The organism is Actinomadura sp. RB99 (assembly GCF_014706005.1).
Lineage (GTDB): Bacteria > Actinomycetota > Actinomycetes > Streptosporangiales > Streptosporangiaceae > Spirillospora.
This window is the reverse complement of sequence record NZ_JABMCA010000021.1, coordinates 1-57,671: the sequence shown is the minus strand read 5'-3', so window position 1 is coordinate 57,671 and position 57,671 is coordinate 1. Positions and strand designations below refer to the sequence as shown.

The window sequence follows — 57,671 nt, the reverse complement described above, 5'->3', positions numbered from 1 at the left end:
CAGATCCCCGCCAGAAGTTCTTCCAGCTCGCCGCGCGGCGGGTTGTAACCGGTCGCTCCCTCGGGGCGCCCGGTGTCGGGTGCGGGCAGCGCTGCGCGGTCCAGCTTCCCGTTGCGGGTCAACGGAAGATGGGTGATCTCGGTGAAGTAGGCGGGGATCATGAACTCCGGCAACCGCCCGCCGACGAACTCGCGCAACTCGGCGGTGGCGGGGATGCCGGTGTCGGGGTCGGCGGGGACCAGCCACGCCGCCAACTGCGGGCCCTGCTCTGCGTTGCCCGTGGTGTCTGTGGTGACGGCTACTGCGGCGGCGCCGATGTGGGGGTGAGCGGTCAGTACGGCCTCGACCTCGCCGGGCTCGATCCGGAACCCGCGCAGCTTGACCTGCCCATCGACCCGGCCGAGGAACTCCAGCACGCCGCCCGGACGCCACCGCGCCCGGTCGCCCGAGCGATACAACCGCGAACCGTCACCCGCCAGCGGATCGGCGACGAACCGCTCGGCGGTCAGCGCCGCCCGCCCCGCATAACCCCACGCCAACCCCAGACCACCGATGAACAACTCACCCGCCACACCCATCGGCACTGGGTTCAGTCGCTCATCCAGCACGTGCACCCGCACACCCGGCAGCGGTGCCCCGATCGGCACCACACTCGCGGCCGGATCCACCGGTCCAACGGTCGCGCACACCGATGCCTCGGTCGGCCCGTAGGCGTTCACCACCACGCACTGGTCCGCCCACCGGGCCACCACCTGCTCGTCGACCCGCTCGCCCGCCAACACCAACGTCGCCAAACCCGCGAACTCGGCCGGGTCGACCAGCCGCGCCACCGACGGCGGCAACGTCACCACTCCGACACCCGCCGCAGCCAGCACCTGCGCCAGCCGCGCGGTATCCACCCGCTCGTCCTCACCCACGATCACCAGACGCCCACCGTGCCCGAGCGTCACCCACACCTCCGACACCGCCGCGTCGAAACTGAACGAGGCGAAACCCGCCACCACCACACCCGGAGTGATCCCGAACACCGGACCCTGACCCGCCACCAGATTCGCGACACCACCGTGGCCGACCAGCACACCCTTCGGCCGACCCGTCGACCCCGACGTGTACATCACATACGCCAACCCAGCGCCGGCCGCACCGTCCCCGACCAGCGAGGATCCGGTGATCGCCGCCGCCGTCGCCGGGTCGTCCAAGACCACCCGCTCCAGCCCGGACGACACCGTCCCGAGCACAGCCGCCGACTCCGCCGTCCCCACCACGACGCTGGCGCCGCTGTCGGCGAGCATGAAACCGAGCCGGTCCGCCGGGTATCCCGGGTCCAACGGCACATACGCCGCACCCGCCAACCACACACCCAGTACGCCAACCACCATCTCCACACCGCGCGGCACGCAGAGCCCCACCACCGACCCCGCACCGACACCCAGCCCCTGCAAATAGCCCGCCAAGCGGCCCGCCCGCTCCATGAGCGACCCGTAGGTGACACAGGCGTCACCCACCACCACGGCCACCGAGTCCGCCCGCACCTCGACCTGAGCCGCGACCAAGGCCGCCACATCGGCGACGCCACCGTCGCCATCGGCTTCGACGCCGATTCCCCAGCTCAGCAGCTCCTCCCGCTCCGCGGCCGACACCACCGGCAGCTCCGACAACCGCCGCTCGCCGCCGCCGGCGGCGACCCCCTCCAGCAACACCGCCAGATGACCCGCCAGCCGGGCCACGGTGGGGGCGTCGAACAGGGTGGTGCTGTACTGAATCCCCGCCACCAGGCCGCCGTCATGGCCTTCGCCCACCGTCACCACCAGGTCGGTCCGCACCGGCAACCCACCGGTGACCGCACCGGAGTCACCGGTGTTGCCCGCCCAGTGCGATACGCCGCCGCCGTCCGCGGGGTCCTGGGCGATGTAGCTGAACGCCACCTGGAAGAGGGGGGTGCGGGACTGGTCCCGGTCGGTGACCAGCTCGTCGACGAGTTGCTCGAACGGCAGATCCTGGTTCGCGTACGCCGCCAACGCCACCTGCCGCACCTGCCGCAGCAACCCACCGAACGACGGATCGCCCGACAGGTCCGCCCGCATCACCAGCGTGTTCACGAAGAACCCGATCAGACCCTCGGTCTCGGCCCGATCCCGGTTCGCCACCGGCGTCCCCACCACGACATCGTCCTGACCGGCGTAGCGCCCCAGCAGCACCATGAACGCCGACAGCACCGTCATGAACATCGTCGCGCCGCCCTCGCGCGCCACCGCGCGCAGGCCCTCGGCCACTTCGGGCGGGATCTCGTGCCGCATCGCCGCTCCGGCGGATGACCGCACCGGCGGCCGCGGCCGATCGGTGGGCAGGTCCAGCACCGGAGCGTCCGCCAGCTGCTCGCGCCAGTACGCCAACTGCCCTTCCAGCACCTGACCAGTCAGCCATTGACGCTGCCACACCGCGAAATCCGCATACTGCACCGGCAACGCCGGCAACGGATCCGCCTCACCACGCCGGAACGCCTCATACAGCGCCGCCAGCTCACGCCGGAAAATCCCCGCCGACCATTCATCGAAGACGATGTGATGCACCGACAGCACCAGCACGTTGCGGCCCTTGCCTACCCGGACCAGGCAGGCCCGGATCAGCGGCCCCGCGGCCAGGTCGAACGGCTCCGCCTCGTCCGCCACCACCAGCGCTTCCGCCGCCTGCCGCGGATCCGCCGCCCCCGACACGTCCACCACCGGCAGCCGGATCCGCGACGGCGGGTCGATCACCTGGAACGGCACCCCGTCCTCGCCCGCCACCAGCCGCGTCCGCAGCACCTCATGCCGCTCGACCAGCGCCGACAGCGCCGCCCCCAGCGCGTGGACGGCCACCCCGCCCATCGCCAGTGGCATCGGCATGTTGTACTCGACCGACCCGGGGTCCATCTGATCGACGAGCCAGAGGCGCTGCTGCGCGAACGAGAGCGGCAGCCGCTCCGTCCGGTCCGCCGGTTCGACGTGCGGTGCCGGGATCCCGGTGCCGGGTCCCGCGATGACGTTCGCGAGGCCCGCCACCGTCGGGTGATCGAACAGCGCGGCCACCGGCACTTCCGCGCCGAACACGTCGCGGATCCGCGATATCACCTGGACGGCCAGCAGCGAGTGCCCGCCGAGATCGAAGAAGTCGTCGTCCGCTCCGACCTGGCCGACGCCCAGGATCTCGGCCCAGACTCCGGCCAGCAGCTCTTCACCCGGAGTGGCCGGGGCGCGGAACTCACCGGCTGGGGCCGTCCGTCCGGTGCCCGGAGCCGGGAGGGCGGCCCGGTCGGTCTTCCCCGCGGGGGTCAGCGGCACGGCCGCGATCTCGGTGTAGAACGCGGGGATCATGTACTCCGGCAGGTGCTCCCGCAGGCGCTCCCGCAGTTCGCCGGCCGCCGGGATGCCAGCGCTCGCGTCGGCGGGGACGAGCCAGGCGGCCAGTCGCGCCCGCGCGCCCTCGCCGGTCACCGCCACCACCGCAGACCGGACCCCCGGGTGGCCGGAGATCAGGGCCTCCACCTCGCCCAGTTCGACGCGGAAACCGCGCAGCTTCACCTGCTGGTCGATCCGGCCGAGGTACTCGAGCCGCCCGTCCACCCGCCGGCGTGCCAGGTCACCGGTCCGGTACAGCCGCGACCCGTCGGCCGCGAACGGGTCGGCGACGAACCGTTCCGCGGTCAGCCCCGGTCGCGCGTGGTACCCGCGGGCCACGCCGGCGCCCGCGATCAGCAGCTCGCCCGCCGCTCCCACCGGAACCGGGTTCAGGAACGGGTCGACCACGTACATGCGCGTGTTGCCGACGGGACCTCCCAGCGTGACCGCCGCCTGGTCGGTGATCTGCCGGCAGGCCGACCAGATGGTGGTCTCGGTCGGCCCGTACATGTTCCACAGCTCCGCGACCCGGGGCAGCAGCCATCCCGCCAGCCCCGCCGGCAGCGCCTCCCCGCCGCACAGCGCGCGCAGGCCCGCCGAACCGGCCCAGCCGTTCTCGGCGAGCAGCCGCCACGTGGCCGGGGTCGCCTGCATCACCGTCACGCCCCGCCGGTCGATCTCCGCCGCGAGCGCCTCCGCCGACACGGCCGTCCCCGGCTCCGCGACCACGACGCGTGCCCCCGTCACCAGCGGCAGCCACAGCTCGAGCCCGGCGATGTCGAAGCCGAAGGTCGTGACCGCCAGCAGGACGTCGTCCGCCGCGAGGCCGGGCCGCCGCGCCATCGTCAGCAGCAGGTTCATCAAGTTCTGCTGCGATACGGACACTCCCTTCGGCACCCCGGTCGACCCGGACGTGTAGATCATGTAGGCCTGCCGTCCCGGCGCCTGCGGCGACCGCGGCGCCGCGTCCGCCGGCTGCTCCAGGTCCGGGCTCGTCCGCGTGTCATCCAGCCACAGCGCCGGTACGCCCGCGGGCAGGTGCCCGTCCGCCGGTCGCCGATCCGTCGCGCCCCGGTGCCCGACGAACACCCGCGCTCCGCTGTCGGCGAGCATGAACGCCAGCCGGGCGGGCGGATACCCGGGATCGAGCGGCAGATACGCCGCCCCCGCCAGCCACGTCGCGAGCCCGGCCAGGACCATGTCGGTGCCGCGTTCGAGGCACAGCGCCACCACTGACTCCGGCCCGGCGCCCATCCGGCGCAGCGTCCCCGCGAGCCGACCTGCACGCAGCACCAATCCGGCATAGGTCAGGTGCGTGTCACCGACGGTCACGGCGACCGCGTCCGGGGATTCGGCGGCCTGTTCGAGAATCAGGTCCACCACACTCGGCACCGAGGGCGTGCGCATCTCGGTGTCGTTCCAGCTCTCGAGAAGTCGCTGCCGCTCGTCCGCTGGAAGCAGCTGCATGCTGCTCGTCCGTGCGTGCGGGTTCGCCGCGACGGCGTCCAGCACCGCGGTCAGGTATCCGGCGAGCCGCTGTATCCGGTCGGCATCGAAGAGCGCGGTGCTGTAGAGAAGTGAACCGGACAGACCGCCGTCGTGTTCTTCCGCCAGGTTCAGTTCCAGATCGCACCTGAGCGGCAGCGATACCTCCGGCCCGTCCGCCGCCGGCTGCCGGCCGCCTTCCGTCCCGGCATTTCCTTCCGCCCCACGGGTGGTGTCGTAGTTGAAGAGGGTTTGGAAGAGGGGGGTGCGGGAGCGGTCTCGTTGGGTGACCAGTTCGTCGACGAGTTGTTCGAAGGGCAGGTCTTGGTGGGCGTAGGCGGCCAGGGCGGTGGTTCTGAGCTGCTGTAGCAGTTCTGCGAAGGTGGGGTCGTCGGTGAGGTCGGTGCGGATGACCAGGGTGTTGACGAAGTAGCCGATGAGGTTCTCGGTTTCGGCGCGGTTGCGGTTGGCGATGGGTGTGCCGATCGGGATGTCGTGCTGGCTGGTGTAGCGGCCGAGCAGGACGGCGAACGCGGCCATCGTCGTCATGAACATCGTGGCGCCGTGTTCACGGGCGAGCTGCCGCAACTGCTCGACGGTGCCAGCGGGGACGGTGAATCGGACGGCTGCTCCGGTGGTGGTGCGGATGGCGGGGCGGGGCCGGTCGGTGGGCAGGTCCAGGGTGGGTAGTGCGGCGAGTTGGTCACGCCAGTAGGCCAGTTGGGTTTCCAGGACGGTTCCGCTGAGCCAGGTGCGTTGCCAGAGGGCGTAGTCGGCGTACTGGACCGGCAGCGGCGGCAGCGGATCGGGCTCACCGGCACCGATCGCGGTATGCAGGGCGCGTAGTTCGCGGCGCAGGATCAGGGCTGACCATTCGTCGAAGGCGGCGTGGTGCACCGACAGCACCAGCAGATGCCGGTCGGTGCCGACCCGGGCGAGGCAGGCGCGGATGACCGGGCCGGCGGCCAGGTCGAAGGGTTCGGCGGCGTCCGCGACCACCAGGGCTTCCACTGCGCGTCGGGGATCGGCGGCGCCCGACACATCGACCACCGGCAGCGGGAACGGTGATGGCGGGTCGATCACCTGGTACGGGACTCCGTCGTGGCCGGCGACCAGCCGGGTCCGCAGCACCTCATGCCGTCGGGTCAGCGCACCCAGCGCCTCCCCCAGCGCGGCCACATCGACCTCACCGCCCAGCCCGACCGGGACCGGCACGTTGTACTCCACCGACCCCGGCTCCATCTGATCCAGGAACCACAACCGCTGCTGCGCGAACGACAACGCCAACCGTTCGTCCCGCGGCACCGGAACGACCGCAGGAACGTTCACTCGGTCAGCACCATCGACGACGTCCGCCAGCTCCGCCACCGTCGGGTGGTCGAACAGCGCCGCCACCGGCACCTCGACCCCCAGCACTTCGCGGACGCGCGAGATGACCTGGGTGGCCAGGAGTGAATGGCCGCCCAGCTCGAAGAAGTTGTCATCGGCGCCGACCCGCTCGACCTCCAGCACCAGCGCCCAGATCCCCGCCAGCAACTCCTGGGTCGCGGTGGCCGGAGCCTTGAACACACCCACGTCAGGACGCGACACATCCGGCGCCGGCAGCGCCGACCGGTCCACCTTCCCGTTCGGCGACAACGGCAACGCCGCCACCTCGGTGAACACCGACGGCACCATGAACTCCGGCAGCCGCCCGGATACGTACTCCCGCAGCTCTCCCGACGCCGGAATTCCCACGCCGGGATCCGCAGGGACGAGCCAGGCCGCCAGCCGCGCTCCCGCCTCATCGCCCGCGACGGCCACTGCCGCCGCAGCCACGGCGGGATGCGAATGCAGTACCGCTTCGACTTCGCCGGGTTCGATCCGGAATCCGCGTACCTTGACCTGCTCGTCGGCACGGCCCAGGAATTCCAGCTGCCCACCCGGGCGCCACCGCCCCCGATCCCCGGTCCGATAAAGCCGTGAACCATCACCGGCAAACGGATCCGCCACGAACCGCTCCGCCGTCAACGCGGGACGACCGCCATACCCGCGCGCCACCCCCACGCCACCAATGAACACCTCACCTGTCACCCCTACGGCAACCGGTCCCATGTACCGATCGAGCACATACACCCGCGCCCCCGGCAATGGCCCGCCCACCGGCACCGGCCCGTCCATCTCTGCCAGCCCCTCCAGCGGGCTGTAGGTCGAGTCGATCGTTGCTTCGGTGACGCCGTAGGCCGTCAGCACCCGCACGCCGTCTCCCAGCGCAGCGCGCGCCCGCGCCACCCCGGAAACCCGCCATACGTCCGTCGTCACCACCAGCAAACGCAACCCCGGCAACCGCACTCCCGCCGCACCGACGAGATCCGCCAGCTGATCGGCATAACGCGGCGCACACTCCAACGCCCCCACCCGCTCCGCCGCCAACAACCCCGCCCAATCCCGCACCGACAACACCACACCCGGATCACCCAAAACCAACACCCCACCCGAACCCAACGCCCGCACCACATCACCGGTGAACACATCGAAACTCATGCTCGCCACCGACAACCACCGCAACCGCTCACCACCGAAATGCGCCACCTCCCAACCCCCGAACACCCCCGCCAACGACCCATGCGTCACCAACGCACCCTTCGGCCGCCCCGTCGACCCCGACGTATAAATCACCGCCGCCAACCCGTCGCCATTAACCCCGCCTGCTGGAATTCCGGCCTCGCCCCGGTCGATCTCCGCCGCCACCTCCGGGTCATCCAGCCACACCGCCTGTGCGGCACCTCCCGCCACCACGCCGGACACCGCGTCCGCCACCGCTCGATGCCCGAGCACCACTTCCGCCCCAGCGTCAGCGACCATGAACTTGAGCCGCTCCGCCGGATATCCCGGGTCCAGCGGCAGATACGCCGCGTCCGCCAGCCAGGCGCCCAGAACGGCCACCACCATTTCCGCGCCTCGCTCGACGCAGATCCCCACCACCGACTCCGCACCAATCCCCAGCCCCCGCAGATAACCGGCCAGTTTCGCCGCGCGTGCCACCAGGCCCCCGTAAGTCACGCAGACGCCGTCAGCCACCACCGCGACCGCGTCCGGGCACTCCACCGACCACCGCAGAACCCGACCCACAACCCCCTCCGCCGGCACCGGCGCCACCGCCCCATTCCACCCCGACACCACCCGCTCCCGCTCCCGCGACGTCAACACCGGCAACCGCGACAACCGCACACCCGGATCCACCGCAACCGCCTCCAACAACACCCCCAAATGCGTCGTCATCCGCCGAACCGTCGACCCATCGAACAACGCCGAGCTGTACTCCAAACCCCCCGCCAAACCACCCGAACCACCATCAGCCACCGTCAACGTCAAATCACACAACGCCACCCGCGGCGCCGCACCAGCCAACACACCACGACCATCCTCCTGGTCGTTCTCTTCACCGTTCTCCTCGCCACCCAGGAGCCCTTCGCCGCCCCCGGTCACGTAATTGAAGAACACCTCGAACAACGGCGTCCGCGACCGGTCCCGCTCCGTCACCAGCTCATCGACCAACCGCTCGAACGGCACGTCCTGATGCGCATACGCCTCCAACGCCACCCGACGCACCCGCCCCAACAACTCCACAAACGACGGATCCCCCGACAAATCCACCCGCAACACCAACGTATTAACGAAGAACCCGATCAACCCCTCGGTCTCCGCCCGACCACGCCCCGCCACCGGCGTCCCCACCACCACATCGTCCTGACCGCCATACCGCCCCAACAGCACCATGAACGCCGCCAACACCGTCATGAACATCGTCGCGCCACTCTCACGCGCCACCACGCGCAAACCCTCAGCCACCTCACCCGACACCGGGAAACCCGCCACCGCACCCACCGACGACCGCACCACCGGACGCGGACGATCCACCGGCAACTCCAACACCGGCACCCCAGCCAACCGCTCCCGCCAAAACGCCAACTGACCCTCTAGAACAGCGCTGGTCAGCCACTGTCGCTGCCACACCGCGAAGTCCGCGTACTGCACCGGCAGCGGGGATAGCGGATCCGGCTCGCCGCGCCGGAACGCCTCGTACAGCGCGGCCAATTCGCGATGGAAGATCCCGGCCGACCATTCGTCAAAGACGACGTGGTGCACCGTCAGGATCAGCACGTGCTCGTCGCCGGACAGCCGCACCAGGCACGCGCGGATCAGCGGCCCGGCCGCCAGGTCGAACGGCTCCACCGCATCCGCGCCGACCAGCAGGCCCGCCGCCTCGCGTGGGTCGGCAGCAGCGGACACGTCTACCACCGGCAGCCGGAACGGCGACGGCGGATCGATCACCTGGAACGCCACCCCGTCCTCACCCGCCACCAGCCGCGTCCGCAACACCTCATGCCGCCGCACCACCGCCGACAACGCCGCACCCAGCGCCGCTACATCCACCGCCGGCAACCGCAGCGGCATCGGCGCGTTGTACTCCACCGACCCCGGCTCCAGGACGTCCAGGAACCAGAGCCGCTGCTGCGCGAACGACAACGGCAGCCGCCCGTCCCGCCCCACCGGAACCACCCCGGGGACCGGCACACCGGACGCGGTGCCCTCGACCACCTCGGCGAGGCCCGCCACGGTCGGGTGATCGAACAGCGCCGACACCGGCACTTCCGTGCCGAACACGTCCCGGACCCGCGAGATCACCTGCGTCGCCAGCAGCGAGTGACCGCCCAGCTCGAAGAAGTTGTCGGTGGCCCCGACCCGCTCCACTCCCAGGACCTGCTCCCAGATCCCCGCCAGCAGCTCCTGCGCCGGAGTGGCCGGCGCGGTGAATCCGCCGAGGTCGGGCCGGGCCGTGTCGGGTGCGGGCAGGGCCGCGCGGTCGAGTTTCCCGTTGCGGGTCAGCGGCAGTTGGGTGATCTCGGTGAAGTGGGCGGGGATCATGAATTCGGGGAGCCGCCTGCCGGCGAACTCGCGCAGCTCGGCAGCGGTGGGGATACCGGTGTCGGGGTCGCCGGGGACCAGCCACGCCGCCAGCTGCGGGTCCTGGCCTTCGGTGACGGCCACCGCGGCGGCGCTGACGTGGGGGTGGGCGGTCAGGACGGCCTCGACCTCGCCGGGCTCGATCCGGAACCCCCGTACCTTGACCTGCTCGTCGATCCGGCCGAGGAACTCCAGCACGCCGCCCGGACGCCACCGTGCCCGGTCGCCTGAGCGGTACAACCGAGACCCGTCACCGGCCAGCGGGTCGGCGACGAACCGCTCGGCGGTCAGCGCCGCGCGTCCCGCATAACCCCACGCCAACCCCAGGCCACCGATGAACAGTTCACCGGCCACGCCTAGCGGCATTGGGCTCAACTGCTCGTCCAGCACATGCACCCGCAGGCCCGGCAGCGGGGTCCCGATCGGCACCACGCCACCCGCAGCCGCAATCGCAGCCGGATCCACCGGCCCAGCGGTCGCGCACACTGATGCCTCGGTCGGTCCGTAGGCGTTCACCACCACGCAGCGGTCCGCCCATCGGGCCACCAGATGCCCGTCAGCCCGCTCGCCCGCCAACACCAACGTCGCCAAACCCGCGAACTGAGCCGGGTCGACCACACGCGCCACCGACGGCGGCAACGTCACCACTCCGACCCCCGCCGCAGCCAACACCTGCGCTAGCCGCGCGGTGTCCACCCGCTCGTCCTCACCCACGATCACCAGCCGTCCGCCGCGACCGAGGGTCACCCACACCTCTGAGACCGCGGCATCGAAGCTGAACGAGGCGAACCCCGCCACCACCACACCCGGAGTGATTCCGAACACCGGGCCTTGGCCCGCCACCAGATTCGCGACACCACCGTGGCCGACCAGCACACCCTTCGGCCGACCCGTCGACCCCGACGTGTACATCACGTACGCCAGGCCCTCACCAGCCGCAGCATCACGCGTCACCGGGGATGCCGCTATCGCCGCCGCCGTCATCGGGTCGTCCAGCTCTACTACCCGGACGCCCCGTCCCACCGGCATCTCCGCCACCAGCGACTCGGCGCCCACAACGACGGCGGCACCGCTGTCGGCGAGCATGTAACCGAGCCGGTCCGCCGGGTATCCCGGGTCCAACGGCACGTACGCCGCCCCGGCCAGCCACACGCCCAGTACGCCGACCACCATCTCCACTTCGCGGGACACGCAAAGCCCCACCACCGAACCCCGGCCGACGCCTAGTCCCCGCAGGTAACCCGCCAGCCGAGCCGCGCTCTCCACCAGCCGGCCGTAGGTCATGGACACGTCGCCGACCACGACCGCCACCGCGTCCGCCCGCACCTCGGCGTGGCCCAGGACCAAGCCGACCACGCCGTCCATGCCGTCGACCGCGACCTCGGCACCCGTGCCACTGCCGACCCCGGCCTCGACGCCCACGGCCCAGCGCAGCAACTCCTCCCGCTCCGCCGCCGACACCACCGGCAGCTCCGACAGCCGCCGAAGTCCGCCACCGTCAGCGATCCCCTCCAGCAGCGCGCCGAAGTGACCCACCAGCCGCGCTATCGAGTCCCGATCGAACAACCCCGTGCTGTACTCGACCGCACCCGCCAACCCGCCGCCCCGCTCCACCAGCACCAATCGCACATCCGTCTGCGCCACCACGTCCCCATCCACGTCATCCGTGTTCTGGCGTGCGACAGCGCCCTCACCCGCCTGGGGACGGCTCCCGTTCGCGGCTGTATCGGCTCCGCCGCCGACGCCAGCGGTGGTGTCGTAGTTGAAGAGGGTTTGGAAGAGGGGGGTGCGGGAGCGGTCTCGTTGGGTGACCAGTTCGTCGACGAGTTGTTCGAAGGGCAGGTCTTGGTGGGCGTAGGCGGCCAGGGCGGTGGCCCTGAGCCGTTCCAGTAGTTCTGCGAAGGTGGGGTCGTCGGTCAGGTCGGTACGGATGACCAGGGTGTTGACGAAGTAGCCGATGAGGTTCTCGGTTTCGGCGCGGTTGCGGTTGGCGATCGGTGTGCCGATCGGGATGTCGTGCTGGCTGGTGTAGCGGCCGAGCAGGACGGCGAACGCGGCCATCGTCGTCATGAACATCGTGGCGCCGTGGTCACGGGCGAGTTGCCGCAACTGCTCGACAGTGGGAGCGGGGACGGTGAATCGGACCGCTGCTCCGTTGGTGGTGCGGATGGCGGGGCGGGGCCGGTCGGTGGGCAGGTCCAGCGTCGGCAGTGCGGCGAGTTGGTCACGCCAATAGGCGAGTTGGGTTTCCAGGACGGTTCCGCTGAGCCAGGTGCGTTGCCAGAGGGCGTAGTCGGCGTACTGCACCGGCAGCGGCGGCAGCGGAGCGGGCTCACCGGCACCCAACGCGGTATGCAGGGCGCGCAGTTCGCGGCGCAGGATCAGGGCTGACCATTCGTCGAAGGCGGCGTGGTGCACCGACAGCACCAGCAGATGCCGGTCGGTGCCGACCCGGGCGAGGCAGGCGCGGATGACCGGGCCGGCGGCCAGGTCGAAGGGTTCGGCGGCGTCCGCCATCACCAGCGCTTCCGCCGCGCGTCGGGGATCGGCGGCACCCGACACATCGACCACCGGCAGCGGGAACGGTGATGGTGGATCGATCACCTGGTACGGGACCCCGTCGTGGCCGGCGACCAGCCGGGTCCGCAGCACCTCATGACGGCGAGTCAGCGCACCCAGCGCCGCCCCCAACGCGGCCACATCCACTCCACCGCCCAGACCGACCGGGACCGGCACGTTGTACTCCACCGACCCCGGCTCCATCTGATCCAAGAACCACAACCGCTGCTGCGCAAACGACAACGGCAGGCGCTGGTCCCGCCCGGCGGGCTCTACCGGTGGCACCGGCACTTCCGCGCTGGGACCCTCGACGACGTCCGCCAATCCGGCCACCGTCGGGTGGTCGAACAACGCGGCCACCGGCACCTCCGTGCCGAACACTTCGCGGACGCGTGAGATGACCTGGGTGGCCAGGAGTGAATGGCCGCCCAGCTCGAAGAAGTTGTCATCGGCGCCGACCCGCTCGACCTCCAGCACCAGCGCCCAGATCCCCGCCAGCAACTCCTGGGTCGCGGTGGCCGGAGCCGTGAACACACCCACATCAGGACGCGAGACATCCGGCGCCGGCAGCGCCGACCGGTCCACCTTCCCGTTCGGCGACAACGGCAACGCCGCCACCTCGGTGTACACCGACGGCACCATGAACTCCGGCACCCGCTCAGCCAGATGCCCGCGCAACTCACTCACCGTCGGGATACCGGCGGCAGGGTCGGTCGGCACCAGCCACGCCGCCAACCTTGTGTGTTCCTGCACCCCCCAGACTCCAACCACTGCGGCGGACACTGCCGGATGCGATTCCAATAGCGCTTCGACTTCGCCGGGCTCGATCCGGAATCCGCGCACCTTGACCTGCTCGTCGGCACGGCCCAGGAACTCCAACTGCCCACCCGGGCGCCAGCGCCCCCGGTCGCCGGTCCGATAAAGCCGCGAGCCATCACCGGCAAACGGATCCGCCACGAACCGCTCGGCCGTCAACGCGGGACGACCGCCATACCCGCGCGCCACCCCCACGCCACCGATGAACACCTCACCGGCCACTCCCACCGCCACCGGCCCCATGTACCGATCGAGCACATACACCCGGACGCCCGGCAACGGCCCGCCCACCGGCACCGGTCCATCAAGCGCCTGGCCGTCCGGCGCCTGGCCGACCCCATCCAGCGGGCTATACGTGGAATCGATCGTTGCCTCGGTGACGCCATAAGCCGTCAAAATTCGCACGCCATCACCCAGCGCAGCGCGCGCCCGCGCTACCCCGGAAACGCGCCACACGTCCGTCGTCACCACCAGCAAACGCAGCCCCGGCAACCGCACTACCGCCTCACCGACGAGATCCGCCAACTGATCGGCATAACGCGGCGCGCATTCCAACGCCCCCACCCGCTCCGCCGCCAGCAGCCCCGCCCAATCCCGCACCGACAACACCACACCCGGATCACCCAAAATCAACGTCCCGCCCGAACCCAACGCCCGCACCACATCACCGGTGAACACATCGAAACTCATGCTCGCCACCGACAACCACCGCAACCGCTCACCACCGAAATGCGCCACCTCCCAACCCCCGAACACCCCTGCCAACGACCCATGCGTCACCAACGCACCCTTAGGCCGCCCCGTCGACCCCGACGTATAAATCACCGCCGCCAAACCAGCCGCACTTGCCGCGCCATCACGCACCGCGGGCGATTCCGCCACGGCCGCGATCGTCGCCGGGTCATCCAGCACCACCCGGTTCATCGCGGACGGCACCGCCGCCAATGCGGCCGCCGGTTCCGTCATCGTCACCACGACGTCGGCGCCGCTGTCGGCCAGCATGAATTCCAGCCGGTCCGCCGGATACTCCGGGTCCAGCGGTACGTAGGCACCTCCGGCCAGCCAGGCGCCCAGAACGGCCACCACCATTTCTGCGCCACGCTCGACACAGATCCCCACCACCGACTCCGCACCGACACCAAGCCCCCGCAGATAACCCGCCAACTTCGCCGCGCGCGCCACCAGGCCCCCGTAAGTCACGCAGACGCCATCAGCCACCACCGCGACCGCGTCCGGGCACTCCACCGACCACCGCAGAACCCGACCCACAACCCCCTCCGCCGGCACCGGCGCCACCGCCCGATTCCACCCCGACACCACCCGCTCCCGCTCCCGCGACGTCAACACCGGCAACCGCGACAACCGCACACCCGGATCCACCGCAACCGCCTCCAACAACACCCCCAAATGCGTCGTCATCCGCCGAACCGTCGACCCATCGAACAACGCCGCGCTGTACTCCAAACCCCCCGCCAACCCACCCGAACCACCATCAGCCACCGTCAACGTCAAATCACACAACGCCACCCGCGGTGCCGCACCAGCCAACACACCACGACCATTCCCCCCGCGATCAGCATGACCATTGGCCCGGCCGTTTGTGCGACCGTCCACTTCACCGCCCAGGAGCCCCTCGCCGCCGCCGGTCACGTAATTGAAGAACACCTCGAACAACGGCGTCCGCGACCGATCCCGCTCCGACACCAGCTCATCGACCAACCGCTCAAAAGGCACATCCTGATGCGCATACGCCTCCAACGCCACCCGGCGCACCCGCCCCAACAACTCCACAAACGACGGATCCCCCGACAAATCCACCCGCAACACCAACGTATTAACGAAAAACCCGATCAACCCCTCGGTCTCCGCCCGACCACGCCCCGCCACCGGCGTCCCCACCACCACATCGTCCTGACCCCCATACCGCCCCAACAGCACCATGAACGCCGCCAACACCGTCATGAACATCGTCGCGCCACTCTCACGCGCCACCACGCGCAAACCCTCGGCCACCTCACCCGACACCGGGAAACCCGCCACCGCACCCGCAGACGACCGCACCACCGGACGCGGACGATCCACCGGCAACTCCAACACCGGCACCCCAGCCAACCGCTCCCGCCAAAACGCCAACTGCTCTTCCAGGACCTCACCCGACAGCCACCGGCGCTGCCAGACCGCGAAGTCCGCATACTGCACCGGCAATTCCGGCAACGGATCCGGCTCGCCCCGCCGGAACGCCTCGTACAACGCGGACAGCTCGCGCCGCAGAATGCGGCCCGACCATTCGTCGCTCACCACGTGATGCAGCGACAGCACCAGCACGTGCTCTTCACCCGACATCCGCACCAGGAAGCCGCGGATCAGCGGCCCCATGGCCAGGTCGAACGGCTCCGCCGCGTCCGACCCCACCAGTGCACCCGCCGTCCCGCGCGGATCCGCCGAAGAGGCCACGTCCACCACCGGCAGCCAGAACCGCGACGGCGGATCGATCACCTGGAACGGCACCCCGTCCTCACCCGCCACCAGCCGCGTCCGCAGCACCTCATGCCGTCCCACCACCGCCGACAGCGCCGCCGACAACGCGCCCACGTCCACCGCGCCCAGCCACACCGGCAGCGAGACGTTGTACTCCACCGATTCCGGCTCCAGTTGCCCCAGGAACCACAGCCGCTGCTGCGCGAACGACAACGGCAGCCGCTCGTCCCGCGCCACCGGGACCACCCCGGGGACGCGGCCGGCGCCGCCGTCGGCCTGCCGCTGCTCCAGGAGCCCGACGATCTCCTCCCGGTAGTCCTCCAGTCGTGCCCGGAGGTCCTCGGTCAGCACGTCCCGGGGCGCCTTGACGCGCAGGCGCCCGCCCGCGATCTGCAGGCGCACCCCGCGCTCTCGCAGGTTCTCGAGGAATTCCTCGGCTGACATCCTCATCAGAAGGCACCGCCCTCGTCGGGGTCCGCGTTTCGCGGGTGGCTGTCGAGTGCGTGCAGCACTTCGCTCTCCGACATCTGCTCTACTTCCGCCACGATCCGCTCCTCGATCACCAGGGCGAGGTCGCGCACCGTGGGATGGTCGAACAGGGCCGAGATGGGGATCTCCACGCCGAAGAGCCCGCGTATCTTGAACATCACCTGCGTGCCGAGCAGCGAGTGGCCGCCGAGCTCGAAGAAGTTGTCCTCGATCCCCACCTGGTCCAGCTTCAGGACGTCGGCCCAGATCGCCGCGAGCGCCTGCTCGGTCTCGGTGACGGGCGCCACGAACCCGCCCACGTCCGGGCGGTCGGTGGCCTCGTCCGGCAGCGCGGCGAAGTCGATCTTCCCGTTGACGGTCAGCGGCAGTTCGGTGATCTCGGTGAAGGTCGCCGGGACCATGAACTCCGGCAGCCGCCCGGACGCGTACTCCCGCAGTTCCCCGGCCGCGGGGATGCCCGCGCCGGGATCGGCGGGCACCAGCCAGGCGGCCAGCCGGGCCTCCGCCTGCTCCCCGGTCGTCGCCACCACCGCGGCGCCCACGTCCGGATGCGCGGCGAGGACCGCTTCGACCTCGCCCGGTTCCACCCGGAACCCGCGCACCTTCACCTGCTCGTCCACGCGGCCCACGAATTCGAGCCGGCCGTCGCCGCGCCACCGGACCACGTCCCCGGTCCGGTAGAGCCGCGATCCGTCACCGGCGAACGGGTCCGCGACGAACCGCTCCGCGGTGAGCGCCGCGCGGCGCTGGTACCCGCGCGCCACTCCGGCGCCTCCGATGAACAGCTCACCGGCCACGCCCTCCGGGACCATGCCCAGGCTCGCGTCCAGCACGTGCACCCGGACGCCCGGCGCCGGCACGCCGATCGGCACCCCGCGCGGGCCGTTCGGCCCGGACGCCGGGCCGGTGCAGCACATGACCGTCGCCTCCGTCGGCCCGTACCCGTTGAGCACCCGCAACCCGGGGACCTGCCATCTCGCCGCGACGGCGGCGTCGAACCGGTCGCCCGCTCCGACCAGCGTCCGCAGGCCCGGCACCTGCTCCGGCGCCAGCAGCGAGAGCAGCGACACCGGCAGCACCGCCACCGCCACTCCCTCGGCCCGCAGCAGGGCCGCCAGCGCGTCCGGGGCCGTCCGCTCCCGCGCATCGGCCACCACGAGCGTCCCTCCGGCCGCGGGCACCGTCGCCAGTTCGAGGACCGAGCCGTCGAAGCCGAACGAGGCGAAGTGCAGCACCCGGACGCCGGGGGCGGCGCCGAGTTCCGGGCCGAGCCCGGCCGCCAGGTTCGCCGCGCCCTCGTGCCGGACGAGGACGCCCTTGGGCCGTCCCGTGGAACCCGACGTGTACACCAGGTACGCCAGGTCGTCGCCGCTCACCGGGACGGCGGGCGGCTCGGCCGGCATCTCCGCGATCGCCGCCCGCTCCACCGGGTCGTCGAGCGTGATCACCCGCAGCCGGCCGGCGGGCATGTCCCCGGCGGTCGCGGCCGTCGCGACCAGCACGCCGGCCCGGCTGTCCTTCAGCATGAAGGCCAGCCGGTCCGGGGGATAGTCCGGGTCGAGCGACACCCAGGCGGCGCCCGCCATCCACACCCCGGTGACCGCCGCGAACGCGTCCGCGTCCCGGCCGAGGCTCAGCGCGACCACCGATCCCCGTCCGACGCCCGCCCGGCGCAGGTAGTGCGCCAGCCGGGCCGCGCGCGCGATCAGCGCACCGTACGACAGGCACGTGCCGCCCGCGGTCACGGCCACCGCGTCCGGGGTCGCCGCGGCGCGCGCGGCGGTCAGTTCGGCGACGCCGCCGGTGGCCGGTGCCGCCGGCGCGGCGCCGGTTCCGTTGGAGAGGAGCCGCTCTCGTTCCGCCGCGGTCATCAGTGGCAGCTCCGACACCCGGGTGTCCGGGCCCGTGGCCACCGCGGCCAGAAGCACTTCGAGGTGCGCCGCCATCCGCTGGATCGTGGCGCGGTCGAAGAGCGCCGTGCCGTACTCCATCAGCCCGGTCAGGCCGTCGTCCCGCTCGACCAGGACCAGCCTCAGGTCTGCCCTGGCGATGACGCCGACCCCGAGCGCGTCGGTGCTCTCGCGCGGGCCGCGGATGAGGCCGCCGTCCGGGTGCGGCGCCTCGCGGCCGGTCTCGTCCTCGTAGTTGAACAGCACCTGGAACAGCGGGGTCCTGGACCGGTCGCGCTCGGGGGCGAGTTCGTCGACCAGCCGCTCGAACGGCAGGTCCTGGTGCGCGTACGCCTGCAGCGCCGCCGTCCGGACCCGGCCGAGCACGTCGGCGAAGGACGGATCCCCGGCCAGGTCCGCCCGCATCACCAGTGTGTTCACGAAGAAGCCGATGAGCGCCTCGGTCTCCGCCCGGTTCCGGTTGGCCACCGGCGTTCCGACCACGACGTCGTCCTGGCCGGCGTACCGGCCCAGCAGTACCGCGAACGCGGCCAGCGCGGTCATGAACATCGTCGCTCCGCCCTGCCGGGCTACCGCCCGCAGTCCGGCGGCGACCTGCGCCGGAACGGTGAAGCGGACCACGTCCCCGGCCGAGGAGCGCACCGGCGGACGGGGCCGGTCGGCGGGCAGTTCCAGGACGGGCAGCCCGGCCAGCCGCTCCCGCCAGTAGGCGAGCTGGGATTCCAGCGCCTGCCCGGACAGCCGGGTCCGCTGCCAGACCGCGAAGTCCGCGTACTGCACCGGCAGCGGTGGCAGCGGGTCCGGCTCACCGCGCCGGAGAGCCGCGTACAGCGCCTCCAGTTCGCTGCGGAGGATCAGCGCGGACCACTCGTCGCTGACCACGTGGTGCAGGGCCAGGACCAGCACGTGGTCCTGGGCGGTGACCCGGACCAGGCAGGCCCGGATCACCGGCCCGGCGGCCAGGTCGAACGGCGCGACCGCGTCGGCGGCCACCAGCGCGCGGAGGGCCTGCCGCGGGTCCGCCGCACCGGAGACGTCGGCGACGGGCAGCCGGATCGGCGACGGCGGGTCGATCACCTGGAACGGCACCCCGTCCGCGTCCGCCACCAGGCGCGTCCGCAGCACCTCATGCCGCCGGGTGATCGCCGACAGTGCCGCCCCGAGCGCCGCCACGTCCAGCTCACCGGCCAGGCCCATCGGCATCGGCGCGTTGTACTCGGCCAGCCCCGGCTCCAGCTGCCCCAGGAACCACAGCCGCTGCTGCGCGAACGACAGCGGCAGCCGCCCGTCCCGCGGCACCGGGACCACGGCGGGGACGGCGACGCGGTCGGCGCCCTCAAGGGCATCCGCGAGCCCGGCCACCGTCGGGCGGTCGAACAGGGCCGCCACCGGCACCTCCGCCCCGAACACCTCCCGCACCCGCGAGACGACCTGCGTCGCCAGCAGCGAATGGCCGCCCAGCTCGAAGAAGTTGTCATCGGCGCCGACCCGCTCCACCCCGAGCACCGCCGCCCACATCTCCGCGAGCAGCTGCTGCACCGGCGACGACGCCGCGACGAACTCGCGTCCGGCCGGCCGCGACGCCTCCGGCTCCGGCAGCGCCGACCGGTCCAGCTTCCCGTTCGGCGACAGCGGCAGCGCCGCCAGCTCGGTGAACACCGACGGCACCATGAACTCCGGCAATCGCTCGGCCAGGTACGCGCGCAGCTCGCCCACCGCCGGGACGCCGGCGGCGGCGTCGGCCGGCACCAGCCAGGCGGCCACGCGCCGGTCCGCGTCCTCCCCGGTGACCGTCACCGCCACGGCCGCGACCGCCGGATGCGCGGCCAGCGCCGCCTGCACCTCGCCCAGCTCGATCCGGAACCCGCGCACCTTGACCTGGTCGTCGGTCCGGCCGAGGAACTCCAGCAGGTGATCGGCCCGCCGCCGGACCAGGTCCCCGGTCCGGTACAGCCGCTCGCCGTCCGCGCCGAACGGGTCGGCGACGAAGCGCTCCGCGGTCAGCGCGGGACGCCCGCCGTAACCGCGGGCGACCTGCGCTCCGCCGATGTACAGCTCGCCGCTCACCCCGGCGGGAACGGGGTTGAGGTGCTTGTCCAGGACGTAGGCCCGGGTCCCGCCGAGGGGGGAGCCCAGCGGGATCCCGCCGCGTTCGAGCTGCTCCGGCCGCAGCCGGGCGGCGACGACGCCGATGGTGGTCTCGGTCGGACCGTAGTGGTTCACCACCGCGCACCCGTCGGCGGCGGCCAGTATCCGCCGCGCCAGCGGTGCGGGCGTCGCCTCGCCGCCGAGCATGAGCACGCCGCGGGGCAGCAGCCGGCCGGGCTCGTCCGCGCCGGCCAGCGCGGCCAGGTGCGAGGGCACGATCTTGAGATGGTCGATGCCGCGCTCGGCCGACCAGCGGGCGAACCCGCCGGCGTCGGTGGCGTCCGCCTGCGGCAGCATCTGCACCGTTCCCCCGGTCGCCAGGCCGGTGAACAGCATGGTGTTGCCGAAGTCGGTGGCGACGGGCTGCACCAGCCCGTACCGCAGGCCGGCGCCGCCCAGCCCGGCGCGGTCCGCGACCGCGGCGACGTAGGCCACCAGGCCGCTCTGGGTGACCTGGACGCCCTTCGGCGTTCCCGTCGACCCCGAGGTGTACATGACGTAGGCGAGCCGGCTCGGCGGTGCCGGACGGACCGGCTCCAGCGTCCATGGCCCGTTGAGGGCGGGGTCGTCCATCAGGACGACCCGCAGCCGCCCGGCGGGCAGGTCCGCGGCCGTGTCGGTGGTCCCCAGCAGCATGCTGGCCCGGCTGTCGGCCAGCATGAACGCGAGCCGCTGGACGGGATGGCCGCCGTCGAGCGGCAGGTACGCGCCGCCGGCCAGCCACACCGCGAGGATGGCCACCGCCAGGTCCGGCCCGGGGTCCAGGCAGACTCCGACGACGACCTCCGGGCCCGCTCCTTGCAGCCGGAGGTACGCGGCGAGCCGCCTCGCCCGGGCCAGCAGGGCCCCGTAGGTCAGGCACTCCGTGGCGCCGGCCACCGCGACCGCGTCGGGACGTTCCGCCGCGCGGGCCGCGATCAGCTCGGCCAGCCCGCCCGCCGCGGACGCGGCAGACGCGTCGGCCGGGGCGGCCGGGGCGGCGTCCTGCCCGGCGACCAGCTCGGCGTGCTCCGTCCGGGTCAGCAGCGGCAGCCGCGACACCGGCCGTCCCGCGTCGGCCGAGATCGCCGCGAGCAGCGTTCCCAGGTGCCCGGTCATCCGCTCCGCCGTCGCCGCGTCGAACAGGGCGGTGCTGTAGTGGAGCTCGCCGGTGAGGCCACCGCCGGCTCGTTCGGCGAGGATCAGCCGCAGGTCGAACTTGGCCGTCACGTCCGGGGCGGCGCCGTCGTTCCGCTGGCCCGGGGCTGGTTCCGCCGCTGTCGCGGTGTAGTTGAGCAGCACCTGGAACAGCGGGGTGCGGGAGCGGTCCCGTTCGGTGACCAGCTCGTCGACGAGTTGCTCGAACGGCAGGTCCTGGTGGGCGTAGGCGTCCAGAGCGGTACCCCTGACCTGCTCCAGCAACTCGGCGAAGGTCGGGTCGCCGGACAGGTCCGCGCGCATCACCAGCGTGTTCACGAAGAACCCGATCAGACCCTCGGTCTCGGCCCGATCCCGGTTCGCGACCGGAGTCCCCACCACGATGTCGTCCTGACCGGTGTACCGCCCCAGCAGGACCATGTACGCCGACAGCACCGTCATGAACATCGTCGCGCCGGCGTCCCGCGCCACCGCGCGCAGACCGTCGGCGACCTCGGGCGGAACGGTGACCTCCACCGTGTCCCCGGCGGTCGACCGCACCGGTGGACGGGGGCGGTCGGTCGGCAGGTCCAGCACCGGAGCGTCGGCCAACTGCTCCCGCCAGTAGGCCAGTTGCTCTTCCAGCACCTCGCCGGTCAGCCAGCGCCGCTGCCACACCGCGAAATCCGCGTACTGCACCGGCAACGCCGGCAGCGGATCCGGCTCACCCCGCCGGAACGCCTCGTACAGCGCGGCCAGCTCGCGCCGCAGCACCGGCCCCGACCACTCGTCGAAGACCGCATGGTGCGCCGACACGGCCAGGACGTGCTCGCCGGGAGCCTGCCGGATGAGGCAGGTCCGCAGCAGCGGCCCGGCCGCCAGGTCGAACGGCTCCATCGCCACCGCGGCCAGCAGCGTTCTCGCCGCGCGGAACGGGTCCGTCGCGCCGGACACGTCGGCCACCGGCAGCGGGAGCCGGGCCGGCGGGTCGATCACCTGGCAGGGCACGCCGTCGTCACCGGCCACCAGCCGCGTCCGCAGCACCTCGTGCCGCGCGGCGAGCGCCGACAGCGCCGCGCCGAGCGCCGCCACGTCCAGGTCCCCGCCCAGCCGGACGGGCATCGCGACCACGTACTCGACGGACCCCGGCTCCATCTGGTCGAGGAACCACAGCCGCTGCTGACCGAACGAGAGCGGTATCCGCCGCTCCCGGCCCACCGGCACGACCGGCGGCGCCGCCGCGCCGGCGGCGGTCCGCTCGAGCGCCTCGGCCAGCTCCGCCACGGTCGGGTGATCGAACAGCGCGGCGACCGGCAGGTCCGCTCCGAACACCTCCCGCACCCGCGAGATCACCTGGATCGCCAGCAGCGAGTGCCCGCCCAGCTCGAAGAAGTCGTCCGCGATCCCGACCGTGCCGGTGCCGAGCACCCGGGCCCAGACCTCCGCCAGCAGCCGCTCGGTCTCCGTGCGCGGCTCCTGCGGAGCGCCGAGACCGGACCGGTCCGCCGCGGGCGCGGGCAGCGCCGCCCGGTCCACCTTGCCGTTCGGGGTGAGCGGCACGGCGGGCAGCGGCACGAAGACGGCGGGGATCATGAACTCCGGCAGCCGCTGGCGGAGGTATCCCCGCAGGTCACCGGTCGACGGCAGGTCCTCGTCCGGGTCATCGGGCACCACGTAGGCGGTGAGCCGCCGGTCTCCCGGCACGTCCTCGCGGACCAGGAGAACGGCATCGCGGATCGAGTAGTGGTCCTTGAGCGCCGCTTCGATCTCCTCCAGCTCGATCCGCACTCCGCGGAGCTTGACCTGGTCATCGGCCCGGCCGAGGAACTCGATGACGCCGCCCGCCAGCCACCGCACCTTGTCGCCGCTGCGGTACACCCGCGAGCCGTCCGCGCGGAACGGGTCCGCCACGAACCGCTCCGCGGTCAGCGCCGGCCTGCCGTAGTAGCCCCGCGCCAGCCCGGCGCCGCCGATGTGCAACTCCCCGGGGACGCCGATCGGCGCGAGGGCGCCGTCCGCCGCCAGCACGTACAGGCGGGTGTTGTCGACCGGCCGCCCGATCGGGAGCCGGCCCTGCGCGCGGTCCTCCCACGGCTGGGTGTACGAGGTGACGTCGATGGTGGCCTCGGTCGGCCCGTACACGTTGTGCACCGGGACGGGAAGCCGGTCCGCGAACTCGGCCACGACCTCGCCGAGCAGCTGCTCGCCGCCGCAGACCACCTGCCGCACCGCCGTGCACCGGGCCAGCTCCGGATGCCCGGCGATCATCTTCAGCACGGTCGGGACGAGGGCGAGCAGCGTCGCCGCTCCCCGGGCGGCCACGCCGAGCAGCCGGCCGGTGTCGGCGGACGTGACGGACGGCGGCATGACGACCAGCGACCCGCCGGCGGCCAGCGCCGGGTACAGCTCGATGCCGAACGCGTCGAAGCTCGGCGACGACGAGACGAGCACGCGGTCGGCGGACGTGATCGAGAACCGCCGGTTGAACCACGCGACGTAGTTGGCCAGCGAGCGGTGCTCGACCATCGTGCCCTTCGGCCAGCCCGTCGACCCGGACGTGTAGATCACGTACGCCAGGTCCTCCGGCCGGCCGTCGGCCTCCGGTACGGGCGACGCCGGCATCGCCGCCAGCGCGGTCCGCACCGCCGGGTCGTCGAGCGCGACGGCCCGGACCCGTCCCACCGGGAGGTCGTCCACGATCCCGGCCGTGCCGAGCAGGATGGCCGAGCGGCTGTCGGCGAGCATGAACGCCAGCCGCTCCGGCGGGTAGGCGGGATCCAGCGGCAGGTAGGTGGCGCCCGCCTTCAGGACCGCCAGGATCGCCACCACCAGGTCCGGTGTGCGGTCCAGGCACAGCCCGACGACGGTCTCCGCCGCCGCCCCCAGGCCGCGCAGGTAGTGCGCCAGCCGGTTCGCCCGCTCCTCCAGATGCCCGTAGCTGAGCGTGAGGTCTTCGCAGACGACCGCCGTGGCATCGGGATTCCTCGCCGCCTGCGCCGAGACGAGCTCGTGGACGGCCGGTTCGGGGACGGCCGCCCCGGTGTCGTTCCATTCGTCCAGCAGTTGCTCCCGCTCGGGCGCGGGAAGCATCGGCAGGCGGGAGAGGTGGACGTCCTCATCGGCGGCCAAGGCGCCCAGCAGCGTCTCCAGGTGCCCGGCCATCCGCTGGATCGTGGCGGGCTCGAACAGAGCCGTGCTGTACTCCAGGCCGGCGATCAGGCCGTCATCGTCGTCGGCGAACATGAGCCGCAGGTCGTACCGGGCGACGGTGCCGGCCTGGACGTCGTCGGGCGAGAAGGCGGTGCGCCCGCCCGGGCCGTCGCCGTTCCCGTCCTGGTCGCGGCCGGCGGCGAAGTAGTTGAACAGCGCCTGGAAGAGCGGGGTGCGGGACCTGTCCCGATCGGTCACCAGCGCCGTCACCAGCTGGTCGAAGGGCAGCTCCTGATGCGCGTACGCCTCCAGGGCCACCCGCCGGACCCGTCCCAGGAGCTCGGTGAAGGCCGGGTCGCCCGACACGTCCACGCGCAGCACGATGTCGTTGACGAAGAAGCCGATCAGGTCCTCGGTCTCGGCCCGGCTCCGGTTCGCCACGGGCGTCCCCGCCGCCACGTCGTCCTGGCCGGTGTAGCGGCTCAGCAGCACGGTGACGACCGCGAACAACGTCATGAACATGGTGGCGTCGTTCGCCGCGGCCAGCTCGCGCAACCGTCCGGCGGTGCTCGCCGGGACGCGGAACTCGACCACCGCACCCGCCGCCGCGGCGCGGACCGGAGGGCGCGGACGGTCGGTGGGCAGCTCGAGCACCGGGACGCCGGCGAGCTGCCGTCCCCAGTACTCGTGCAGCCCGTCGAGCACCTCCCCCGCCAGCCACCGCCGCTGCCAGGCGGCGAAGTCGGCGTACTGCACCGGGAGCGGCGGCAGCGGGTCCGGCGCGCCGGCCGCGGCCGCGTCGTACAGCGCCGACAGCTCGCGGCGCAGGATCCGCCAGGACCACTCGTCGTTGACGACGTGGTGCGCCGTCAGCACGAGCACGTGGTCATCGGGTGCCAGCCGGATCAGGCAGGCACGGATCGGCCGTCCGGCCGCCAGGTCGAAGGGGGCCGCCACGTCCGCGGCCACCAGCGCCTCGACCGCCCGCCTCGGGTGTGCCGCGCCGGACACGTCGACGACGGGCAGCGGGAAGGGGGCCGGTGGGTCGATGACCTGGTACGGGACGCCGTCCTGGCCGGCGAGCAGCCTGGTGCGCAGCACTTCGTGCCGCCGCGTCACCGCCGACAGCGCCGCTTGCAGCGCAGCGGCGTCCACCGCCGCCGGCAACCGCAGCGGCATCGGCACGTTGTACTCGACCGACCCGGGTTCGAGCTGGTCGGCGAACCAGAGCCGCTGCTGGCCGAAGGACAGCGGAAGCCGCTGATCGCGCGGCACCGGGACCACCGGCGGGACCGCCGTCCCGGTGGTGGTCTCCTCGATGACGGCGGCGAACCGGCGGATGGTGGGCTGCTCGAAAATGGCGGCGACCTTGATGTCGACGCCGAACACCTCGCGCACGCGGGTGATGATCTGGACGAGCAGGAGCGAGTTCCCGCCCAGTTCGAAGAGGCTGTCGGTGGCGCTGATCGGGCTGACGCCGAGCACCTGCTCCCAGATCCCCGCCAGAAGTTCTTCCAGCTCGCCGCGCGGCGAGCTGTGGCCATCGGATCCGGACGGGGCCGCGTCCGGCGCGGGCAGCGCCGCGCGGTCCAGCTTTCCGCTGCGGGTCAGCGGGAACCGGGCGATCTCGGTGAAGTGGGCGGGGACCATGAATTCGGGCAGCTGGGTCCCGGCGAATTCACGGAGCGCGGCGGACGTGGGAATGCCGGCGTCCGGGTCGGCGGGGACCAGCCACGCTGCCAAGCGCGGATCCCCTTGGCCTTCGGTGACGGCTACTGCGGCGGCGCTGATGTCGGGGTGGGCGGTCAGTACGGCCTCGACCTCACCGGGCTCGATCCGGAACCCGCGCAGCTTGACCTGCTCATCGATCCGGCCGAGGAACTCCAGCACGCCGTCCGGACGCCACCGTGCCCGGTCGCCCGAGCGGTACAACCGCGACCCGTCACCCGCCAGCGGATCGGCGACGAACCGCTCGGCGGTCAGCGCCGCACGCCCCGCATAACCCCACGCCAACCCCGCACCACCGATGAACAACTCACCCGCCACACCCATCGGCACCGGACTCAAGCGCTCGTCCAGCACGTGCACCCGCACGCCCGGTAGCGGTGTGCCGATCGGCACCACACTCGCGGTCGGATCCACCGGCCTGGCGGTCGCGCACACTGATGCTTCGGTCGGTCCGTAGGCGTTCACCACCACGCACTGCTCGGCCCACCGGGCCACCACCTGCTCATCGACCCGCTCGCCCGCCAACACCAACGTCGCCAAACCCGCGAACTCCGCCGGATCGACCACACGCGCCACCGACGGCGGCAACGTCACCACACCCACACCCGCCGCAGCCAAGAGCCGCCCCAACCGCGCGGTGTCCACCCGCTCGGGTTCATCCACAATCACCAGACGCCCACCGTGCCCGAGCGTCACCCACACCTCCGACACCGCCGCGTCGAAGCTGAACGAGGCGAACCCCGCCACCACCACACCCGGAGTGATTCCGAACACCGGACCCTGACCCGCCACCAGATTCGCGACACCGCCGTGGCCGACCAGCACACCCTTCGGCCGACCCGTGGACCCCGACGTGTACATCACATACGCCAGGCCCTCACCAGCCGCAGCGTCACGCACCGCCGGTGCAGACGAAAGAGCCGCCGCCGTCGCCGGGTCGTCCAAGACCACCCGCTCCAGACCAGACGACACCGTCCCGAGCACAGCCACCGACTCCGCCGTCCCCACCACAACACCGGCACCACTGTCGGCGAGCATGAAACCCAGCCGATCCGCCGGATACCCCGGGTCCAACGGCACATACGCCGCACCCGCCAACCACACCCCCAGTACGCCAACCACCATCTCCACACCGCGCGGCACACACAGACCCACCACCGACCCCGCACCGACACCCAGCCCCTGCAAATAGCCCGCTAACCGCTCCGCACGCCTCACCAGCCGCTCGTAAGTCACGCTTACGTCCCCGACCACCACCGCCACCGCATCGGCCTGCGCTCCGGCATGGCCTAGGACCAGATCCGCCACGCCGTCGATGTCACCGGCCGCACCGCTCTCCGCGCCGACGCCCCAGCCCAGTAACTCCTCGCGCTCTTCCAGGGACACCATCGGCAATTCCGACAGGCGGCGTCCGCCGCCATCTTCGGCAATGCCCTCCAGCAGCACCCCTAAATGGCCCATCAATCGCGCCACGGTTTCGGCGTCGAAAAGGGCAGTGCTGTACTGGACCCCCGCCACCAAGTCGCCGCCGGGCCCTTCGCCGACCGTTACCACCACGTCGGTCCGCACCGGCAATCCGCCCGTCTCGCCGGCCCAGCGCATCATGCTCTCGTCGGCGACGGTCTCGCCGGCCGTGTAGCCGACGACCACCTGGAAGAGGGGGGTGCGGGACTGGTCCCGTTCAGTGACCAGCTCGTCCACCAGCTGCTCGAACGGCAGATCCTGGTTCGCGTACGCCGCCAACGCCACCTGCCGCACCTGCCGCAGCAACCCACCGAACGACGGATCACCCGACAGATCCGCCCGCATCACCAACGTGTTCACAAAGAACCCGATCAGACCCTCGGTCTCGGCCCGATCCCGGTTCGCCACCGGCGTCCCCACCACCACATCGTCCTGGCCCGCATACCGCCCCAGCAGCACCATGAACGCCGACAGCACCGTCATGAACATGCTCGCGCCGCCCTCGCGCGCCACCCCACGCAGACCGTCGGCCACCGTCGCGGGGAAGGTGAAAGCCTCGAACGAGCCCGTGGTGGACCGCACCGGCGGCCGCGGCCGGTCAGTCGGCAGGTCCAGCACCGGGACGTCCGCCAGCTGCTCGCGCCAGTACGCCAACTGCCCTTCCAGCACCTCGCCGGTCAGCCATTGACGCTGCCACACCGCGAAATCCGCATACTGCACCGGCAACGCCGGCAACGGATCCGCTTCACCACGCCGGAACGCCTCATACAGCGCCGCCAGCTCACGCCGGAAAATCCCCGCCGACCATTCATCGAAGACGATGTGATGCACAGCCAGCACCAGCACGTGGTCGTCGCCAGCGAGCCTCGCCAGACATCCCCGCACCAGCGGCCCGGCCGCCAGGTCGAACGGCTCCGCCGCGTCCGCCACCACCAACGCACCGGCCGCCGCCACGGGGTCCGCCGCACCGGAGACGTCGGCCACGGGCAGAGGGAACGGCGACGCCGGGTCGATCACCTGGAACGGCACCCCGTCCTCGCCCGCCACCAGCCGCGTCCGCAGCACCTCATGCCGCTCGACCAGCGCCGACAGCGCCGCTCCCAGCGCCGCCACGTCCAGCGTTCCCGGCAGCCGTACCGGCAGCGCGAGGTTGTACTCGCTGGAGCCGGGCTCCATCTGGTCGAGGAACCACAGCCGCTGCTGGGCGAACGAGAGCGGCAGGGGCGCGTCCCTGGTCCCGTTCGTCACCGGTGGCAGCACGGTGCCGGACGCGACCTCGCCGATCGACCTGGCCAGGCTGCGGACGGTCGGCCGGTCGAACAGCAGCGACAGCGGGATCTCCACCCCGAACACGGCGCGGATCCGGGAGATGACCCGCGTCGCCAGCAGGGAGTGGCCGCCCAGTTCGAAGAATCCGTCGCCGGCGCCGACGCGGTCCACGCCGAGAACCTCGGACCAGATCCCCGCGAGCAGTTCCTCGGCCGGAGTGGCGGGGGCGATGGACGCGCCCAGGTTCGGCCTTTCCGCGGCCGGGGCGGGCAGCGCCGCCCGGTCGACCTTGCCGCTGGGCGTCAGCGGCAACGACGGCAGCCAAGTGAACACCGAGGGGACCATGAACTCCGGCAGCCGGGCCGTGAGGAAGGCCCGCAGTTCGCCCGCGTCCGGCGTCGCGGTTCCCGCCCCGGCCGGCACCAGCCAGGCCGCCAGCCGCGCCTCGTCCTGGTCTCCGGCCGTCGCCACGACCGCCGCGCCGACCGCGGGGTGAGCCGCCAGGGCGGCCTCGACCTCTCCGGGTTCCACCCGGAAGCCGCGGACCTTGATCTGGTCGTCGGCCCGGCCGACGAATTCCAACCGCCCGTCGGGCCGCCACCGGACCAGGTCTCCGGTCCGGTACATCCGCTCGCCGGGGCCGCCGAAGGGGCCGGCCACGAACCGCTCGGCCGTCAGGGCCGCCCGGTTCAGGTAGCCCCGCGCCAGCCCCGCGCCCGACACGTACAGTTCGCCCGCGACCCCGGCCGGAACGAGCCGCAGCGAGCCGTCCAGGACGAACACCCGCAGGTCCGGGATGGGCTCGCCGATGACGCTCGACGCGCCGTCGGACGTCCCGTCGACGACGTGCCTGGTGACGTGCACCGTCGTTTCGGTGATGCCGTACATGTTGACCAGTTCCGGGCGGTCCGGGGCGGCCCGCAGCCAGCGGGCGGCCCGGGCGCCGTCCAGCGCCTCGCCTCCGAAGATCACGTACCGGACGGCGAGCCCGCCGCCGTCGTCCCACGGGCCCATGAGCTGGTAGAACGCCGAGGGTGTCTGGTTCAGGACGGTCACCCGTTCGGCGGCGAGCAGCGACCGGAACGTGCCGGGCGACCGGGCGACCAGGTAGGGGACGACGACCAGCCGGCCGCCGGTGAGCAGCGAGCCCCAGATCTCCCATACCGAGAAGTCGAAGGCGTAGGAGTGGAAGAAGGTCCACACGTCCTGCGGCCCGAACCCGAACCACGCGTCCGTCGCGGCGAGCAGCCGGACCACGTTCCGGTGCTCGACGACGACGCCCTTCGGGCGCCCGGTGGAGCCGGACGTGTAGATCACATACGCCGGGTCCTCCGGCCGCGTCGAGCGAGGCGACGCCTCACCCGGACCCGCGGGACCGGCTGCCGACGCCTGGACCCGCGCATCATCGAGGACCAGGGCGGGTGCGGCTCCGTCGGGCACCCGGTCGGCGAGTTCACCGGCCGAGAGGACCAGGTCCGGGGCGGCGTCGCCGAGCAGGTAGCGGATCCGCTCGGCCGGGTAGTCCGGGTCGACGGGAAGGTACGCCGCCCCCGCCTTCAGGATCGCCAGCAGCGCCACGACCAGGTCGGCGGAACGCCCGATCATCACCGCCACGAGACTTCCCGGGCCGATGCCGCGCTGCGCGAGCACCCGTGCGAGCCGGTCGGCCCGGTCGCCGAGCCCGGCATAGGTCAGCGACGTGTCCCCGGCGGTGACGGCCACCGCGTCCGGGTACCGTCGCGCGCGCTCGCTGATCAGTTCGTGGACGCCGCCCGTCACCGGGGCGGTCGGCCCGGTCCCGTTCCACGCGTGCAGCACCTGCCGCCGCTCCGCCTGGGTCAGCAGCGGCAGCTCTCCGACCTTGTGGCCCGTGTCGTGGGCCATCGCTTCGAGCAGGACGCGCAGATGCCCGGCCATCCGCTCGACGGCGTCGTCGTCGAAACGCGCGCGGTCGTACTCCAGGGTCATCGCGGAGGCTCGCGCGGTTCCGGCGGAAGCGACGAGCCCCTGTTCGTTCCGTTGCCAGAAGAGGTTCCACTGTGTGCGCAGGCCCTCGTCCTGGACATCGTCCTGTCCCTGGCGGAGCGCGTCGACGGGGTAGTCCTCGAAGGCGAACAACGTCGAGAACAGCGGCCGGCCGGCCGGGATGCCGCAGCACGCCTGGATCTCCGGCAGCGGCGTGTGCTCGAACTCGCGTGCCCGCGCCTGCTCCTCCTGCAGCGTCCGCAGCCATGCGTCGACCGGTTCGCCCCGCGCCACCCGGACCCGTGCCGGAGTCGTGTTGATCAGGAGCCCGACCATCGACTCCATCCCGTCGACCTGGTCTCCGCGCCCCGACGACGTCACTCCGAACACGACGTCGTCCGTGCTCCCGTACACGCTAATCAGGACGGCCCACGCCCCCTGCATGACCGTGTTGACGGTGACCCGCCAGCGGCGTGCGGTGGCGTCGAGCTCCCGCAGCACGTCGGGACCGAGCCGCACATGCCGCTCTCCCTGCCCGTCCTTCCCGGTCGCTCCTTCCACGCCCAGCGCCGTGGTCTCCCGCACGCCCGCCAGCCGCTGCCGCCAGAACGCCGCCGCCGCTTCCGGATCCTGGCCGGCCAGCCATGCGACGAAGTCGCGGAACGGCCTCCGGGGCGGACCGTCCGGCACGGCGGCCCCCGCCGCGAGCGCGCGGTACGCCTGCAGGACGTCTCCCAGCACGATCGGCCGGCTCCACCCGTCCATCACCAGGTGGTGCATGCTCACGACCAGCTGGTGACGCTGCGGGCCGAGGACCAGCAACGCCACCCGGACCAGCGAGGGCGCGCCGAAGTCGGCGCCGCGCACGCGGTCCTCGGCCAGGAACTCCTCGACCGCCCGGGCCTGCGCTTCGCCGTCCCGTTCCGACAGGTCCACCACCTGCCAGGGCAGATCGACATGCCGGGACACGACCGCCACGGGGGCCGCCACCCGCTCCCACACCACGCCCGACCGCAGCACCGGATGCCGCGCGAACGCCGCCTCCCACGCCTGCCGCAGGAGCCCGGCGTCCAGCTCTCCTTCCAGCAGCAGCCCGGTCTGCGTCCAGTACATTCCGCCGTCGTCCGACAACTGCGAATGCAGCAGCATCCCGTGCTGCAGGCCGGTCAGCGGGTAGATGTCCTCGATGGCACGGCCTCGAGAAACTGCCGCCATGTCGGATGACGTCATGACCAGCCTCCGGAATTGGTGGTCTCGTGCGATGGAGCGGGGGAACCGAAGCTCTGCTGGATGAAGTCGAGGGATTCCTGGTCCAGCCCGGACAGCGGGAAGTCGGACGGGGTGTAGCCGCCGGCACCGGGAGCGCAGCAGTGCTCGATCAGCCTGGTGAGGACCTCCGTGTAACGCCGCGCCAGCGCTTCTACGGTCGTCTCGTCGTGCACATCGGCCGAATAGGACCAGACGATTTCCAGGCGTCCGGCGGCGACGCGGCCGGTGATGTCGAGCAGGTGGCTGCGCTTCCCGTCGGGAGGGACCCCGCGGCCGAGCGTGTCGTCGGTCATCAGGAATCTGGCGGTGCCGTCGCCGGCGGGACCGGCCTGGCCGGAAAGGCCGAGGTAGTTGAACCTCACGTCCGTGTGGGACCCGTCCACGGCGCCGCGCAGGTAGCGCAGCAACCCGTAGCCGAGCCCGCGGCGCGGCACGGCGCGCAGGTCCTCCTTGGTCCGCTGCAGTGCCGCGCCGAGGTCGCCTTCGGCGGACGCGTGCAGCACGACCGGGTACACGCTGGTGAACCAGCCCACCGTGCGGGACACGTCGATGTCCGCGCCCACGTCCTCCCGGCCATGGCCTTCCACATCGACCGCGAGGGCAGCCGACCGGGACCAGCCGGTCAGGACGATCCCGAGCGCCGTCAGCAGGACGTCGTTGATCTGGGTCCCGTAGGCCGACGGGACCTCGTGCAGCAGCCGCTCCGTATCCCGCTCCGTGAGCGCGGTGTGCAGCCGCCGGGCGGAGGCGCGCGTGTTCTCTCCGTCGTGGTCGCGCGGGACGACACCGGCCCCGGCGGCGCGGCGCCAGTAGCCGGTCTCCTCCGCGAGCTCCGGTGTGGCGGCCAGCTCCGTCAGCCGCCGCGCCCACCGCGCGAACGAGGAGGTCTTGGCCGGCAGCGTGATCTCGAGTCCCCGTTCGGCCTGGTCGTAGGCCGTGGACAGGTCCTCGACGAGGATCGGCCAGGACACCGCGTCCACCACCAGGTGATGCGCCACCACCAGCAGCGTCCTGTCGCGCTCGAACAGCACGAGCCGCAGCAGCGGCCCTTCCTCCAGGTTCAGGCTGGCATGCGCGGCGTCGGCCAGCCGCCGGCGGGAGCCGTTCCCGGACGCGGCGTCCGCCGGCCACAGCACGTCGGCCGGCTCCGCGGCGTCGACGCGGGCCGTCCAGGCGCCGTCGCGGGCGACGAACCGCGACCGCAGCACATCATGGTGATCCAGCAGGGCCCGGACCGCCTCGCGGAGGGGCCGCTCCCGCACGGGACCGTCGGCCGTCAGCAAGACGGACTGGTTGAAATGCGAGGGGTCGGACGGGCAGTCCGCGAAGAACTCCCGCTGCACCGGGGTAAGCGGGAAATCACCGGTCACCGGTCCCTGCTCGGACGGAGCGGCCGTTTCCCGCGTACCGGCCGCCGCCGCCAGCCGAGCCACCGTCTGATGCTCGAAGATCTGCCCGGCGGACAGGTGCACTCCGGACTTCCGTGCCTCCGCCACCACCCGGATGCTGATGATGGAATCGCCGCCGAGCTCGAAGAAGTTGTCATCGCCGCCGACGCGGTCGATGCCGAGGACCTGCGCCCAGATTCCGGCGAGGATCTGTTCTGTTTCCGTTCTCGGCGGCTGGTAGCCCGCGGAGACCTCGGGCCGTTCGGTGCCGGGGTCGGGCAGTGCCGCGCGGTCGAGTTTGCCGTTCGGTGTCAGCGGGAGCGCGGCGAGCTCGGTGAACAGGGCGGGGATCATGTAGTCGGGCAGGCGCTCGGCCGCGAACTCGCGCAACTCGCCCGCTTCGGGAATTCCGGCCTCGGGGGTGGCAGGCACCAGCCACGCCGCCAGCCGCGCGTCCGTGTCCCGGCCCACGACTCCCGCCGCCACGGCCCCGATGGCCGGGTGGGTGCTCAGGACGGCTTCGATCTCGCCGGGTTCGATGCGGAACCCGCGGACCTTGACCTGCTCATCGGCCCGGCCGGTGAACTCCAACAACCCGTCAGCCCGCCACCGAGCCCGGTCCCCCGTCCGATACAACCGCGACCCATCGTCAGCGAAGGGGTCGGCGATGAACCGTTCGGCGGTCAGTGCCGGACGCCCGTGATACCCCAACGCCAACCCGGCACCACCGATGAACACCTCACCGCTCACCCCGGCCGGAACCAGACCAAGACGATCATCCAGAACCCGCACCCACGCGTTAGGCACCGGCGCCCCGATCGGCGGCACACCAGACCCGCCCGGATCCAACGCGACGGTGGTGGTCATCACCGTCGCCTCGGTCGGACCATAGGTGTTCACCAACCGCACATGCCGCAACCACACCCGAGACAACGGCTCGGTCAGCAGTTCCGCACCCGTCAACACCGTCGCCAGACCCGGCATCGCCCCCGGATCCACCACCGCCAACAGCGATGGAGTCACACTCATCGCCTGTACGCCCGCCGCCCGCACCAACGCCGTCAGGCGAGCGGGTTCGGCACGCTGCGCCACCTGCGCCACCACCAACGTCCCACCACCGGCCAGCACCGCCGCCACATCCAACACCGCCGCATCGAAACTGAACGACGCGAACTGCAACACCCGCACCCCAGGACCAGCACCCAACACCGGCCCCACACCCGCCACCAAATTCGCCACCCCACCATGCCCCACCAACACACCCTTCGGCCGACCCGTCGACCCCGACGTATAGATCACATACGCCAAACCCCCACCAGCCCCGCCATCACGCACCACCGGGGACGCCGCAATGGCCGCCGCCGTCGCCGGATCGTCCAAAACCACCCGCGTCACTTCGGACGGCACTGCGCCCAGCACTTCTACCGATTCGGTCGTTCCCACCACGACGTCCGCGCCGCTGTCGGCGAGCATGTAGCCGAGCCGGTCCGCCGGGTATTTCGGGTCCAATGGGACGTACGCCGCTCCGGCCAGCCACGCCGCCAATATGCCGAGCACCATTTCCACATCACGTGGCACACACAGAGCCACCATTGATCCGGGGCCGACACCCAATCCCCGCAGATGGCCGGCGAGCCGTTCCGCACGCCGCACCAGCCACCCATAAGTCACGCTCACGTCTCCGACGACCACCGCCACCGCGTCCGCCCGCACCCGGGCATGACCCAGAACCGAACCCACCACACCCGACTCGACCCCGGCCTCACCACCAGCACCCCACCCCAGCAACTCCGCCCGCTCCCCCTCCGACACCACCCGCAACTCCGACAAACGCCGCTCCCCACCACCCCCGCCAATCCCCTCCAACAACACCCCCAAATGACCCACCAACCGCGCCACACTGCCCGCATCGAACAAAGCAGTGCTGTACTCCACGGCACCCGCCAGCTCGCCGTCCCGGTCGGTCATGGTGAGTTCGAGATCGGCCTTCACCGCCAGCGCGTCGTCCAGCCCGCCCCGCGCCGCCCAGCCGATGTCGCCATCCCAGTTCAGCTCTCTCGCGGGTCCGGAGCCGCCCTCGCTGCCGCTGCCGAGGGTGTCGTACCCGAAGAGCACTTGGAACAGGGGCGTCCGCGACCGGTCCCGTTCGGTGACCAGGTCGTCCACGAGCTGCTCGAACGGCAGGTCCTGGTGGGCGTGCGCGGCCAGGACCATCGTCCGCACCCGCCGCACCACCTCGGTGAACGACGGGTCGCCGGACAGGTCCGCGCGCATCACCAGCGTGTTCACGAAGAACCCGATCAGACCCTCGGTCTCGGCCCGATCCCGGTTCGCCACCGGCGTCCCCACCACCACGTCGTCCTGACCGGCATACCGCCCCAGCAGCACCATGAACGCCGACAGCACCGTCATGAACATGCTCGCCCCGGCAGCACGCGCCGCCTCCCGCAAGCCCTCCGCCACCAGGCCGGGAACGGCGAAACGGATCACCGCGCCCGAGGTCGAGCGCACCGGGGGGCGGGGCCGGTCGGTCGGCAGGTCCAGCACCGGCACACCGGCCAGCCGCTCCCGCCAGTAGGCCAACTGCTCTTCCAGCACCTCGCCGGTCAGCCAGCGCCGCTGCCACACCGCGAAGTCCGCGTACTGCACCGGCAACGCCGGCAGCGGATCCGGCTCGCCCCGCCGGAACGCCTCGTACAGCGTCGCCAACTCGTCGCGCAGGATCTGCCCTGACCATTCGTCGCTCACGACATGGTGCAGCGACATCACCAGCACATGTTCGTCATCCGACACCCGCACCAGGCACGCCCGGATGAGCGGCTCGGCAGCGAGATCGAACGGGGTGAGCGCGTCCGCCACCACCAGCGCCTGAACCGCATGGTGCGGATTCACCGAAGCCGAGACATCCACCACCGGAAGCGAGAACGGCGACGGCGGGTCGATCACCTGGTGCGGCACCCCGTCGTCACCAGCGACCAGGCGCGTCCGCAGCACCTCATGGCGACCCACGACCGCCGACAACGCCGCCGTCAAAGCCGCCACGTCCACCGCCGCCGGCAACCGCAACGGCATCGGGACGTTGTACTCCACCGACCCCGGCTCCAGGACGTCCAGGAACCAGAGCCGCTGCTGGCTGAACGACAATGGCAACCGCTGCTCCCGCGGCACCGGCACGATCGGCGGCGCCGCGGCCCCGGCCGCGGCCTGCTCTATCACCGAGGCGAGCCCGGCCACGGTGGGCTCGTCGAACACCGCGGTGAGCGGGACGTCCACACCGAACACCCGCCGGATCCTCGAGATCATCCTGGTCGCCAGCAGCGAGTGCGCGCCGAGTTCGAAGAAGTCGTCGTTGCGACCGACGCGTTCGATGCCGAGGATCTGTGTCCAGATTCCGGCGAGAACCTGCTCAGTTTCGGTTCTGGGCGGCTGGTAGCCGGCGGAGACCTCGGGCCGCTCGGTGCCCGGGTCGGGCAGTGCCGCACGGTCGAGCTTGCCGCTCGGGGTGAGCGGAAACGCCGCCACCTCCGTGAACACGGCAGGGATCATGAATTCGGGCAGCCGCCTGGCCGCGAACTCCCGCAACTCTCCCGCTTCGGGGATTCCGGCCTCGGGGCCTGCGGGGACCAGCCACGCCACGAGGCGTGCGTCCGCGCCCTCTCCCAGGACCCCGGCCGCGACGTCCGCGACGTCCGGATGGGCGGTCAGGACGGCTTCGATCTCGCCGGGTTCGATGCGGAACCCGCGGACCTTGACCTGCTCGTCGGCCCGGCCGGTGAACTCCAGCAACCCGTCGGCCCGCCACCGCGCCCGGTCGCCCGACCGGTACAGGCGCGACCCGTCGCCGGCGAACGGATCGGCGATGAACCGTTCGGCGGTCAGTACCGGACGCGCGTGATAGCCGAAGGCCAGCCCGGCGCCGCCGATGAACACCTCACCGCTGATCCCGACCGGGACCAGGTTCAAGTTCTCGTCCAGCACCCGTACCAGCGTGTTGGCCACGGGCAGTCCGATCGGCGGCGCTCCCTCCGCGGACGGGTCCACCAGGCCCGTGCAGCAGATGACGGTCGTCTCGGTCGGCCCGTAACCGATCGACATCCGCCGCCCGGCACCCCACTCCCGCGCGATCTGGCCGCTGACCGGCTCAGAGCCCACGATCATCGACCACACCGGGACGAACTCGCGGGGATCCAGCAACGCCAGCAGCGACGGCGCGACGCTCGTCGCCTGTACTCCCGATGCCTGCACCAGTGCCGTCAGGCGGGCGGGTTCGGCACGTTGCGCCGCCTGCGCCACCACCAACGTCCCACCACCGGCCAGCACGGCGGCAACGTCCAGCACCGCCGCATCGAAACTGAACGACGCGAACTGCAACACCCGCACACCGGGACCAGCACCCAAAACCGGCCCCACACCCGCCACCAGATTCGCCACCCCGCCATGCCCGACCAGCACACCCTTGGGCCGGCCCGTCGACCCCGACGTATAGATCACATACGCCAGACCCCCACCAGCCCCGCCATCACGCACCGCCGGGGACGCCGCAATGGCCGCCGCCGTCGCCGGATCGCCCAAAACCACCCGCGTCACTTCGGACGGCACTGTGCCCAGTGTTTCCGCCGACTCCGTCATCCCCACCACGACGTCGGCGCCGCTGTCGGCGAGCATGAACTCCAAACGGTCCGCGGGATATCCCGGGTCCAATGGCACATACGCCGCACCCGCCAACCACACCCCCAAAATGCCGACCACCATTTCCACATCACGCGGAAGACAAAGCCCCACGACCGATCCCGCGCCGACCCCCGCCCCCCGCAGATAACCCGCCAGCCGCTCGGCCGTGCTCACCAGCCGCCCATAGGTCAGGCAGGCGTCCCCGACCACCACCGCCACCGCGTCCGGCCGGATCGCCGCCTGCCCCAGAACCGAACCCACCACGCCGGACTCGACGCCGGCTTCAGCACCGGCGCCCCAGCCGAGCAGTTCCTCTCGCTCCGGCATCGAGACCATGGGCAGCTCGGACAACCGCCGCTCCTCGCCGCCCTCGGCGACGCCTTCCAACAACACGCCCAGATGGGTCACCAACCGCGCCACGGTGCTGACGTCGAACAGGCCGGTGCTGTACCTGACCTCCCCCGTCAAGCCCTGAGCGGTTTCGCCCAAGGTGACCTGCAGGTCGAACTTGACGATCGTTCGCTCCGGCTGGAAATCGCTGACCGTGAGCCGGCTTTCGGTGTCGTCTCCGCGGTGATTGAACAGGACCTGGAAGAGGGGGGTGCGGGAGCGGTCCCGTTCGGTGACCAGCTCGTCGACGAGTTGCTCGAACGGCAGGTCCTGGTGGGCGTAGGCGTCCAGCGCGGTGGCCCTGACCTGCTCCAGCAGCTCAGCGAAGGTCGGGTCGCCGGACAGATCGGCCCGCATCACCAGCGTGTTCACGAAGAATCCGATCAGGCCCTCGGTCTCGGCCCGGTCCCGGTTCGCGACCGGAGTCCCCACCACGATGTCGTCCTGACCGGTGTACCGCCCGAGCAGGACCATGAAGGCTGACAGCACCGTCATGAACATGCTCGCCCCGGCAGCCCGCGCTACCTCCCGCAGGCCCTCGGCCACTGGAGCGGGGAAGGCGAAGGCCGCGAACGAGCCTGTGGTGGACCGCACCGGGGGGCGGGGCCGGTCGGTCGGCAGGTCCAGCACCGGGACATCCGCCAACTGCTCCCGCCAGTAGGCCAACTGCTCTTCCAGCACCTCGCCGGTCAGCCAGCGCCGCTGCCACACCGCGAAGTCCGCGTACTGCACCGGCAACGCCGGCAGCGGGTCCGGCTCGCCCCGCCGGAACGCCTCGTACAGCGCGGCCAGCTCTTGCCGGAAAATCTCCGCTGACCATTCGTCGAAGACGATGTGATGGGCCGACAAAACGAGCACGTGGTCATGACTCGCCAGCCGCGCGAGACATCCGCGGATCAGCGGTCCTGCGGCCAGGTCGAACGGCTCTGCCGTGCTCGCCCCGACCAGCACGCCCGCGGCCGCATGAGGATCAGGCGCGGCGGACACGTCCACCACCGGCAGCCAGAACGGCGACGGCGGATCGATCGCCTGGAACGGCACCCCGTCCTCACCCGCCACCAGCCGCGTCCGCAGCACCTCGTGCCGCCGCACCAGCGCCGACAACGCCGAAGCCAGAACCTCGACGTCGACGTCACTCATCGCCAGCGGCATCGGGACGTTGTACTCCGCGGACCCGGGCTCCATCTGGTCGGCGAACCAGAGCCGCTGCTGCCCGAACGACAGCGGAAGCCGCTGATCGCGCGATACCCGGACCACCGGCGGCACGACCGTTCCGGCGGCCGCGTCCACCACCTCGGCTAACTGCCCCAGGGTCGGGGCGTCGAACAGGGCCGAGACCGCGATCTCGACCCCGAACATCGACCGGACCCGCGACACCACCCGAGTCGCCAACAGCGAATGCGCACCCAACTCAAAGAAATTGTCCTCCACCCCCACCCGCTCCACCTTCAACAACTCCGCCCAAATCCCCGCCAGCGCACGCTCGGTCTCCGACCGCGGCTCCACGAACACCCGCCCCACCAACCGCCCCGCATCCGGCGCCGGCAACGCAGCCCGATCCAACTTCCCATTACGACTCAACGGGAACTCGGAGATCTCCACGAAAAAGGCCGGAATCATGAACTCCGGCAACCGCCTACCAGCAAACTCACGCAACTCAGCGACAGAAGGCACGCCAGAATCCGGATCGGCAGGCACCAACCAGGCGACCAACTGCGGATCCTGCTCACCGGCCTCCGCCATGTCCGTGGTTACAGCGACTGCGGCGGCGCTGATCTGGGGATGGGCGGCCAGCACGGCCTCGACCTCGCCGGGCTCGATCCGGAACCCCCGCAGCTTGACCTGCTCATCGATCCGGCCGAGGAACTCCAGCACGCCGCCCGGACGCCACCGCGCCCGGTCACCCGAGCGGTACAACCGGGACCCGTCACCGGCCAGTGGATCGGCGACGAACCGCTCGGCGGTCAGCGCCGCGCGTCCCGCATAACCCCACGCCAACCCCAGACCACCGATGAACAACTCACCGGCCACACCCATCGGCACTGGGTTCAGTCGCTCATCCAGTACGTGCACCCGCACGCCCGGCAGCGGTGTCCCGATCGGCACCACTCCGCTCGGAGCCGCGACCTTGTTCGCGCTGCCTGCAGTCGCACATACCGATGCTTCGGTCGGCCCATAGGCGTTCACCACCACGCAGCGGTCCGCCCATCGGGCCACCAAATGCCCGTCAGCCCGCTCGCCTGCCAACACCAACGTCGCCAAACCCGCGAACTCCGCCGGGTCGACCACACGCGCCACAGACGGCGGCAACGTCACCACTCCGACACCCGCCGCAGCCAGCACCTGCGCCAGCCGCGCGGTGTCCACCCGCTCGTCCTCACCCACGAGCACCAGACGCCCACCGTGCCCGAGCGTCACCCACACCTCCGACACCGCCGCGTCGAAACTGAACGAGGCGAACCCCGCCACCACCACACCCGGGGTGATCCCGAACACCGGCCCCTGACCTGCCACCAAATTCGCGACACCACCGTGGTCGACCAGCACACCCTTCGGTCGACCCGTCGAGCCCGACGTGTACATCACGTACGCCAGGCCCTCACCAGCCGCAGCATCACGCGTCACCGGGGATCCGGCGATCGCCGCCGCCGTCATCGGGTCGTCCAGCTCGACTACCCGGACGCCCCGTCCCACCGGGACATCCCCCACCGCCGACCCAACGCCCACCACAACACCGGCACCACTGTCAGCGAGCATGAAACCCAGCCGATCCGCCGGATAACCCGGGTCCAACGGCACATACGCCGCACCCGCCAACCACACCCCCAACACCGCCGCCACCATCTCCACATCACGCGGCACACACAAACCCACCACCGACCCCGGACCAACCCCCAAGCCCTGCAGATAACCCGCCAACCGCCCCGCACGCCCCACCAACCACCCATAAGTGACGCTTACGTCCCCGACCACCACCGCCACCGCATCCGCCCGCACCGCCGCCTGGCCCAGAACCAAGGCCACGACACCACCGTCATCACCGGCCTGGGCATCGGCGTCCACGCCCACACCCCAGCTCAGCAGCTCCTCCCGCTCTGCCTCGGAGACCATCGGCAGGGCGGACAAACGCAGGTCCCCATCGCCTCTGGCAATTCCATTCAGCAGCACCGCGAAATGGCCCACCAACCGCGTCACGGAATCGCGGTCGAACAGCCCCGTGCTGTACTCCACCGCGCCAGCCAATGCGCCATCCCGCTCGACGAGCACCAACCGCACGTCCGTCCGCGCCACCACGTCGCCGCCGAGATCCGCCCGCGTCCACGCGATGTCGCCGCTGCCCTGCTCCTCCGCGGTGGGGATGTTGTAGTTGAACAGGACCTGGAAGAGCGGGGTGCGGGACTGGTCCCGTTCGGTGATCAGGTCGTCCACCAGCTGCTCGAACGGCAGATCCTGGTTCGCGTACGCCGCCAGCGCGACCTGCCGCACCCGGGCCAGGAACTCGCCGAACGTCGGGTCGCCCGACAGGTCGGCCCGCATCACCAGGGAGTTGATGAAGCACCCGATGAGGTTCTCGGTCTCGGCGCGGTCGCGGTTGGCGACGGGGGTGCCCACCGCGAAGTCGTCCCGGCCGGCGTAGCGGCCCAGCAGGGCCATGAACGCCGCCAGGAGCGTCATGAACATCGTCGCGCCGCCCTGGCGGGCGACGGCGCGCAGGCCGTCGGTGACCTCGGGCGCGACGGTGAACTCCACCGCGGCCCCGGCGGTCGGCCGGACCAGCGGGCGGGGCCGGTCGGTCGGCAGGTCCAGCACCGGCACTCCGGCCAGCTGCTCGCGCCAGTAGGCCAGCTGGGATTCCAGCACGTCACCGGTCAGCCAGTGGCGCTGCCACGACACGTAGTCCGCGTACTGCACCGGCAAAGGCGGCAAGGGATCCGCCTCGCCGCTGCGTAACGCCTGGTACAGCGCGACCAGCTCGCGCCGCAGGATCTCCTCCGACCACTCGTCGGAGGCGACGTGGTGCACCGACAGGACCAGCACGTGATCGCGGGGAGCCAGCCTGGCCAGGCAGGCGCGGATCACCGGCCCGGCGGCCAGGTCGAACGGCGCGGCGGCGTCCGCGGCGACCAGGGCGGCGGCCGCCGCGAGCGGGTCCGCCGCGTCGGACACGTCGGCGACCGGCAGCCGGAACGGCGATGGCGGGTCGATCACCTGGAACGGCACCCCGTCGTCGCCCGCCACCAGCCGGGTCCGCAGCACCTCATGCCGGTGGACGACGGCGGTCAATGCCGCACCGAGCGCCGCCAGGTCCAGGGGCCCGGCCAGTCGCGACGGGGCGGACACGGTGTACTCGGCCGACTCCGGTTCGAGCTGGCTGACGAACCACAGCCGTTGCTGCGCGAACGACAGCGGCAGCCGCCCGTCCCGCGGGACGGGGACCACCGGGGGGACGGCGACGCCATCGGCGTTCTCGACGGCCTCCGCCAGCCCGGCCACGGTCGGGTGGTCGAAGAGCGCCGCCATCGGCACCTCCGCCCCGAACTCCTCCCGCACCCGCGAGACGACCTGCGTCGCCAGCAGCGAATGGCCGCCCAGCGCGAAGAAGTCGTCGTCGGCGCCGACCCGCTCCACTCCCAGCACGAGCGCCCAGATCCGCGCCAGCCGTTCCTGGGTGGGGGTGGCGGGGGCGGTGAAGGCACCGAGGTCGGGCCGTGACATGTCCGGTGCCGGCAGCGCCGACCGGTCCAGCTTCCCGTTCGGCGACAGCGGCAGCGCCGCCACCTCGGTGAACAGCGACGGCACCATGAACTCCGGCAACCGCTCGGCCAGGTACGCGCGCAGCTCGCCCACCGCCGGGGCACCGGCGGCGGCGTCGGCCGGCACCAGCCAGGCGGCCAGCCGGGTTCCCGCGCCGTGGCCGACGGCGGCCACCGCCGCCGCTGCCACCCGCGCATGCCCGGCCAGCATCGACTCGACCTCGGCCGGCTCGATCCGGAATCCCCTGACCTTCACCTGGTCGTCGGCCCGGCCATGGAACTCGAGAATGCCGTCCGCGCCCCACCGCCCCAGGTCACCGGTCCGGTAGAGGCGCGACCCGTCGGCCGCGAACGGGTCCGCGACGAACCTCTCCGCGGTCAGCGCCGGACGCCCGTGGTACCCCCGGGCGACCCCCGCCCCGCCGACGAAGATCTCACCCCGCACCCCCGGCGGCACCGGATCCAGCCGCCCGTCCAGCACGTACACCCGGGTGTTCCAGACCGGGCGCCCGACCGGCTGCGCTCCCGGCGCCAGCGGCTCGCCGGGAGCCGTCCGGTGGCCGACGCACCCGACCGTCGTCTCGGTCGGGCCGTACTCGTTGGTGACCGCGACGCCCGGGTTCCGGTCCCGCCACCCCGCGAGCGACTCGGCGGTCAGCTGCTCGCCGCCCACGACCAGGTCGCCGCGGTGGCCCCGCTCGCCCATCGCGTCCAGGAGCGGCAGATGGCTCGGGGTGATCTTCAGGAACCCGGCGGGCGCCTTCCCGCCCGCCTGCCACGCCTCGTCCAGCCCGGCGAGGAAGACGCAGCCACCGGACACGAGCGGCCCGAACAGCGCGGTCACCGTCAGGTCGAACGAGATCGGCGAGTGCGCCACCGACCCCGTGCGCAGCCCCGGATAGGCGTCCCGCGAATAGGCCAGGTAGTTGACCAGCGCCCGGTGGGTGACCGCCACGCCCTTGGGCTCGCCCGTCGACCCGGACGTGTAGATCACGTATGCGAGCCGCTCGGCCGGGGCGGCCGCCGGACGCGGGAGCGCCGGCCCCGCCGAGAGCACCTCCCGGACCTCCGGCGCGTCCATCTTGATCAACCGTGCCCGGCCGGCGGGCAGGCGTCCGGCCGTCGCCTCGGTCCCGATCACCACGCGGGCCCCGCTGTCGGCGAGGACGAACGCCAGGCGCGCGGCCGGATGGCCCGGCTCGAGCGGCACGTACGCGGCGCCGGCCTTCCATACCGCCAGCACCGACACCAGCAGGTCCGTGGTGCGGCCCAAGCACAGCCCGACCACCGTCTCGGCGCCCACACCCGCGTCCCGCAGGTGGCGGGCCAGCCGGGAGGCCCGGGCCTCCAGACCGGCGTACGTCAGCGAGACGCCGTCCGCGGCGACGGCGACCGCGTCCGGGCACTCCAGAGCCTGGGCGGCGATCAGCTCGTCCGCCCCGCACGCGGGCACCGGCACGGCGGTGTCGTTCCAGGTGACGAGCAGCTGCTCCCGCTCGTCCTCCAGGAGCAGGGGCAGGTCGGCGGCCCGCCGATCCGGGTCCGCCGCCACCGCCGCCAGGAGCACGCCCAGGTGTTCCGCCAGCCGGCCGGCGGTCGCCGCGTCGCAGACGGCCGTGGAGTACGCGAGCGTTCCGGCCAGTCCACCGGCGGGCTCTTCGGCCAGCCGCAACTCCAGGCCCGCCTGCTGCGGCGCGACCGCGCCGGCCCCGCCGTCCGGGACCGCGTACCTGAATCCGACCTGGACGAGCGGCGGCTGCGACCGTCCCTCCTCGGAGTCCCGCTCACCGGCCGCGACGATCCGGTCCGGCAGCTCGGAGACCAGCGGGTCGCCGGACAGATCGGCCCGCAGCACCCGAGTGCTCCCGGCCGGCCCGCGGCCGCCCGCGGCCTCCGGTCCGTCCCGCTCCGCGAGCGCGGCACCGACCAGGAAGGCGTCCCGGCCGGTGTAGCGCGCGAGCAGGATCAGGAACGCTGCCAGCGACATGCGGGACATGTCCGTCTCCGCGGCGCGGGCGGCGGCCCGCAGGCCGTCCGTCACCTCGGCAGGGACGGCGAACCGGGCCAGTGCCGTGACGGGCGGGGCGGCCGAGGACCGGCCGCCCGGCAGTTCCAGCACCGGCGGTCCGGCGGTCCGGCGACGCGGCCGGCCGTCGGAGCGTGTCCCATCATCGCCGTTGCCCGGATCCTCGGCTACCACGAGCAACATCCCCTCCTAGGCACGCCGCGGCGAGCCGAAGCCGGTCGCGCGGGACCGAGCGCTCATGTCGGGCGAGTACGGGTCGCGGGCCTCTGGCGGCACCCGTCCGGCAACGGTTCCAGATCCGCCCGCTTAAGAGATATTCACCAACAGCATTAACGCCGATCATAACCAGTCATAGACTGAGCACAACATTTCCGTTCAACTGAACCGGCGCGCCAGTTGAACGCCACCGGCCCCGCCTCTTCGCCGAACTATTCTAGAAAGACTCGCAGCGGACAATCGGCGATGCCGTCCTCAGGAGGAACCGGATGCCAGCCACCCGAGCACCCGCCCACGAATTCGGGACGGCGGCGACGGAGCGCGATTCACCCGGCCGCCGGCGGATCAGGCCGGGAACCGTGCGGCGAGTAATTCCATATATCAAGAAATACCGCTGGTCGCTCGTTCTGCTGATCACCCTCACCGTCATCGACGCGGGCGTGACGACGGCCAATCCGCTGCTCTTCGGCGTCATCATCGATTCCGGAATAGTTCCGCGCCGGCTGTCGGTCGTCATTGAACTGACGGCACTCCTGGCGGGGCTCGCGATCGCCGATGCCTGCGCGGTCTACATCCAGACCAGGACCTCCGCCAGAATAGGCCAGGGACTCGTCTACGATCTGCGCACCGAGGTATTCGAGCACGTACAGAAACAGACCCCGGTCTTCTTCACGCGTTCACAGACCGGGTCACTCGTCAGCAGGCTGAACTCCGACGTCGTCGGGGCGCAGCAGGCGGTCACGACATTGTTGTCGCGGACCGTGGACACGTTGCTGACGCTGGTCTTCGTGCTGGTCGCGATGTTCTACCTGTCCTGGCAGATCAGCCTCTTCGCCATTGTCATCGTCCCCGTTCTCGTCCTGCCGGGGAAGGCCGTCGGCCGCAGGCTGCAGCGGCTGACCAGAGAGCAGATGCAGCTCAACGCGGAACTCGCCTCGGTGATGAACGAGCGTTTCAACGTGGCCGGCTCGATCCTGGTCCGGCTGTTCGGGCGGCCCGACGAGGAGGCCAGGCTGTTCTCGGACAAGGCGGGCCGGGTCCGCGACGTCGGCGCGCGGGCGAACGTGATGGGCCAGGTGCTCGGCATCGCGATGTCGCTGTCGTCCTCGCTGATCCTCGCGCTGACGTTCGGCATCGGCGGCTACCTCGTCATCGACCATTCGTTCAAGATCGGGACGCTGGTCGCCCTGATCACCCTGATCGGCCGGATCTACGGCCCGATCAACCAGCTCTCCGGCATCCAGGCCAACATCCTGACGTCGCTGGTCAGTTTCGACCGCCTGTTCGAGGTCCTGGACCTCAAGCCGCTGGTGACGCAGCGTCCCACCGCCACCGCGCTGCCGGTCGGCGACGCGCGCGGCGGTGACACCGGCGGCGGTGACACCGGCGGGCGTGACACGGGCGGGCGCGACACGGGCGGCGGTCGCGCCCCCGAGATCGAGTTCGACCACGTGTCGTTCAGCTATCCCTCCGCCGACGCGGTCTCGCTCGTCTCGCTGGAGTCCGTCCGGCGGCCGGTCCACGAGTCCTCAGGCGAGGCGCTGGTGCTGTCCGACGTGAGCTTTCGCGTCCCGGCGGGCCGGCTGACCGCGCTGGTAGGGCCGTCGGGAGCCGGGAAGACCACCATCACGCAGATGGTGCCGAGGTTCTACGACCCCGACTCCGGGGAGGTGCGGATCAGCGGCCGCGACATCCGCGACCTGACCCTCCGGTCCGTCCAGGACACCGTCGGGATGGTGACGCAGGACGCGCACCTCTTCCACGACACGATCCGGCAGAACCTGCTGTACGCGCGCCCGGACGCCAGCGAGAGCGACCTGGTGGAGGCCTGCGAGGCGGCGCAGATCTGGCCGCTGATCGCCTCACTGCCGGACGGGCTCGACACGGTCGCCGGCGACCGCGGCTTCCGGCTGTCGGGGGGCGAGAAGCAGCGCATCGCCCTGGCCAGGCTGCTGCTCAAGGCACCGCCGATCGTGGTGCTCGACGAGGCGACGGCGCACCTGGACGTCGAGTCCGAGGCCGCCGTGCAACGCGCGCTCCGGACCGCGCTCTCGGGCCGGACGTCACTGGTCATCGCGCACCGGCTGACCACGATCCGCGCCGCGGACCAGATCGTCGTCATCGACGCGGGGCGGATCAGGCAGCGCGGGACGCACGAAGAGCTGCTGATGGAGGAAGGGCTCTATGCGAGCCTTTACCGCACGCAGTTCGCGTCCCAGGGGAGCAACGGCCGGGGCGAGACGGCCGGTACCGGCCCGCTGCCCGGCTGAATCCATTACAGAAACCCTCGGCGTACCGCATCACGGCGCGGCCCTTTTCGGCGGTCACGCGCGCCCTTGTTCAACTGAGGTGACGATCCCGGTTGAACGCCGTCCAGGGGGTTCCCTTTCATCTCGACGCCTGAACATCGGCTGTGTAGATTGCTGCCACCGAACGTGGCCGGAAAACAGGAGCGGGTTTTCATGGATGAATTGACCGAGCGCCTCACCACCGAACAGCCCGTGGTCATGGGCGGGGCACAACCCACCGTCGAAGAACTGCACGAGCGGGTGGGCGACCTCGGGTACTGCCTGATCAAGTTCACCGAGACCCGGGGCGGCACCGAACTGGGCGTCCGGCTGGACCGCGACGCGACGGACACCAGCGCCGCCGACTTCGACAAGGGCACCGGCTCGGTGCATATCGAGGGCTTCCTGATCCTCAACGACGACCCGGTCCGCTGCGTCGCCGACCTCGACCTGGCCACGCTCAAGGGGACCGGCCGCCTCATGCTCGTCGACAAGTCCGTGGTAACCGCCGGCGCGCAGTGATTCCGTTGCGCTCGGGTCAGATGCTTTCCTGGATGGAGGCGCGAAGGTGATCGACGAGCCCGTGTTCGTGCGGCCCGACCTGATAATCGAACCCCTGGTCGACAGGTTCTACGCATGGCTGCACACCGTGGCGCCGGTGCAGGCCGCGATGAATCTCGCATACGCGCAGGTGCCGCTGCTCGAGTCGTATCTGCAATCTCCGCAGGTGCATATCAACGCCAGCCGCAACCCGGAACTCAGGGGCGGCTTCTTCGTCAATATCGACCCGTCGCGGGTCGCGGAGGTCCGCGACCTGCTCACCGCCATCAAACGGGACCGGGCGCCCATGCTGGACTTCGCGGCGGCGATCTCCGACGGGGAGGAGCTCGTCCGGCAGAGCGCGACCGGATTCGCGATGACGCCGCTTTACCCCAAGCTCCCGGCCGCCCTCTCGGGACTGGTCGAGATGGCGTACGACACCAACAACCAGCCGTCCATCCGCTATATGGAGCCGCTGGTGTACGAGAGCCCGGTCTACACCGAGGACCGGCAGTGCGTGCAGCTGTCGCTGGACACCGGTGTCGAGCGGCCGTTCATCCTGAGCACGCCGCGGTTGCCCGGCCCGGACGTCCTCGAACTCCCGATCCCGTTCCGGCATCCGGGGCTGGAGGAGCTGTGCCGGGCCCGGCTGGAGCCCACGACGCTCGGCCGCCTCCGGGAGGCGCTGGAACTCGACGACGCCCAGGCCGCCCAGCTGCCCCGCCTGCTCACCGACAAGCCGGACCTGGCGGGCGACCGGCACATCGGCGACGGCGGGCGCATCAGGTACTTCGGGCATGCGTGCCTGGTCCTGCAGACCCCGGAGGGCGCGGTCATCACCGACCCGTGGGTCAGCTCGGACGCCGCGGCGACCGGCCGGTACACCTACCGCGACCTGCCCGACTTCATCGACCTGGTGCTGATCACGCATGGCCACCAGGACCACATCGTGCTCGAGACCCTGCTGCAGCTGCGCGGCAGGGTGGGGACGGTGGTGGTCCCGAGGTCGTCGCGGGGCAGCCTGGCGGACCCCTCCCTGGCGCTCTACCTCTCGCGTCTCGGGCTGCCGGTGACCGAGGTCGACGACTTCTCCGAGGTCCCCTTCCCCGGCGGGACGGTCATCGCCGCGCCCTTCCTCGGCGAGCACGCCGACCTCGACATCCGCGCCAAGTCGACCTACATCGCGAAGTTCGCCGGCAAGACCGTCTACATCGGGGCCGACTCCTCGGGGATCGAGCCGGGCCTCTACCGCTACATGCGCAGGCAGGCCGGCGCGGTGGACATGGCGTTCCTCGGCATGGAATGCGCGGGCGCGCCGCTCACCTGGCTCTACGGAGCGCTGCTGACCGCGCCGGTGACGAAGAAGATGAGCGACTCGCGCACGCTCTCCGGCTCGAACGCGGCCCAGGCGAGCGCGATCCTGACCGAACTCGGCGCCGCCGAGGCCTACGTCTACGCCATGGGCGAGGAGGACTGGCTGGTCGGGCATGTGATGGCGACCAGCTACAACGAGGACTCCTATCAGCTGAAGCAGGTCGAGGAGTTCATGACCTGGTGCTCCGAGCACGGCGTCAAGGCGGACCACCTCTACGGGCAGCACGAGTGGAAATGGTGAACCACCGGGGAGGGCGCTCCGATGCCGTTCGCAACGGTCAACGGGATCCGGCTGGCCTACGAGCGCTCGGGCGCCGGGAAGCCGGTCGTCCTGATCATGGGCACCGGCGGGGGCGGCAGCGCGTGGACGGTGCACCAGGTGCCCGCGCTGAACCGCGCCGGGTACGAGGCCATCACGTTCGACACCAGGGGGATCCCGCCGTCGGACGTGCCGGCGGGCAAGTACGCGCTCGCCGATCTCGCCGGCGACCTGACCGGGCTGATCGAGGCGCTCGGCGTCGGGCCGTGCTCCCTGGTCGGGACGTCGCTGGGCGCGATGGTCGCCTCGGAGGTCGCCGCCACCAGGCCCGAGCTGGTGACCTGCTGCGTGCTGATGGCGATGCGCGGGCGCTCGGACGCCACCCGGCGGGCGCTCTCGGCCGCTGACCGCGCGATGACCGCCGCGTCGGTCGAGCTACCGCGCGAGTACGAGGCCGTCGCGGCGGCACTGCAGATGCTCTCGCCCGCGACGCTCAACAACGACACCGCGGCCGCCGGGTGGCTGGACATCTTCATGTACTCGAGCGGGCGGAAGGTGTCGAGCGGGCAGGCCGACATCGATTTCACCGCGGACCGGCATGCGGTGCTGCGCACGATCAAGGCGCCCTGCCGGGTCATCGCCTTCACCGATGACCTCATCTGCCCGCCGCACCTGTGCGCCGAAGCGAGCGAGGCCATCCCGGACTGCGATTTCACCGAGATAGCGGCATGCGGCCACCTCGGCTATCTGGAGCGACCGGAGGAGACCAACCGTGCCATCATCGATTTCCTCGACAAGTACTGACGCAAGCCGTGGCACGCCACTATAGGCTCGCCTGCTCCGGCTGCGAGCGGACGTATGAGGACGACGGGCTGATCCTGCAGTGCCCCGCAGGGCACGCACCGGCGCTGCTGCGCACCGAGTACCGCCAGCGCGGCTTCAAGCCGGTCCAGGACGGCCAGGGCCTGTCCCGCTATCACGAGTGGCTGCCCGTCACCGGGCTGGCGGACAACGCTCACCGGGGCGTGGTGTACCGCAGCGAGGCGCTCTCGACCGCCCTGGGGCTCCCGAACCTCTGGATCGCTTTCAACGGCTACTGGCCCGAGCGCGGCGCGATGCTGGGCACCGGGACGTTCAAGGAGTTCGAGGCGTACACGGTGCTCGGCAGGATGCCGAAGCGGCAGAGCATCCTGACCGTCCCGTCCTCGGGCAACACCGCCGCCGCTTTCGCCTGGGCCTGCTCGCAGGAGGGGGTGCCGTGCCTGCTGATCGTCCCGGAAACGGCGCTGCACCGGTTGCGGTTCCGCGCGCCCCTCGACCCGTGCGTCAGCGTGGTCGCCATCGGCGACAGCGATTACTCGGACGCCATGGACCTCGCCGCGTCCGTGTGCCGGACGGCCCCGTTCCAGGCGGAGGGCGGGGTGAAGAACGTGGGCCGCCGGGACGGGCTGGGGACGGTCATGCTGACCGCGCATGAGGAGATGCGGTCCCTGCCGACGCACTACTTCCAGGCCGTGGGAAGCGGCACCGGGGCGATCGCCGTCCATGAGGCGGCCAAGCGGCTGCGCGCCGCGGGCGCCGAGATGACCGCGCTCCCCCGGCTCATGCTCTGCCAGAACCGTCCGTTCACGCCCATCCACCACGCGTGGGAGGCGCGGTCGCCGTCGCTGGACGACGCGTCCGCGGGCCGGTTCCGGGCCGTCGCCAAGGGCGTGCATGCCGACGAGCTGACGAACTCGACGCCGCCCTACGCCGTCCGCGGCGGGGTCTACGACGCGCTGGTCGAAAGCCGGGGGGACGTCCTGACCGCTGACAGCGGTGCCACCCGGGCGGCACAGGCGATGTTCGAGGAGCTGGAGGGAATCGACATCGAGCCCGCGGCCGGGGTGGCGCTCGCCTGCCTGCGCGACGCGGTGCGGACCGGGAAGGTCGACCGCGCGTCGGTCGTGCTGCTCAACGTGACGGGCGGCGGAAGGGCCCGGCTCGCCCTCCGGCACACGCTGGTGCCCGCCGATCCGAAACTGCGGCTCGCCCGGGACGCCGTTCGCACCGACCGCGATCTCGTCAAAAAGATCGCCGAGGTGTGCGCATCGACCGTTCCCATCGATTAGTCATTGCCACTCACATGGCCCTGTCTTACGATTTTCCCAGGTTGGCGGAAAGCGATGGAGGTGGCGGAGAAATGGCGACCGGCAGGATACTGCAGTTCGACCACGAACGCGGTTACGGCTTTATCGCGGCGGACGACGGCGGCGAGGACGTCTTCCTGCACACATCGGTGGTCGACAGCGATGCCTACGAGCTCGCACCGGGGGCGCGGCTGGAGTTCAAGGTGATGGCGGGCGACCGGGGCCGGAAGGCCTTCGCGGCGCATCTCATTCCGGACGAGCCCGGCGCGGCGGAAAAGCCGGTCCCGGCACCGCCCCGGCAGGCGCCGGCACCGGTGCCGGCGGCCCCGCCGGCCGCGTCCGCCCAGGCCGGCGGCACGCTGGACGACGACGAACCGACGTGCGACGTGCTCTCGCCGGACGAATTCATGCAGGAGCTGACGGAACTGCTGCTGAGCGGCGTCCCGGCGCTGAGCGGGCAGCAGGTGGTCGACGTCCGCAGGGTCGTGCTCGGCTGCGCGGAAAAGCACCAGTGGATCGATGGCTGAGTTTCGCAGGGCCGGGGAGCGCCGGAGCCCGGCGCCGGCGGACCGCCTCGGCTCCGCGCGCCTCCCGGCCTTTCTGCCGTAACAGGGGAAGGGGCCATGCCTGCTCCCGTTCCACCCATGTCCGACGAGCACGTGAAAACGATGACGGCGATGTATCGGGCCGTCGTCGACTCGGCGGATTACATCGAGAGCCGCTATTCGGCGACCGGTCTGGACGACATTTCGGCCGGTGAGTCATTTCTGCTCGCCATATTGGCCCGGCACGACAGGGCCGGCGCGCTCCGCCTTCTCGACGGCCTCGGCTTCGCCGAGCGGGATGTCGCCGCGCTGACCGACGGTCTCGGCCGGCGCGGCTACCTGAGGACGCGCGCGGCGGCCCCGGGCCGGTCCCGCCCGGCCGCCGTGCTCACCAGGCGCGGCATGACCGTCGTGAACCTGTCCGAGTACGCCCTCAGGGCGGCCTCGTGGGCGGACTTCCCGCTCCGCGAGGGCGACATCATCGTCAGCACCCCGGTCAAGTGCGGCACGACCTGGACGCAGATGATCTGCGCGCTTCTCGTCTTCCAGACCCCGGACCTCCCGGGCTCCCTGCCCGATCTGTCACCGTGGCTCGACGCCGAGCCCGTGACCCGCCGCGAGACGGCGGCCGCCCTCGCGGCTCAGACCCACCGCAGGTTCATCAAGACCCATCTGCCGCTGAGCGAGCTTCCGGCCGATGACCGGGTCACCTATGTCGTCGTCGGCAGGCATCTCCTGGACGCGGCCATCTCGTACTACCACCACCGGATCAACGCCGCGGAGCATCACGAGCGGCCCGCCTCGGCGAACCGGCGCGGATCGTCGTCACCGCGCAACTGGCTCCTGCAGTGGATCGCCACGGATACCGACCTGCACGCGAACCGCGGCCACCTGCTGCCCGACATGCTCGGCCATCTGAGCGAAGCCTGGGCCCGGCGCGCGGACCCAGGCGTGGTGCTCCTGCACTACGAGGACCTGTCCGCCGACCTCGAGGGCGAGATGCGGAACCTCGCCGCCCGGCTCGGGATCAGCGTGCCCGAGCACGCCTGGCCGGCCCTGGTGAAGGCCGCCACGTTCAGCGAGATGCGCTCCGCCGCCGGGCGGCTGCAACCGGAGGACGGCCTGGGCGGGGCACCGGAGAAGTTCTTCCGCAAGGGGACCTCCGGATCGGGACGCGGCCTGCTCTCCAGTGCCGAGCTCGCCTACTACCACGCGCGCGCGGCGCAACTGGCGCCGCCCGACTGCCTCGCCTGGCTGCACCGTGAGGACCGATCGGGCTAGACGCCGAGGCCGCGGCCGATGATCTCCTTCATGATCTCGGTCGTGCCGCCGAAGATGGTCTGGATGCGGACGTCCTGGTAGGCCTTCGCGATCGGGTACTCCATCATGTAGCCGTAGCCGCCGTGCAGCTGGAGGCAGCGGTCCACGACCCGCTTCAGCAGCTCGGTGTTCCAGTACTTGAGCATCGCGGCCTCGTCGACGCTCAGCTCGCCCTTGCCCTCCTTGACGATGCACTCGTCGGTGAAGGAGCGGCTGATGGTCAGCTCGGTCTTCATCTCGGCGAGCGTGAACCGGTTGTGCTGGAACTTGCCGATCGGGCGGCCGAACGCCTCGCGGGTCTTGCAGTACTCCAGCGTTTGCTCGAACGCCGACTCGGCGGCGGCCATCGCGGTGGCGCCGATGGACAGCCGCTCGCGGGCCAGGTTCGTCATCAGGTAGATGAAGCCCATGCCCTCCTCGCCGAGGAGGTTCTCCTTGGGGACGCGGACGTTGTCGAAGAACAGCTCGGCGGTGTCCTGCGCGTGCATGCCGACCTTCTCGAGGTTGCGGCCGCGCTCGAAGCCCTCCATGCCGCGCTCGACGACGAGGAGGCTGACGCCCTTCGCCCCGGCGGACGGGTCGGTCTTCGCCACGACGATCACCAGGTCGGACAGGATGCCGTTGGAGATGAACGTCTTGGAGCCGTTCAGGACGTAGTGGTCGCCGTCCCTGATCGCGGTGCTCTTGATGCCCTGCAGGTCGGAGCCGGCGGCGGGCTCGGTCATCGCGATGCCGGTGATGATCTCGCCGGAGCAGTAGCCGGGGAACCAGCGCGCCTGCTGCTCCGGAGTGCAAAGCTGACGCAGGTAGCCGCCGTTGATGTCGTTGTGCACCGAGAACCCGGGGCCGTGCACGCCCGCCTTCGCGAACTCCTCGTTGAGGATCACGTAGTAGCGGTAGTCGGGGTTGCCGCCGCCGCCGAACTCCTCCGGCATGTCGATGCCGAGCAGCCCCTGCCGGCCCGCGGCCAGCCACACGTCGCGGGAGACGACGCCGTCCTTCTCCCACTGCTCGTGGTACGGCGCGATCTCCTTCTCGATGAAGGCGCGGACCATGTCGCGGAACGCCTCGTGCTCCGCGGTGAAGATCTCCCGTGCCATCCGGCGGTCTCCCTCGGTAAGTGCGTGCTGATACAGCATTAATGTAACACTGGCACTGTCACGTCAAAGGAGCCGGGTATGGATCTCACCGTGGACGAGCTGGCCGCGCGCGCGGGGGTCACCGTCCGCACCGTGCGCTTCTACGCCGGGCGCGGCCTGCTGCCACCGCCCCGGCTGCGCGGCCGGACGGGCCTCTACGGCGCCGACCACCTCGCGCGGCTCGAACTCGTCCGGGAGCTCCAGTCGCTCGGCCTGACCCTCGCCGCCATCGAGAAGCACCTGCGGAAGATCCCGCCGGACGCGCCCGCCGAGGACCTCGCGCTGCAACGCGCGCTGCTGTCGCCGTGGGCGCCGGAGCGTCCCGAGGACGTGAGCCGGCACGAGCTGGACCGCCGCGCCGGACGCCACCTCGACGACGACACGCTCAAGCGCCTCGAAGCGCTCGGCGTCGTGGAGAGCATCGCGCCGGACACCGTCCGGGTCGTCATGCCCGCCCTGCTCGGCATCAGCGCCGAGCTCGCCGAACTCCCGATGCCGCTGGACACCCTGATCGCCTCGCACGAGGCCGTCGAACGGCACACCACCGCGCTCGCGGCCGAGCTCCAGCAGGTCTTCCAGGACACCGTCGTCCGCTCCTACCGGGAGAGCGGCCGCTCCCCCGAGGAGCGCGACCGCCTGATGGAGCTGGCCGGCAAGCTCAAACCGCTGATGATCCAGTCGCTCGTCTCGTCGTTCCAGCACGCCGTCGACAAGGCCATCCGCACCTCCACCGACCGCTGACGGCGCAGGCCGGGGTCAGGAGTCCTTCCACTCCTGCCCCTCGTACTGGACGAGGCGGGGGTGGACGAGCGTGTTGACACCGACGTCGCGGGAGCGGCGGTCCTTGGGGAAGACGGACGCGGCCTGCAGGACGGACCCGTCGAGGAAGCGCAGCGGCGGAGCGTCCGGGGACAGCGCGAGCGCGGGCGGCTTCGCGGTCGGCGAGGCGAGGGTGAAGCCCCAGTCGCCGAAGCTCGGCACGTCCACGTGGTACGGGGTGGTGGCGAGGCCGGCGGCGGCGATCGACTTCTCGATGCTCCAGAACGACTTCGGCGCGAAGTACGGCGACCCGGACTGCACGACCATCCGGCCGCCGGGCGCGAGGACCCGCTTGACCAGGCCGTAGAACTCGACGGAGTACAGCTTCGCGGTGGGCACGTCGTCGGGGTCGGGCATGTCGACGATCACGGCGTCGTACCGGCGGGTCTGGCCGCGCAGCCACGTGAACGCGTCGGCGTTGACAGTGTGCGCGCGCGGGTCCTCGAAGGAGCGGTGGTTGAGCGCGACCAGCGGCCCGTAGGTCCGGGCGAGGTGCAGCATCTCCGGGTCGAGCTCGACCAGCGTCGCGCTGCGGACGTCGCGGTAGCGCAGCACCTCGCGCATCGCCAGCCCGTCGCCGCCGCCGAGGATCAGCACGTTCCCGTGCGGGCCGGACATCAGCGGGTGGACGAGCGACTCGTGGTACCGGTACTCGTCCGCCGAGGAGAACTGCAGGTCGCCGTTCAGGAACAGGCGCAGGTCGGTGGTGCCCGCCAGGGTGATCTTCCGGGTGATCACGATCTCCTGGTACGGGGTGTCCTTCGCCAGCGCGATGGGGTCCTCGAACAGCGCCTGCCGCGCGGTCACCTCGATCCGGTCGGAGAGCGCGTACGTCGTGCCGAGGACGGCGAGCACCGCCACCATGCCGAGGCCGATCCCGACCCGCGCGACGCGTCCGAGCCGGCGGCGGAACAGCCACAGCACCACCGCGACGCCGGCGACCGCGTTCACCGCGCCGACCAGCAGCGCGCCCTTGATGTGCCCGAACGTCGGGAGCAGCACGAACGGGAAGGCGAGCCCGCCGATCAGCGCGCCCACGTAGTCGGCGGCGAACAGGTCGGCGACGGCGCTGCCCGCGTCCTGCTTGCGGATCCGCTGCAGCAGCGTCATCAGCAGCGGGATCTCCGCGCCGATCAGCGCGCCCACCGCGAACGACACCGCCACCAGCGCCGGGACGTAGATGTCGAGCCAGGAGAACGCGGCGTACAGCGCGAGCACCGACAGGCCGCCGACCAGCGCGAGCGCGCCCTCGACGATGGCGAACGCGGCGGCGGCGTGCTTCTGCAGCGGCTTGGCCAGCAGCGACCCGATGCCCATGGCGAAGACCATGACGGACAGCACGATCGACGCCTGGGTGACGGAGTCGCCGACCAGGTAGCTGCCGAGCGCGACGAGCGCCAGCTCGTACACCAGGCCGCAGGCCGCGCAGGTGAACACGGCCGCGAGGACCAGAGCGCGCGCCACCCGCGCCGGCGCGCCGAGCCGGCCCGCCGCGCCGCCACCCTCTGAGCCGCCGCCCTCCGCGCCGCCACCCTCCGAGCCGGGGCCGGAGCCCGAGTCGGGACCGGGCTCGACGGCCGTCTCGGGGCGGGGTCCGGCGGCGGGCGCGTCCGGGGTCTCGGGGGCGGGCGCGCCGACGGAGA

13 protein-coding genes (1 of these 13 running past the window's edge) are annotated in these 57,671 nt (G+C 71.5%); 8 read left to right on the top strand and 5 right to left on the bottom strand.

What is annotated here, in order from left to right; all coding sequences use genetic code 11:
• The 3 genes in view from amrb99_RS20380 to amrb99_RS52515 are tightly spaced (at most 11 nt apart) and all read right to left on the bottom strand, a layout consistent with a single transcriptional unit that may run on beyond the window.
• Positions 1-16,106 carry the 5' portion of a non-ribosomal peptide synthase/polyketide synthase gene (locus tag amrb99_RS20380; RefSeq protein WP_190858212.1) on the bottom strand. 13,780 nt of this gene lie to the left of the window's left edge, so 16,106 of the gene's 29,886 nt are visible here — the first part of the coding sequence; it begins with the start codon at positions 16,104-16,106; its stop codon lies off the left edge, out of view.
• Between the two features lie 5 nt (positions 16,107-16,111).
• Entirely contained in the window at positions 16,112-32,116 is a 16,005-nt protein-coding gene (locus amrb99_RS20375; RefSeq protein WP_190858210.1) for a non-ribosomal peptide synthase/polyketide synthase, read from the bottom strand.
• Between the two features lie 11 nt (positions 32,117-32,127).
• Positions 32,128-45,582, bottom strand: coding sequence for a non-ribosomal peptide synthetase (locus tag amrb99_RS52515; RefSeq protein WP_190858207.1), 13,455 nt, complete (start codon positions 45,580-45,582; stop codon positions 32,128-32,130).
• Between the two features lie 302 nt (positions 45,583-45,884).
• On the opposite strand from amrb99_RS52515, the gene amrb99_RS20365 reads away from it, so the two are divergent.
• The 7 genes from amrb99_RS20365 to amrb99_RS20335 all read left to right on the top strand — a co-directional run bounded on the left by amrb99_RS20365 (position 45,885) and on the right by amrb99_RS20335 (position 54,031).
• Positions 45,885-47,885 (top strand): ABC transporter ATP-binding protein, encoded by a 2,001-nt coding sequence (locus amrb99_RS20365; protein WP_190858204.1) that lies wholly within the window; start codon positions 45,885-45,887, stop codon positions 47,883-47,885.
• Positions 47,886-48,077: 192 nt separating this feature from the next.
• On the top strand, positions 48,078-48,425 hold the full coding sequence (locus amrb99_RS20360) for an MbtH domain protein (RefSeq protein ID WP_190858202.1): 348 nt from the start codon (positions 48,078-48,080) through the stop codon (positions 48,423-48,425).
• Between the two features lie 46 nt (positions 48,426-48,471).
• The gene (locus amrb99_RS20355) at positions 48,472-50,058 is read left to right on the top strand and encodes an MBL fold metallo-hydrolase (RefSeq protein ID WP_190858200.1); all 1,587 of its coding nucleotides are present in this window, start codon (positions 48,472-48,474) and stop codon (positions 50,056-50,058) included.
• A 21-nt stretch (positions 50,059-50,079) separates the two neighbouring features.
• Positions 50,080-50,880: an alpha/beta hydrolase gene (locus tag amrb99_RS20350; RefSeq protein WP_190858198.1), complete on the top strand. Its 801-nt coding sequence runs from the start codon at positions 50,080-50,082 to the stop codon at positions 50,878-50,880.
• Positions 50,881-50,888: 8 nt separating this feature from the next.
• On the top strand, positions 50,889-52,187 hold the full coding sequence (locus amrb99_RS20345) for a cysteate synthase (RefSeq protein ID WP_190858196.1): 1,299 nt from the start codon (positions 50,889-50,891) through the stop codon (positions 52,185-52,187).
• A gap of 71 nt (positions 52,188-52,258) precedes the next feature.
• Entirely contained in the window at positions 52,259-52,732 is a 474-nt protein-coding gene (locus tag amrb99_RS20340) for a cold shock domain-containing protein (RefSeq protein ID WP_190858194.1), read from the top strand.
• Between the two features lie 117 nt (positions 52,733-52,849).
• The gene (locus amrb99_RS20335) at positions 52,850-54,031 is read left to right on the top strand and encodes a sulfotransferase domain-containing protein (protein ID WP_206700023.1); all 1,182 of its coding nucleotides are present in this window, start codon (positions 52,850-52,852) and stop codon (positions 54,029-54,031) included.
• Here the strand turns inward: amrb99_RS20335 and amrb99_RS20330 are convergent.
• Positions 54,028-55,170, bottom strand: a complete 1,143-nt coding sequence (locus amrb99_RS20330) for an acyl-CoA dehydrogenase family protein (protein WP_190858192.1) — start codon at positions 55,168-55,170, stop codon at positions 54,028-54,030. The two genes, amrb99_RS20335 and amrb99_RS20330, sit on opposite strands and share 4 nt — an antisense overlap.
• A gap of 78 nt (positions 55,171-55,248) precedes the next feature.
• Between amrb99_RS20330 and amrb99_RS20325 the strand changes: the two genes are divergently transcribed.
• A complete protein-coding gene (locus amrb99_RS20325; RefSeq protein ID WP_190858190.1) occupies positions 55,249-55,950 on the top strand; it encodes a MerR family transcriptional regulator in 702 nt (233 codons plus the stop codon).
• A gap of 15 nt (positions 55,951-55,965) precedes the next feature.
• Here the strand turns inward: amrb99_RS20325 and amrb99_RS20320 are convergent, their stop codons facing one another.
• A complete protein-coding gene (locus amrb99_RS20320) occupies positions 55,966-57,492 on the bottom strand; it encodes a polyamine aminopropyltransferase (RefSeq protein WP_190858318.1) in 1,527 nt (508 codons plus the stop codon).
• Positions 57,493-57,671: the final 179 nt, after the last annotated feature.

Bases quoted from the DNA above. Each gene is read 5' to 3' on its own strand.
- amrb99_RS20375 (WP_190858210.1), bottom strand. From the start codon at position 32,116: ATGGCGGCAGTTTCTCGAGGCCGTGCCATCGAGGACATCTACCCGCTG.
- amrb99_RS52515 (WP_190858207.1), bottom strand. From the start codon at position 45,582: ATGTTGCTCGTGGTAGCCGAGGATCCGGGCAACGGCGATGATGGGACA.
- amrb99_RS20365 (WP_190858204.1), top strand. From the start codon at position 45,885: ATGCCAGCCACCCGAGCACCCGCCCACGAATTCGGGACGGCGGCGACG.
- amrb99_RS20360 (WP_190858202.1), top strand. From the start codon at position 48,078: ATGGATGAATTGACCGAGCGCCTCACCACCGAACAGCCCGTGGTCATG.
- amrb99_RS20350 (WP_190858198.1), top strand. From the start codon at position 50,080: ATGCCGTTCGCAACGGTCAACGGGATCCGGCTGGCCTACGAGCGCTCG.
- amrb99_RS20340 (WP_190858194.1), top strand. From the start codon at position 52,259: ATGGCGACCGGCAGGATACTGCAGTTCGACCACGAACGCGGTTACGGC.
- amrb99_RS20335 (WP_206700023.1), top strand. From the start codon at position 52,850: ATGTCCGACGAGCACGTGAAAACGATGACGGCGATGTATCGGGCCGTC.
- amrb99_RS20330 (WP_190858192.1), bottom strand. From the start codon at position 55,170: ATGGCACGGGAGATCTTCACCGCGGAGCACGAGGCGTTCCGCGACATG.
- amrb99_RS20325 (WP_190858190.1), top strand. From the start codon at position 55,249: ATGGATCTCACCGTGGACGAGCTGGCCGCGCGCGCGGGGGTCACCGTC.